Annotated in this window: 50 protein-coding genes and 1 tRNA gene (1 of these 51 only partly in view); 22 read left to right on the top strand and 29 right to left on the bottom strand. The window is 63.9% G+C overall.

Annotated elements, in window-relative coordinates:
- Positions 1–157: 157 nt before the first annotated feature.
- Both ACHWUQ_RS22220 and ACHWUQ_RS22215 read left to right on the top strand, forming a co-directional pair.
- The gene (locus ACHWUQ_RS22220; protein ID WP_394682467.1) at positions 158–3280 is read left to right on the top strand and encodes a type I restriction endonuclease subunit R; all 3123 of its coding nucleotides are present in this window, start codon (positions 158–160) and stop codon (positions 3278–3280) included.
- Complete coding sequence (locus ACHWUQ_RS22215) at positions 3280–3987, top strand: M48 family metallopeptidase (RefSeq protein ID WP_394682466.1); 708 nt, start codon at positions 3280–3282, stop codon at positions 3985–3987. Before ACHWUQ_RS22220 ends, ACHWUQ_RS22215 begins: the two co-directional genes overlap by 1 nt.
- A gap of 148 nt (positions 3988–4135) precedes the next feature.
- On the opposite strand, the gene ACHWUQ_RS22210 is transcribed toward ACHWUQ_RS22215, so the two are convergent.
- The 7 genes from ACHWUQ_RS22210 to ACHWUQ_RS22180 form a co-directional block, all read right to left on the bottom strand.
- Positions 4136–4211 (bottom strand) — tRNA-Thr (locus tag ACHWUQ_RS22210).
- 53 nt (positions 4212–4264) lie between these two features.
- Positions 4265–5272, bottom strand: a complete 1008-nt coding sequence (locus ACHWUQ_RS22205) for a class 1 fructose-bisphosphatase (RefSeq protein WP_313333167.1) — start codon at positions 5270–5272, stop codon at positions 4265–4267.
- Between the two features lie 38 nt (positions 5273–5310).
- Positions 5311–6399 (bottom strand): tetratricopeptide repeat protein, encoded by a 1089-nt coding sequence (locus ACHWUQ_RS22200; RefSeq protein ID WP_394682465.1) that lies wholly within the window; start codon positions 6397–6399, stop codon positions 5311–5313.
- Positions 6400–6410: 11 nt separating this feature from the next.
- Positions 6411–9137 carry an aminopeptidase N gene (gene pepN / locus ACHWUQ_RS22195; protein WP_394682464.1) on the bottom strand — a complete coding sequence of 909 codons (2727 nt, stop codon included), beginning with the start codon at positions 9135–9137 and terminating at the stop codon, positions 6411–6413.
- Complete coding sequence (locus ACHWUQ_RS22190; protein WP_394682463.1) at positions 9127–9798, bottom strand: HAD family hydrolase; 672 nt, start codon at positions 9796–9798, stop codon at positions 9127–9129. The genes pepN and ACHWUQ_RS22190 overlap by 11 nt, the downstream gene beginning before the upstream one ends.
- Before the next feature lie 114 nt (positions 9799–9912).
- Positions 9913–11017 (bottom strand): peptide chain release factor 2 gene (prfB, locus tag ACHWUQ_RS22185; protein ID WP_133857164.1). Its coding sequence is split into 2 segments (ribosomal slippage): positions 9913–10935 and positions 10937–11017, totalling 1104 coding nucleotides; the frame shifts between segments, so codons are not numbered across the junction.
- Between the two features lie 147 nt (positions 11018–11164).
- On the bottom strand, positions 11165–11836 hold the full coding sequence (locus ACHWUQ_RS22180) for an NUDIX hydrolase (RefSeq protein WP_394682462.1): 672 nt from the start codon (positions 11834–11836) through the stop codon (positions 11165–11167).
- Between the two features lie 893 nt (positions 11837–12729).
- On the opposite strand from ACHWUQ_RS22180, the gene ACHWUQ_RS22175 reads away from it, so the two are divergent.
- The 3 genes from ACHWUQ_RS22175 to plsY all read left to right on the top strand — a co-directional run bounded on the left by ACHWUQ_RS22175 (position 12730) and on the right by plsY (position 15161).
- Complete coding sequence (locus tag ACHWUQ_RS22175) at positions 12730–13791, top strand: aldo/keto reductase (protein WP_394682461.1); 1062 nt, start codon at positions 12730–12732, stop codon at positions 13789–13791.
- 177 nt (positions 13792–13968) lie between these two features.
- The gene (locus tag ACHWUQ_RS22170; RefSeq protein ID WP_394682460.1) at positions 13969–14460 is read left to right on the top strand and encodes an aminoacyl-tRNA deacylase; all 492 of its coding nucleotides are present in this window, start codon (positions 13969–13971) and stop codon (positions 14458–14460) included.
- Between the two features lie 68 nt (positions 14461–14528).
- The gene (gene plsY, locus ACHWUQ_RS22165) at positions 14529–15161 is read left to right on the top strand and encodes a glycerol-3-phosphate 1-O-acyltransferase PlsY (protein ID WP_394682459.1); all 633 of its coding nucleotides are present in this window, start codon (positions 14529–14531) and stop codon (positions 15159–15161) included.
- A gap of 96 nt (positions 15162–15257) precedes the next feature.
- On the opposite strand, the gene ACHWUQ_RS22160 is transcribed toward plsY, so the two are convergent.
- Positions 15258–15968: a TIGR02281 family clan AA aspartic protease gene (locus ACHWUQ_RS22160; protein WP_394682458.1), complete on the bottom strand. Its 711-nt coding sequence runs from the start codon at positions 15966–15968 to the stop codon at positions 15258–15260.
- A gap of 273 nt (positions 15969–16241) precedes the next feature.
- Here ACHWUQ_RS22160 and ACHWUQ_RS22155 point away from each other — a divergent pair, with 273 nt between their 5' ends.
- Entirely contained in the window at positions 16242–18383 is a 2142-nt protein-coding gene (locus ACHWUQ_RS22155; RefSeq protein WP_394682457.1) for a TonB-dependent receptor, read from the top strand.
- Positions 18384–18608: 225 nt separating this feature from the next.
- Here the strand turns inward: ACHWUQ_RS22155 and ACHWUQ_RS22150 are convergent, their stop codons facing one another.
- Positions 18609–19094, bottom strand: coding sequence for a YajQ family cyclic di-GMP-binding protein (locus ACHWUQ_RS22150; protein WP_021026760.1), 486 nt, complete (start codon positions 19092–19094; stop codon positions 18609–18611).
- A gap of 65 nt (positions 19095–19159) precedes the next feature.
- On the opposite strand from ACHWUQ_RS22150, the gene murB reads away from it, so the two are divergent.
- Complete coding sequence (murB, locus tag ACHWUQ_RS22145) at positions 19160–20260, top strand: UDP-N-acetylmuramate dehydrogenase (RefSeq protein WP_133857172.1); 1101 nt, start codon at positions 19160–19162, stop codon at positions 20258–20260.
- Positions 20261–20297: 37 nt separating this feature from the next.
- Here murB and ACHWUQ_RS22140 read toward each other — a convergent pair whose 3' ends face one another.
- From ACHWUQ_RS22140 to ACHWUQ_RS22115, 6 genes are all read right to left on the bottom strand, one after another.
- Entirely contained in the window at positions 20298–21527 is a 1230-nt protein-coding gene (locus ACHWUQ_RS22140) for an MFS transporter (RefSeq protein WP_394682456.1), read from the bottom strand.
- A gap of 159 nt (positions 21528–21686) precedes the next feature.
- A complete protein-coding gene (locus ACHWUQ_RS22135) occupies positions 21687–22463 on the bottom strand; it encodes an ABC transporter ATP-binding protein (protein WP_239812285.1) in 777 nt (258 codons plus the stop codon).
- Between the two features lie 19 nt (positions 22464–22482).
- Complete coding sequence (locus ACHWUQ_RS22130; RefSeq protein WP_239812284.1) at positions 22483–23196, bottom strand: ABC transporter permease; 714 nt, start codon at positions 23194–23196, stop codon at positions 22483–22485.
- Positions 23193–23879, bottom strand: coding sequence for an ABC transporter permease (locus ACHWUQ_RS22125; protein ID WP_239812283.1), 687 nt, complete (start codon positions 23877–23879; stop codon positions 23193–23195). The genes ACHWUQ_RS22130 and ACHWUQ_RS22125 overlap by 4 nt, the downstream gene beginning before the upstream one ends.
- A 208-nt stretch (positions 23880–24087) precedes the next feature.
- Positions 24088–24849, bottom strand: coding sequence for a transporter substrate-binding domain-containing protein (locus ACHWUQ_RS22120; RefSeq protein WP_312409284.1), 762 nt, complete (start codon positions 24847–24849; stop codon positions 24088–24090).
- Positions 24850–25129: 280 nt separating this feature from the next.
- Positions 25130–25609, bottom strand: a complete 480-nt coding sequence (locus tag ACHWUQ_RS22115; protein WP_394682455.1) for a hypothetical protein — start codon at positions 25607–25609, stop codon at positions 25130–25132.
- A gap of 413 nt (positions 25610–26022) precedes the next feature.
- Between ACHWUQ_RS22115 and ACHWUQ_RS22110 the strand changes: the two genes are divergently transcribed.
- The 3 genes from ACHWUQ_RS22110 to ACHWUQ_RS22100 all read left to right on the top strand — a co-directional run bounded on the left by ACHWUQ_RS22110 (position 26023) and on the right by ACHWUQ_RS22100 (position 30427).
- The gene (locus ACHWUQ_RS22110) at positions 26023–27567 is read left to right on the top strand and encodes an acetolactate synthase large subunit (RefSeq protein ID WP_394682454.1); all 1545 of its coding nucleotides are present in this window, start codon (positions 26023–26025) and stop codon (positions 27565–27567) included.
- A 38-nt stretch (positions 27568–27605) separates the two neighbouring features.
- Positions 27606–28043 carry a hypothetical protein gene (locus ACHWUQ_RS22105; protein ID WP_394682453.1) on the top strand — a complete coding sequence of 146 codons (438 nt, stop codon included), beginning with the start codon at positions 27606–27608 and terminating at the stop codon, positions 28041–28043.
- Between the two features lie 209 nt (positions 28044–28252).
- Positions 28253–30427, top strand: a complete 2175-nt coding sequence (locus tag ACHWUQ_RS22100) for a TonB-dependent copper receptor (RefSeq protein WP_394682452.1) — start codon at positions 28253–28255, stop codon at positions 30425–30427.
- 57 nt (positions 30428–30484) lie between these two features.
- Here ACHWUQ_RS22100 and ACHWUQ_RS22095 read toward each other — a convergent pair whose 3' ends face one another.
- Together ACHWUQ_RS22095 and ACHWUQ_RS22090 are read right to left on the bottom strand one after the other, a co-directional pair.
- Positions 30485–30955 carry a CopD family protein gene (locus ACHWUQ_RS22095; RefSeq protein ID WP_394682451.1) on the bottom strand — a complete coding sequence of 157 codons (471 nt, stop codon included), beginning with the start codon at positions 30953–30955 and terminating at the stop codon, positions 30485–30487.
- A gap of 77 nt (positions 30956–31032) precedes the next feature.
- Positions 31033–31530, bottom strand: coding sequence for a flavodoxin family protein (locus ACHWUQ_RS22090; RefSeq protein WP_394682450.1), 498 nt, complete (start codon positions 31528–31530; stop codon positions 31033–31035).
- A 118-nt stretch (positions 31531–31648) separates the two neighbouring features.
- On the opposite strand from ACHWUQ_RS22090, the gene ACHWUQ_RS22085 reads away from it, so the two are divergent.
- Positions 31649–32074, top strand: a complete 426-nt coding sequence (locus tag ACHWUQ_RS22085; protein WP_394682449.1) for a PaaI family thioesterase — start codon at positions 31649–31651, stop codon at positions 32072–32074.
- A gap of 57 nt (positions 32075–32131) precedes the next feature.
- On the opposite strand, the gene ACHWUQ_RS22080 is transcribed toward ACHWUQ_RS22085, so the two are convergent.
- Positions 32132–32920, bottom strand: coding sequence for an enoyl-CoA hydratase/isomerase family protein (locus tag ACHWUQ_RS22080; RefSeq protein WP_312409276.1), 789 nt, complete (start codon positions 32918–32920; stop codon positions 32132–32134).
- Between the two features lie 54 nt (positions 32921–32974).
- Positions 32975–33964, bottom strand: a complete 990-nt coding sequence (locus tag ACHWUQ_RS22075; RefSeq protein ID WP_394682448.1) for a Bug family tripartite tricarboxylate transporter substrate binding protein — start codon at positions 33962–33964, stop codon at positions 32975–32977.
- Between the two features lie 209 nt (positions 33965–34173).
- Between ACHWUQ_RS22075 and ACHWUQ_RS22070 the strand changes: the two genes are divergently transcribed.
- Positions 34174–34968 carry a crotonase/enoyl-CoA hydratase family protein gene (locus tag ACHWUQ_RS22070; protein ID WP_312451228.1) on the top strand — a complete coding sequence of 265 codons (795 nt, stop codon included), beginning with the start codon at positions 34174–34176 and terminating at the stop codon, positions 34966–34968.
- Between the two features lie 15 nt (positions 34969–34983).
- Here ACHWUQ_RS22070 and ACHWUQ_RS22065 read toward each other — a convergent pair whose 3' ends face one another.
- Positions 34984–36420 (bottom strand): PLP-dependent aminotransferase family protein, encoded by a 1437-nt coding sequence (locus tag ACHWUQ_RS22065; RefSeq protein ID WP_394682447.1) that lies wholly within the window; start codon positions 36418–36420, stop codon positions 34984–34986.
- Between the two features lie 123 nt (positions 36421–36543).
- On the opposite strand from ACHWUQ_RS22065, the gene ACHWUQ_RS22060 reads away from it, so the two are divergent.
- The 3 genes from ACHWUQ_RS22060 (at position 36544) to ACHWUQ_RS22050 (ending at position 38438) form a co-directional block, all read left to right on the top strand.
- Positions 36544–36981, top strand: coding sequence for a carboxymuconolactone decarboxylase family protein (locus ACHWUQ_RS22060; protein ID WP_312409272.1), 438 nt, complete (start codon positions 36544–36546; stop codon positions 36979–36981).
- A 33-nt stretch (positions 36982–37014) separates the two neighbouring features.
- Positions 37015–37740 carry an NmrA family transcriptional regulator gene (locus ACHWUQ_RS22055; protein ID WP_394682446.1) on the top strand — a complete coding sequence of 242 codons (726 nt, stop codon included), beginning with the start codon at positions 37015–37017 and terminating at the stop codon, positions 37738–37740.
- Positions 37741–37802: 62 nt separating this feature from the next.
- Positions 37803–38438 carry an FMN-dependent NADH-azoreductase gene (locus tag ACHWUQ_RS22050; protein ID WP_394682445.1) on the top strand — a complete coding sequence of 212 codons (636 nt, stop codon included), beginning with the start codon at positions 37803–37805 and terminating at the stop codon, positions 38436–38438.
- A gap of 258 nt (positions 38439–38696) precedes the next feature.
- On the opposite strand, the gene ACHWUQ_RS22045 is transcribed toward ACHWUQ_RS22050, so the two are convergent.
- Positions 38697–39239 carry a hypothetical protein gene (locus tag ACHWUQ_RS22045; protein ID WP_394682444.1) on the bottom strand — a complete coding sequence of 181 codons (543 nt, stop codon included), beginning with the start codon at positions 39237–39239 and terminating at the stop codon, positions 38697–38699.
- A gap of 135 nt (positions 39240–39374) precedes the next feature.
- Positions 39375–40091: a transcriptional repressor LexA gene (gene lexA / locus ACHWUQ_RS22040; RefSeq protein WP_312409268.1), complete on the bottom strand. Its 717-nt coding sequence runs from the start codon at positions 40089–40091 to the stop codon at positions 39375–39377.
- A 114-nt stretch (positions 40092–40205) separates the two neighbouring features.
- Between lexA and ACHWUQ_RS22035 the strand changes: the two genes are divergently transcribed.
- A complete protein-coding gene (locus ACHWUQ_RS22035) occupies positions 40206–41225 on the top strand; it encodes an asparaginase (protein ID WP_312451243.1) in 1020 nt (339 codons plus the stop codon).
- Between the two features lie 112 nt (positions 41226–41337).
- Here the strand turns inward: ACHWUQ_RS22035 and adk are convergent, their stop codons facing one another.
- The 7 genes from adk to ACHWUQ_RS22000 all read right to left on the bottom strand — a co-directional run bounded on the left by adk (position 41338) and on the right by ACHWUQ_RS22000 (position 46322).
- The gene (adk, locus tag ACHWUQ_RS22030; RefSeq protein WP_312409266.1) at positions 41338–41994 is read right to left on the bottom strand and encodes an adenylate kinase; all 657 of its coding nucleotides are present in this window, start codon (positions 41992–41994) and stop codon (positions 41338–41340) included.
- Positions 41995–42212: 218 nt separating this feature from the next.
- A complete protein-coding gene (kdsB, locus tag ACHWUQ_RS22025) occupies positions 42213–43007 on the bottom strand; it encodes a 3-deoxy-manno-octulosonate cytidylyltransferase (protein WP_394682443.1) in 795 nt (264 codons plus the stop codon).
- A gap of 109 nt (positions 43008–43116) precedes the next feature.
- Positions 43117–43713, bottom strand: coding sequence for a hypothetical protein (locus tag ACHWUQ_RS22020; protein WP_394682442.1), 597 nt, complete (start codon positions 43711–43713; stop codon positions 43117–43119).
- Between the two features lie 188 nt (positions 43714–43901).
- The gene (locus ACHWUQ_RS22015) at positions 43902–44099 is read right to left on the bottom strand and encodes a Trm112 family protein (RefSeq protein ID WP_133858927.1); all 198 of its coding nucleotides are present in this window, start codon (positions 44097–44099) and stop codon (positions 43902–43904) included.
- A gap of 8 nt (positions 44100–44107) precedes the next feature.
- Complete coding sequence (lpxK, locus tag ACHWUQ_RS22010; RefSeq protein WP_394682441.1) at positions 44108–45223, bottom strand: tetraacyldisaccharide 4'-kinase; 1116 nt, start codon at positions 45221–45223, stop codon at positions 44108–44110.
- A 42-nt stretch (positions 45224–45265) separates the two neighbouring features.
- On the bottom strand, positions 45266–45682 hold the full coding sequence (locus tag ACHWUQ_RS22005) for a biopolymer transporter ExbD (RefSeq protein ID WP_133858925.1): 417 nt from the start codon (positions 45680–45682) through the stop codon (positions 45266–45268).
- Between the two features lie 19 nt (positions 45683–45701).
- Entirely contained in the window at positions 45702–46322 is a 621-nt protein-coding gene (locus ACHWUQ_RS22000; protein WP_239812262.1) for a MotA/TolQ/ExbB proton channel family protein, read from the bottom strand.
- A gap of 619 nt (positions 46323–46941) precedes the next feature.
- Here ACHWUQ_RS22000 and xseA point away from each other — a divergent pair.
- The 6 genes from xseA to ACHWUQ_RS21970 form a co-directional block, all read left to right on the top strand.
- A complete protein-coding gene (xseA, locus tag ACHWUQ_RS21995; protein ID WP_394682440.1) occupies positions 46942–48297 on the top strand; it encodes an exodeoxyribonuclease VII large subunit in 1356 nt (451 codons plus the stop codon).
- 252 nt (positions 48298–48549) lie between these two features.
- On the top strand, positions 48550–49131 hold the full coding sequence (locus ACHWUQ_RS21990) for a superoxide dismutase (protein ID WP_021026539.1): 582 nt from the start codon (positions 48550–48552) through the stop codon (positions 49129–49131).
- Positions 49132–49362: 231 nt separating this feature from the next.
- Complete coding sequence (locus ACHWUQ_RS21985; protein ID WP_394682439.1) at positions 49363–51609, top strand: TonB-dependent receptor; 2247 nt, start codon at positions 49363–49365, stop codon at positions 51607–51609.
- A 485-nt stretch (positions 51610–52094) separates the two neighbouring features.
- Complete coding sequence (locus ACHWUQ_RS21980) at positions 52095–52730, top strand: RNA polymerase sigma factor (RefSeq protein WP_394682438.1); 636 nt, start codon at positions 52095–52097, stop codon at positions 52728–52730.
- Positions 52727–53809, top strand: a complete 1083-nt coding sequence (locus tag ACHWUQ_RS21975) for a FecR family protein (protein WP_394682437.1) — start codon at positions 52727–52729, stop codon at positions 53807–53809. The genes ACHWUQ_RS21980 and ACHWUQ_RS21975 overlap by 4 nt, the downstream gene beginning before the upstream one ends.
- A 359-nt stretch (positions 53810–54168) precedes the next feature.
- Positions 54169–56486, top strand: partial view of a TonB-dependent siderophore receptor gene (locus ACHWUQ_RS21970; RefSeq protein ID WP_394682436.1) — the 5' portion only. It continues 70 nt past the right edge of the window; only the first 2318 of its 2388 coding nucleotides appear in the window; its start codon is at positions 54169–54171; the stop codon falls past the right edge of the window.

Here is a 56486-nt window from a genome sequence, read left to right as displayed (position 1 = left end):
CCAATGTGGCTCTGCTTGCAAGTCAAAGGCGAACTGATTGTCTCGACGCTGTCGAGACAATTGACGTGTGGCCAGTTCTTGAAACATGCGGACCTTACCAGTTGACACAAGCGGGTCATGAGCGCATCGCACAAACGTACCAGGAATAGGATTTACTATGACCAAACTGCTGCGCCCTGAACGGGTCACCCAAAACCGCGTCGTCGCCTGCCTTGCGGCCCCCACCAGCACGGGTGGCCTGGGCTACGTTAATCTTGGCGATTGGAGCAAGCGGGACGGCAACTGCTGTATTGAGCCCGAGCTGATGCGAGCCAACCTACAGCAGCGCGGCTATTCGGCCGTGCAGATATCGCAAGCACTGCAAAAACTGATGGCTGCGGCGGATGCCACCGGTGTGACGCTGTACCAGGCCAATCTGCGCACCTACCAGTTGTTGCGCTATGGCGTGCCGGTACAGGTAGCGGCGGGTGTACCGCATGAGACGGTGCATTTGATCGACTGGGCGGCACCGGCCAAGAACCACTTTGCCTTGGCCGAAGAGGTGACGCTCAAGGGTGGACATGAGCGCCGGCCTGACATCGTGCTGTATTTGAACGGCATTGCCTTGGTGGTGATCGAGCTCAAGCGCAGCTCGGTGGATGTGGCCTACGGAATCCGGCAGCTGATCACCAACCAGGAAGAGATCTTCAACCTGGGCTTCTTCAGCACGGTGCAGCTGGTGCTGGCTGCTAGCGACTCACAAGGTCTGCGCTACGGCACGACGGGCACGCCTGAGAAGTTCTTCGTCGAGTGGAAGCATCACAAGTCGGGCGAGGACGAAACCGGCCTGGCTGAGGGTGAGCTGCTGGATGGCCCTTTGTTGCGGATGCTGGCACCCGAGCGTTTGCTCGACCTGGTGCGCAACTTCGTGATCTTTGACGGCGGCCAGAAGAAGGTGCCGCGCTTGCATCAGTTCGAAGGGGTGAAGGCCGCGCAAGAGCGCATCAGGCGGCAAGAGGGTGGGGTGATTTGGCACACCCAGGGCAGCGGCAAGAGCATCCTGATGGTGCTGATAGCCAAGTGGCTGCTGGAGCACGACCCCGACGCCCGCATCCTGGTGATCACTGATCGCGACGAGCTGGACAAGCAGATCGAGGGCGTGATGAGAAATGCCGGGGTGATTGGCGCCGAGGCACCGTCGCCACGCATCCAGTCACGCCGTGACCTCATGGAGAAGCTGGGCTCGGCATCTCCGCGTCTGATGTGTGCGCTGATCCACAAGATCGACGCTGCTGACCTGAAGGGTGAGCCGCCTCGCCTGGCCGGCCGCTTCTATGTGTTTGTGGATGAATGCCACCGCACCCAGGGCGGCGACATGAACAAGCAGATGAAGCGCTGGCTGGCCAGCGCCGTATTTATCGGCTTCACCGGCACCCCGCTGCTGCGCAGAGACAAACAAACCACGCGTGAAGTGTTTGGTACCTTTATCCATACCTACAAGTTCAACGAGGCGGTGGGCGACAAAGTGGTGCTGGACCTAAAATACGAAGCGCGCGCGGTGCCGCAGCGCCTGACCGCGCCGAAAGCGGTGGACGACTGGTTCGAGAAGGCCGCCAAGGGCTTGAACAACTACCAAAAGTCGATGCTGCGCAGGCGCTGGGCCACTATGGAGGAGTTGATGAGCTCGGGTGAGCGCAAGCAGCGAATCATGGCCAACATCATTCACGACTTCGGCGTTCGGCCCCGTTTGAGTAACGATAGGGGAACGGCGATTTTGGTTGCTGCGTCGATCTATGACGCCTGCCACTACTTCCGGCTGTTCCAGAACACCCATTTTGGCAAGCACTGCGGGATCATCACGTCTTTCGAGCCCAACCACAACGCGATCTCGCAAGAGCCCAAGGACAGCGATGAGCGCTATAAGTTCGACACTTACACCCGGTATGTGTTGAAGACAGGGCAGAGCACCACGCAGTACGAGACGGAGATGAAGCGCCGCTTCATCGAGGAGCCAGCCAACCTCAAGCTGCTGATTGTGGTGAGCAAGTTGCTGACGGGCTTTGATGCGCCCAGCTGCACCTATATCTACCTGGACAATGAGCTGCGCGACCACAACCTGTTCCAGGCTATCTGCCGCACCAACCGGCTTGACGGCGACGACAAGGACTACGGCCATATCGTCGACTACAAGGAGTCGTTGGAGAACGTGCAGAAGGCCTTGGCGGTCTATACCTCCGATGAGCTGGATACCGAGAGCTGCGGTGAGGGCGCTGCACTGACGGTCAAAGACTGGCGTGAGGAAGGCCGAGCCAAGCTGGATGCAGCCCGCGAAGCCTTGATCTACCTGTGTGCGCCGGTGAAGCAGCCGCAGGGCATCGAGCAGCACATCCATTACTTCTGCGGCAGCGCGAGCGATGCGGCGGCACTGAATGATACTGAGCCGCTGCGCATCGCCTTCTACAAGGCCGTGGCGGCCTATGTGCGGGCCTACGCCGACTTGGCGCAAAACCTGGGAGAAGCAGGCTACAGTGCCACACATATCGACGCCTTTGAAAAGGAAACCGCCTTCTATACCGAGGTGCGCGCGGCCATCAAGAACCACTCGGGCGAAGAGCTGGATACCAAGCCCTTTGAGGCGGACATGCGCCACCTCATCAATACCTATATCCAGGCCGATCCGGCTGACCTGTTGGGGAATTTGAGTTCTCTTTCCTTGACTGAGCTGATCATTGAGACGGGCATCCATGATGCGATTGCCCGCAAGCTCAACGAGAAGGGCAAGCTTTCAAATAACGCCATTGCCGAAGGCATCGTCAACAACGTTCGCAAGACCATCATTCGCGACCAACTGACTGACCCCAAGTTTTATGCGCAGATGTCCGAGCTGCTGGAAGACCTGATTCAGCAAATGCGCGATGACACCGAAAGCTACGAGAAGTTCTTGAGGAATGCTGAGGCGTTGGCCAGGCAGCTCGGCGGCAAGGGGTCCGACAGCGACAAGCTGCCGGCATCCCTGCGCGCTAATAAGGAAGCGGCGGTGCTTTATAACAATCTGCCGGCAGCGCTCAGCTTGATCACGCTGGATAACACGGTTGCGGAGCCGACGGCCACCTATGGTGATGAGGTCTTGAGTCTCGCACTGCGGTTGGATGCGGTCATTCGCGCCAATGCACCGGCTGGTTGGAAAGGGGACCCGGCGCGCGAGGCGCAGGTGCTCAATGCCATCCATCCGGTCATGAAGAAAAATCGGGCGGCGACCTTAGCCATCTTCGAGATTATCAAAAACCAACCGGGGTATTGATGAGCGACGAAGACGAAATCGTCCTGGGCGTGCTGCGAATTCACTTGGTCCGCAAGGCTGTGAAGAACGTGCACCTTACCGTGCATCCGCCTGACGGACGGGTGACATTGGTTGCTCCGGTAAACACACGCAGCGAAGTCGCGAGAGCGTATGCCATCTCCAAGCTCGCCTGGATTCGCCTGCAGCAGAATGCGTTGAAAGCCCAGGCGCGCGAAACCCCGCGGCAATTTCGTGAGCGCGAGAGCCATGAGCTCTGGGGGCGCCGCCATCTGATGACTGTGCGGGAGGCCGATGGCAAACCTTTTGTAAAACTTGACCACAAGCGCATTACGCTCACCGTTCGGCCTGGCCATGACTTGGCCAAGAGGGCGCAGGTGATGCATGACTGGCATAAGGCATTGCTGCATGCGCTGGTGCAAAAGTTGATCGCTAAGTGGGAGAGCAAACTCGGCGTTAGCGTTTCAGGCTACTTCCTGCAGCGCATGAAAACCAAATGGGGCAGTTGCAACCCTAGAGCGGGCAACATTCGGCTAAACACCGAGCTGGTGAAAAAGCCCAAAGATCTCGTGGAATATGTAGTGGTTCACGAGATGCTGCACCTGATCGAGCCGACGCACAGTGAGCTTTTTGTGGCTTTGCTGGATCGGCACTGGCCGCAGTGGCAGGAAGCCCGCAAGGAGCTGAATGCATTACCGTTGGGTTCTTAGCCGAGAGCCTTCGTCCTTATGATTTGTCTCGTAATTCGTCCTATTGGGCGAAAACCGGAGCGACAAGGAAGGCCTGTAAACCCAAGAGTGAGCGGGCAATAAAAAACCGCCCCGAGGGGCGGTTTTTGTAGGGAAGAACCCTTTTTTCTGGTGCCGGAGAGATGAATCGAACACCCGACCTTCTCATTACGAATGAGCTGCTCTACCGACTGAGCTACACCGGCGTTAGAGAGAAATTATAGCGTGAAATTTTGGCTCTCAGACCAAATTGCGGAATTTATGCTTCCAGGTGGTAACGGGTGATGCGCTCGACCTCGTTCTTCGAGCCCAGGACCACGCTGACGCGCTCGTGTAGCTTGGTGGGCTTGATGTCGAGGATGCGTTCGCGGCCGTTGGTGGCGGCGCCGCCGGCTTGTTCTACCAGCCAGCTCATGGGGTTGGCTTCGTACATCAGGCGCAGCTTGCCGGGCTTGTTGGGTTCGCGCTTGTCCCAGGGGTACATGAAGACGCCGCCACGGGTGAGGATGCGGTGCACGTCGGCCACCATCGAGGCGATCCAGCGCATGTTGAAGTCCTTGTTGCGGGGGCCTTCCACACCGGCCAGGCATTCGTCCACATAGCGCTTGACGGGGGCATCCCAGTGGCGCATGTTGCTCATGTTGATCGCGAATTCCTTGGTATCTTCAGGAATGCGCACGTTCTCCTGGGTCAGCACAAAGCTGCCTTGCTCGCGGTCCAGGGTGAACATGGCCACACCGTCACCAAAGGTCAGCACCAGCGTGGTTTGCGGGCCGTAGACGCAGTAGCCGGCGGCCACTTGCTGGGCGCCCGCCTGCAGGAAGTCGTCTTCGGTCACGCCAGGGTGGCCTTCGGGCTTTTTGAGCACGCTGAAAATGGTGCCGATGGACACGTTCACATCGATGTTGGACGAGCCGTCGAGCGGGTCAAACATCAGCAGGTATTCGCCTTGCGGGTAGCGGTTGGGCACCAGGTAGATGCTGTCCATCTCTTCGGAGGCCATGGCGGCCAGGTGGCCACCCCATTCATTGGCCTCGATCAGCACTTCGTTGGCGATGATGTCCAGCTTCTTCTGCACTTCGCCTTGCACGTTCTCGCTGCCGGCGGTGCCCAGCACATCGCCCAGCGCGCCTTTGTTGACGCTGTGGCTGATGCGCTTGCAGGCGCGGGCCACCACTTCGATCAGCAGGCGCAGTTGGGCGGGGATGAGGCCGTCTACGCGTTGCTGCTCGACAAGGTAGCGGCTGAGGGTGATGTTTTTCTTCATGGGTGGAACTCCTTCAAACTTGGTCAATCGGGGTGGGCTCAGCGCTTGGGCTGGCGCGGTGGCTGTGGGGCGGGCGATTGGGCCGGCTGTTGCGGCGGGGGCGCTGCTTCGCGGCCGTTCAGCTCGTCGCGCAGCTGTTGGGCGCGGGCCAGTTGGTCGCTGTGCCCCTGGGCGCGGGCGTATTGCTCATAGGTGCTGAGCCACTGCCGCGCTTGCTGCGGGTCGTTTTGTTCATGGGCCAGCACCATCAGCTGAAAGTAGCTGTCGTACACGGTGGCGTGGTCGCCTGCGCCAAGGGCGATCTGCAGGCGCTCTTGCAGGTAGTTGCGGGCAGCATCCACCTGGCCGAGCATATAGCTGTTCTGCGCCAGGTTGGCCAGCAGGCCGCGCAGGCGCGGGGTCTCGCCCATCGCTTGCAGGCGCTCGCGCGCCACGGGCAGCAGCCGCTGGTTGGCTTGCAGCGCCTGGCGGTACTGGCCTTGCTCGTGCAGCACATAGCCCAGGTCTTCGTAGATGCCCAGCACCTGCAGCTGCGTGGGGAAATCGGCCGGCTGCGGGATGGGGGTGCTGTTGTCCCAGCGCATCTGCGTGGGCAGCTGGGCCACCTGTTGCAGCGGGTAGCGCACGGCCAGGGTCTGCACCTGTTTCAGCGCCGCCTCATAGCGCCCGCCTTCTGCCAGCCAGCGCACGCTGGCAATGCTCAGCTCCAGATGCGGGTAGGCCCATTGCGGATCGCTGGGCTTGGGCATGGCCGTGATGGCCTTCTGCGCTGCCAGGCCCGCCTCAGACGGCATGCCACGGCGGCTGAACAGGGTGGCCTGGGTGTAGTACAGCCGGAAAAAATCCAGCGCCGGCGCCTTGGTGCGCTTGAGTATCGGTTCAAGCGCCTGCAAGTCAGCGCTCATCGCACTGCCGCTAAAGCGCCCGCCTTCGGTAAACACCGCTGCGTAGAGCGGTGCAAAGCGCTTTTCAAAATTGTTGTTGCCCGTAGTGGGCAGCGCAGCTTCGGCCGGGGATGTGGCTACCGCATTGGCGTTGCCGCCGGTTTGTGCGGTAGCCAGCAAAGGCATGGCTGCAGCCAGGCTGGCCAGGGCAGCGATGCCCTGGGCCAGCAGCTGTTGGCGCATGCCTTGGCGCATCAGTCTGCCATCGCGCGCGTGATCACTTCGCGCACATCGTTGCTGAGCTTGGGCTTGGCGGCGACCTTGGCGATCGCGTCGCCTGCTGCGCTGCGGTAGGGCTCGGGCAGCTTCTTCCAGCGGTCCAGCGCGCGGGCCAGGCGGGCAGCGACTTGCGGGTTGAAGGCGTCCAGCGCCACCACCTGCTCGGCCCAGAAGGCGTAGCCCGCACCATCGGCGCGGTGGAAGCCACCGGGGTTGCCGTTGCAGTAACTGAAGATCACGCTGCGGGCGCGGTTGGGGTTCTTGATGTTGAAGTCGGGCTGCTTCATCAGCGCGCGCACGGCGGGCAGGGCGCTGCCGTTCAGGTCCGGTGCGCTGGCTTGCAGCGCAAACCACTTGTCCAGCACCAGCTCGTCGTTCTTGAACATCTGGTGGAAGCTCTGGATCGCCGACTCAGCCAGCGGGCTGCCGCTCACCACCAGCGCGCTCAAGGCGTTGTAGCGGTCGGTCATGTTGCCCGCGTCCTTGTAGCGCTGCAGGGTCTTGCCAGGCCAGACCTTGTCGCCCGATTCACGCGCAGCCACGCAGAGCATCAGCAGCGCATGGCCGGCCAGTGCGCGCTTGCCGGCGCTTACTGCATCGGGCACATAGGCGCCGGTGTGGCTGCATTCGTCGTAGGCCCAGGCCCAGTCGGCAGCCAGCTCGGTGGCCAGTTGCTGGCGCATGGCTTCGCGCACCGCGTGCACGGTTTGCGGGTCCACCTGGTCGAGCTGCTCGGTGATATAGCCTTCGGATGGCAGGGTCAGCGCCAGGTCCTTGAAGGCGGCGTCGAGCTGCGGATCGCGCAGCACGTCGCGCATGGCCTGCACAAACGATGCGGGCAGCAGATTGGCTTGCGGCGCAGCGGCATCGGCGCCAGCGGCGCTGCGCGCAGCAATGGCTTGCAGCGCAAAGCGCAGGCCCAGGCGTTGGCCGGCTTCCCAGCGGTTGAAGGCGTCTTCGTCGTGGGCCAGCAGGTGCAGGAGCGCGTCATCGCTCTCTTCGATCTGCAGCACCACGGGGGCGCTGAAGTTGCGCAGCAGCGATGGGGCAGGGGCTTGCTCGACACCGTCAAAGACGATGGTGTGCGATTCCTCGGTCAGCACCACGGTGTGGTTGGTGGCGCTGTGGGCGATGCTGCTGAGCGCCTGGCTGGGGCGGATGTTCAGCGGCAGGCTGCGGCCATCGGCTGCCAGCAGGCCCAGCGTGACGGGGATCACGAACGGCTCCTTGCCAGGCTGGCCCGGGGTGGGCGGGCAGGACTGGGTCAGCGTCAGGGTGTAGGTCTGCGCTTCTGCGTCGTACACACCTTGCGCGGCCACGCGGGGCGTGCCCGACTGGCTGTACCAGCGCTTGAACTGCGGCAGGTGCTGGGCCAGCGGCGAGCCGGGGTTGGCATCGGCAATGGCCTGGGCAAAGTCGTCGCAGGTCACGGCCTGGCCGTCATGGCGCTCAAAGTAAAGCTTCATGCCCTTGGCAAAGCCTTCGCGGCCCACCAGGGTGGACTGCATGCGCACCACTTCGGAGCCCTTCTCGTAAATGGTGACGGTGTAGAAGTTATTGATTTCGAGGTAGCTGTCCGGGCGCACAGGGTGAGCCATGGGACCGGCGTCCTCGGGGAACTGCACGGTGCGCAGCACGCGCACATCGTCGATGCGCTTGACGGCGCGGGCCGAGGCGCTGCCGGCCATGTCCATGCTGAATTCCTGGTCGCGGAAGACGGTCAGGCCTTCCTTGAGCGAGAGCTGGAACCAGTCGCGGCAGGTGACGCGGTCACCGGTCCAGTTGTGGAAGTACTCGTGGCCCACCACCGACTCGATATTGGCGTAGTCGGCATCGGTCGCGGTGGCCTGGCTGGCCAGCACGTACTTGGTGTTGAAGATGTTCAGCCCCTTGTTCTCCATCGCGCCCATGTTGAAGTCGCTGGTGGCAACGATCATGAAGCGGTCCAGATCCAGGCTCAGGCCAAAGCGGGCTTCGTCCCAGGCGATCGAGGCCATCAGCGAGTTCATCGCGTGCTCGGTCTTCTCCAGGTCGCCCGGGCGCACAAAGACCTGCAGCAGGTGTTCGTTGCCGGCGCGGCTCTTGATCTTCTGCTCGCGGGCGACCAGGTTGCCGGCCACCAGCGCAAACAGGTAGCAGGGCTTTTTGTGCGGATCGACCCACTTGGCAAAGTGGCGCCCGTCGGGCAGATCGCCTTGCTCGACCAGGTTGCCGTTGGACAGCAGCACCGGGAACTGGGCCTTGTTGGCGCGCAGGGTCACGGTGTACATGGCCATCACATCGGGACGGTCCAGAAAATAGGTGATGCGGCGAAAGCCTTCGGCCTCGCACTGCGTGAAGAACGAGCCATTGCTGGTGTACAAGCCCATCAGCTTGGTGTTCTTCTCGGGCATGCAGGTGGTGAAGATCTCCAGGTCCACCGGGTCGCTGCCCTCGGGCAGGTTCTCCAGCACCAGGTCCGAGCCGTCCATCTTGAACGAGGAGGCGGCGCCATTGACCATCACGCGGGCCAGGTTCAGCTCGTCGCCATTGAGGTGCAGCGGCTGCGCGGGCACATCGGGGTTGCGGCGAATGCGCATCTTGTTGAGCACGCGCGTCTTGGCCGGGTCCAGGTCAAAAGTCAGATCGACCGTATCAATCCACCATGCCGGGGCCTGGTAGTCGGCGCGGTACACGGTGTGTGCTTGTCCTTCACGCATCATGGAGCTTCTCCAAAAATTGGTTGTTGAGCAGGGTCGAGAAATCGGGCGCCCATGCCAATACATGGGGGCCGCTGAGTTGCTGTGCATCGTGCGTGGTGCCAATGCCCACCGCACGCATGCCGGCGCGCCGCGCCGCTTCAATGCCGTGCGGCGCATCTTCAAACACGATGCAGGCGGCCGGGTCTATCGCCAGGCGTTCGGCCGCCTTCAGAAAAATATCGGGGTGGGGCTTGCCGGGCAGGCCCTCGTCGCCACGCGCAATCGCCTGGGCCGGGGGCTGCATCTGCAGGTTGTCCAGCACAAAGCGTACATTGTCCTGGTCGCCGGCGGTGCCAATGGCCACTTTGAGGCCCATGTCTCGTGCCTGGGCATGAAAGCGCGCAAAGCCATCGACCGCGCAGAAGTTGGCGGCAAACAGCTCGCGGTAAATGCCTTCCTTCTCGGCGGTGATGCGCTCGCTCTCTTCGGCGCTCACCGTGCGGCCCATCAGCGCGCAGGCGCATTCAAAGGCGTTCTTGCCGGTGGTTTGCGCCATAAAGGCGGGCACATCCAGATCCATGGCGTGGCGGCTTGCGTATTCCACCCAGGCCTGGGCATGCCAGGGCATCGAGTGGACCATGGTGCCGTCCATGTCAAAAATCAGCGCTTCGATCGCGGGCATTGGGCTTGTCTTCAGGTCCGTATCGGCTGGGAGTCCCAGCCAATCGATAGAGGGGCTGTGGCACACCGCATGCGCGGCGGGGAGGGCGCGCTGCATGGGGTGGGCCACAGGTTTTTAAACGCCTTGCTTGAGCGAGGCTTCGATGAACACGTCCAGGTCGCCGTCCAGCACCTTTTGTGTGGCGGAGACCTCGACGTTGGTGCGCAGGTCCTTGATACGGCTGTTGTCCAGCACGTAGCTGCGGATCTGGTGGCCCCAGCCCACATCGGTCTTGGTGTCTTCCAGCTTTTGCTGCTCTTCCATGCGCTTGCGCATTTCAAAGTCATAGAGCTTGGAGCGCAGGCGCTGCCAGGCGACATCGCGGTTGCTGTGCTGGCTACGGCCATCCTGGCACTGCACGACGATGCCGGTCGGGATGTGGGTCAGGCGCACGGCCGAGTCGGTCTTGTTGATGTGCTGACCACCCGCGCCGGAGGCACGGTAGGTGTCGGTACGCACATCCGAGGGGTTGATGTTGATCTCGATGGAGTCATCAATCTCGGGGTAGACAAACAGCGACGAGAAGCTGGTGTGGCGGCCACCCGACGAGTCAAACGGGCTCTTGCGCACAAGGCGGTGCACACCGGTTTCGGTGCGCAGCAGGCCAAAGGCGTACTCGCCCTCGATCTTGATCGTGGCGCTCTTGATGCCGGCGACGTCGCCCGGGGTTTCTTCTTCGACGGTGGCCTTGAAGCCCTTGCGCTCGGCGTACTTGAGGTACTGGCGCAGCAGCATGCTGGCCCAGTCACAAGCCTCGGTGCCACCGGCGCCGGCCTGGATGTCGACAAAGCAGTTGAGCGGATCGGCCTCATTGCGGAACATGCGGCGGAACTCGAGCTCCTCGATCAGCGGGCGCAGCTTGGCAGCCTCGGCTTCGATGGTTTCCAGCCCGGCGTCATCGCCTTCTTCCTTGCTCATCTCGAAGAGCTCGGTGTTGTCCGCCAGCTCGCTGCTCAGCTTTTGCAAGGTCAGCACGACGGAGTCGAGTGCCTTCTTTTCCTTGCCCAGCTCCTGGGCCTTCTTGGGATCGTTCCAAACGCTGGGGTCTTCCAGCGAGGCGTTTACCGTGCGCAGTCGTTCGTACTTTGCATCGTAGTCAAAGATACCTCCGAAGCTCTTCTGTCCGGCTGGACAGGTCTTCGAGGGTGTTGCCGATTTGGTTGATGCGTTCTGCTTCCATGTCACTGTGTCCTATTATTGCGGTCTAGCCTGCTATTGTCGCATGCTGGCAGGGCTTGGCCGGCCAGTGGTGCTTTAGGGCATATGCTTGATAAATAATGTTTTTGCTCCCGCTGCGTGGCGTTTGCGGCGGCGGTCGGGGCAGGGCTCACTTCCAGGCAAAGCGGGGTTGGTCAAAATGCGCCACGCGGGTGGGCTGGCCGCGCAGGCAAACCTCGCGGAACTGGTACAAAAATGCGGCCGTGGGCGCGGCCACCCAGCTCTTGCCCATGGGCATGCGCAGTACCGGGTGGGGCGATGCATCGGTCTGCTCCAGCATCGGAGAATCGCTGCGCAGCAGCTCGGCCAGCGGGATACGGTGCACGCTGGCCACTTCATCAGGGTTGGGTTGCAGCTGGGCCGTGGCGCCGGCCCACACCACCACCGGGGTGATGACAAAGCCCGAACGTGTCGCGTAATCATCCAGACAGCCCAGCACCTGGCTGGGCGGCAGCAGCAGGCCTGCTTCTTCATGCAGCTCGCGCAAGGCGGCTTGCTCGGCGGTCTCGCCTGCCTCGATGCGGCCGCCGGGCAGTGCCCATTGGCCGGGGTGGTTGCGCAAGTGCAGCGCGCGGCGGGTCAGCAGCAAAGCGGCCTCCGTGCTCCATTGGGCGGGTTGCTGCATACCTTCGAGCCCGGCGCCCGGGCCTTCGTCTAGCAGCACCAGCGCGACCGCTGCCTGCGCCTGGTCACCACCGCCCATGCGCTGCACCTCAAAATGCTGCAGGCTGTGGTGGATGCGCGATCGCAGGGCGTCGCTCAGGGCTAGGGCGTTGGTCATAGGGCTGCTGCATTGTAGAAGCGGCCCGGCGAGCCTGGGGGCGCCGGCGAGACAGTCACCGTTGCCGTGGCGGCTGATGGGGCCGGATCAATTGGGGTGGGTCTTGTGGCGCAGGCAGACCTGGAACATCCAGCCAAAAGCCGCATCAGGGCCAAATTGTGCCGGCAGCGGTTCGCCCTGTGCCAGCAGCAGCTTGCCGTGCATGACACTGGCATTGCTGGGGAGAGAGGTAATCAGAATCTCGGGGCCACACCCCCCTGGCAGCAGCACCCGCAGAGTCTGGCCGGGCCGGAAGTGGAGGGGGCCTTGCGGTTCAAATATGAGCCGGACGGTGCCATGGCCGTGTCCGCTGGTATCGCAAAGCATGCAATGGACGATACCCTGAAGGGAAGGTTGCGCAGTGAGTGGATCTTTGTCGTGGTGCCCCGGCCCCATGCCGCTGAAGGCCCGTGCTTGCCTGCCATGGTCAGCGCACTGCGAGCAGTGGACCTCGGTGCACCGCGTGGGCAGGGTCTTGCCGATTTGGGGCCTAGGCTCGCGCGGCTTGTCCGGGCGGGGGAATGGCGGAGGGTGGCTGTGGTGATTGGGCGGCTGGAACATCATGGGGCTGTCTCGGTATCTGTATTGAACGAAGCAATGGTTTCGATAGTTTTTTATAAATAGTAAAAGATGAAGCTTCGATGGAACTTACGGGCCTTTGGCGACTGATGTAGATCAAAAGACGGCTGAATGGCACTTGACAGCCGTAGGGGCGGTTGCACGGCGCTGCATGGTGTGGGTGTCGTCAGCGGTCGCTGGCCCCAGAGCCGTCTCAGATGGTGGCCATGGCCAGCAAGGTGTCAAAAAATGCTTTTACACTTGGTTTTTTTGACCGACTTCGCCGAATTTTTCTTATGCAAGACATCCTCCTTGGCCGCAGTGATTTGAAGGTTTCGCCCATTTGCCTGGGCACGATGACGTTTGGCGAGCAAGTCAGCGAAGCCGATGCCCATGCGATGCTCAGCCATTCGCTGGAGCGCGGCGTGTATTTCTGGGACACCGCAGAGATGTACGCGGTGCCGGCCCGCGCCGAAACCTATGGCGCCACCGAGACCATCATCGGCAACTGGTTCAAGGCCAATCCGGGCCTGCGTGACAAGGTGGTGCTGGCCAGCAAGGTGGCCGGCCCGTCGCGCGGCATGCCTTGGGTGCGTGAGGGCAAGGGCATGACGGCGGCGGACATTGTGGCCTCCTGCGACGCCAGCCTGCGCCGCCTGCAGACCGATGTGATTGATCTCTACCAGATCCACTGGCCCGAGCGCCATGTGCCGGCCTTCGGCAATCTGTACTACGACCCGAAGAAGGAAACCAGCGAGACGACGATTGGCGAGCAGCTGCAGGCGCTGGCCGGGCTGGTCAAGGCGGGCAAGATCCGCCACATTGGTCTGTCCAACGAAACGCCCTACGGCGTGCACGAGTTTGTGCGCCTGGCCGAGCAGCATGGCCTGCCGCGCGTGGCCAGCGTGCAAAACCCGTACTGCCTGATCAACCGCAGCTGGGAAAACGGCCTGGATGAGACCTGCGACCGCCTGGGCGTGTCGCTGCTGGCGTATTCGCCGCTGGCCTTTGGCCTGCTGACGGGCAAGTACGACGACAGCGGCATTACCGGCCCGCAGGCGCCCCAGGGCGCACGCATTGCCAGCTATGAATCGGTGCGCAAGCAGCGCTGGGGCCGCCCTGAGGCCCTGGACGCGGCCAGGCGCTACAACCAGCTGGCGCGCGACCATGGCCTGACCCCCACCGCGTTGGCGCTGGCGTTTTGCTACAGCAAATGGCAGGTAGGCAGCACCATCATCGGTGTGCGCACGATGGAGCAGCTGGACGAAGACCTCAATGTCTGGGGCACGCAACTGTCCGAGGCCTTGCTGCAAGAAATCGACGCGCTGCGCTGGGCGCTGGGCGATCCGGCGCAATAAGCTTCGCCGTCCGTTACCGGGCGATTGACGGACTGGTAACGGCAGTGACCCGCAGGCCCTGGTGCAAACCAGGGCCTTTGGCATTGCAAAGGCCGCTATGCTTGGCGGCGCCCCACCATTTTTTTTCGAGACAATAGGGGCAGATTTTGAATGGCGCCTGCCGCCATCCAGTGAGCTATGAGCAAAAAAAACCATATCAGCGAAACGCCGGCCACCCAGTTTTTGAAGGCGCACAAGGTGGCGTTTACCGAGCATCCCTACGACTATGTGGAGCATGGCGGCACGTCCGAGTCGGCCCGCCAGCTGGGGCTCGATGAGCATGTCGTCGTCAAGACCTTGGTGATGCAGAACCAGGATGCCAAGCCGCTGATCGTGCTGATGCATGGCGACTGCAAGGTGTCGACCAAGAGCCTGGCGCGCCAGATTGGCGCCAAGAGCATTGAGCCCTGCACACCCGAAGTGGCCAGCCGCCACAGCGGCTACCTGGTGGGCGGTACCTCGCCGTTTGGGCTGCGCAAGGCGATGCCGGTATACATTCAAGAGACGATTCTGGACTTGCCGCGCATCGCCATCAACGGCGGGCGGCGTGGTTTTTTGGTGCAGATCGGCCCCAAAGCATGCGTTGAAGTGCTCGGCGCCCAGCCGGTGCAATGCGCGCTGGCAGAATGACGCCTGCATTTCAGTGACATCAACCAGCTTGGCGCCCGCCACCGGCGCGCGCGAGCAAGGGGAGCAATTTGAGTACCGTTTATTCCATCCTGGCCACCATCCTGGCCTACCTCATCGGGTCGTTGTCGTTCGCGGTGATCGTCAGCCGCAGCATGGGCCTGAGTGACCCGCGCACCTATGGCAGCAAAAACCCGGGCGCCACCAATGTGCTGCGTTCAGGCAGCAAGGCGGCTGCCATCGTGACCTTGCTGCTGGATGCCGCCAAGGGTTGGCTGCCCGTCGCGCTGGTGGCCTGGTTTGGCAAACCCTATGGGCTGGAAGAGGGCACGATGGCGCTGGTGGGTATTGCGGCATTCTTGGGCCATCTCTGGCCGGTGTTCTTCAAGTTTGAAGGCGGCAAGGGCGTGGCCACCGCGCTGGGCGTGCTGCTGGGCTTTAGCGGCTGGCTGGGTTTGCTGACCTTGCTGGCCTGGGTGGCGGTGGCGGCCATCTGGCGTTATTCGTCGCTGTCGTCGCTGGTGGCGGCGGTGCTGGCGCCCGTGTTCTACATCCTCATCGGTGGTGAGCTCTGGGATTTTCATGCCGAGATATTTGTCGCGATTCTGGCCATGTCTGCGTTGCTGGTCTACCGCCACAAGCTCAACATCCAGCGCCTGGTGGAAGGCAAGGAATCCAAGCTGGGCCAGAAGAAAAGCAAGTGATGCAACGCGCTGCCCAGGGGCAGACGGCAGAAGGGCTGAACACCATCGCGGGTTCAGCCCTTTTGTTATGCCGAGGTTCAGCGCGGCGGCCGGGCGCTATTTGATCCGGTCCAAGGTCATCTGCGGGCCGGCGCGTTTCATCTCAAAGGCATTCAGAAAACTGTTGCCCAGCAGCACATAGGGCATGTTGGCGGAGGTGACCACGGCATCCACATTGCGCAGTTCCACATCGGAGATGCGCACGCTGCTCAGCTGGAGATACCAGCCGTTGCTGACGCCATTGGCAGTGCCCATGCGCACCGCATGGCCCTTGCGGTAGTCAATGCCCAGTTTGAGCGCTTCGCTCATCCCCAGGCTGACCGTCGTGGCCCCCGTATCAACCAGAAAACGCGTGGCCTTGCCGTTGATCATGCCCGCCGTCATGAAATGGCCGCTGGCATCGGCCGCCAACACAATGCGGCCGGTGTTGCTGACGGGCAGCGCGGCATCGGCCACGCTGACCGGCGACTCGCCCATGCGCAGGCTGTGCGCCACGCCGGCGATGCGGACCTGCGCCTGCCCATCGTTGACGCTGAGGACCTGCACCTGCTGGTAGCTGCTGCCAGCGGCCACGGCCTTGGGCGCCCGGCCATCGATGACCAGCAAGGCCTTGTCGCCCAGAATGCCGGCGAGCGCCACTGAGCGGGGGCCTTCGGCCGCATCTTGGGCATGGGCTGCCCAGCTCGCGCTGCCACACAGGGCCCATACCAGCAGCCAGCGGTGCAGGCGGGCGGGCGCGGGGCGGGCTGGGGAGAACAAAGGCTTCATAGGTGGCGGGACCGGGGTATGGGTGTAGGCGCTCGGGCAGTGCCGAGGCCCATGGCGGCTATCGGCGGGGCGATGGTTTTACATCGTAAACGAAGCGGCATGCGCCAGGACCCGGGATTTATTGTTTGACCCAAGGACTAGCCCGTTGTTTTTTGGAAAAGTAACTGCCAGTTGAAGGTTAATACATTGCTATTGATAATTGTTATCATTAGCATTCCTGACTCAAATTTACAAGCCGTTAACCAAGCGGAATTATTGTTTCAGGAGTTTTCAATGATCCAAGCCCTTCGCAGCGAGACGCTCGCGCGTACAAGAGGCGAGCGCGCCGGCCTGTCGGTCGCCGCGCTGTTGATGCTGGCAGCGATGCCGGCCATGGCGCAAGAGCACACCTTGCCAACGGTCCAGGTGTCGGCCGACCAGTTCGATCCCGACGATGTGCGCCCCGAAGGCGTGACCACGGCGACCAAGACCTATATGGCGCCCAAAGACATCCCGCAGACCATCGACACCTTGGAAGTCAACAAGTTCAAGAGCTACGGCATCAATGACCTGTCGGTCATGCTCGATGGCGTGCCGGGCGTCAACACCAGCTACGACATGCGTGGCGAGGGGGTGATGATCCGCGGCTTCAATGCCGACAGCGGTGACATCTACCGCGACGGCGTGCGCGAATCCGGCCAGGTGCGCCGCAGCACCGCCAACGTAGAGCGCATCGAGATTCTGAAAGGCCCCGCTTCGGTGCTGTACGGCCGTGGCGCTGGCGGCGGCGTCGTCAACATGGTCAGCAAGCAGGCGCGCTTTGATGGTGTCAGCAGCGTGACCCTGCGCGGTGGCTCCTGGGAGAACGTGGGCGGCACCATCGACATCAACCGGGTGATAAGCCCCAATGTGGTCATGCGCCTGACGGCCGACCGCGAGCAGGCGCACAGCTTTCGCAGCGGCATCCGCAACCGCAACGAGATGGTCTCGCCCAGCATCCTGGTCGATACGCGCACGGGCCTGCGCTGGACCGGCCAGTACACCTATGACAACGTCTGGCGCGTGCCGGACCGGGGCCCTGCCTACGACCAGATGCCGCCGGGCATGTCGCTGCGCCAGGGCTTTGCCCAGCCGGGTGACTTTGTCGAAGACCGCCTGCGCGTGCTGCGCTCGGACCTGTCCTATGAGTTCAACAAGGCCTGGAGCGTGCGCTGGGTGGCCAGCAAGCGTGAAGCCAGCCAGGACTTTGACCATTACTTTGCCGGCACCTACTGCAACCCCCAGGGCCTGACCCCGGCGGGCGCCAAGTGCGCGAACCCCGGCCTGCTGCGCCAAAGCTATGCCTGGCAGCAAACCGAGAACCGCACCACCACCCACACCGTCGATGTGACCGGCAAGCTGGACCTGGCCGGCATGCGCCATGAGCTGTTGCTGGGCGTGGAGCACAGCGAGGAAGAGCGCGCACCGCGCCTCTTCAGCACCGCCAGCAGCAATGGCTATATCGACCCGAACAACCCGGTGTTCGATGCCGTGCGCCCGCCCCAAGGTGCGCCTTCGCAGCACAACCTGCACAAAGGCACGGCCCGCGCGCTGTATGTGCAGGATCTGATCAGCCTGAGCGACCAGTGGAAGCTGCTGCTGGGTGCGCGCTATGACAACTTTGATTTCAACAGCACCAACCAGCTGAACAACGCCAGCCGCAGCACCGACGGCAACTCGGTCAGCCCCCGCGCCGGCCTGGTCTGGCAGCCGGTGCGTGAGCACAGCCTGTATGCGTCCTGGAGCCGCAGCTTCTCACCCTATGGCGGGCGCGGCATCTTGTCGGTCGATACCGGCGCCGGCGCGGTGCTGGACGACGAGCCCCAGCATTCGCAGCAGTTCGAGGTGGGGGTGAAGAGCGATTGGCTCGATGGCGCGCTGTCCACACAGCTGGCCGTCTACCAGCTGGAGCACTACAACATCCGCTACCGCCCCGATCCGGACAACGACCCCTTCACCTGGGCGGTGCGTGGCAAGGAGCGCTCGCGCGGTATCGAGTTCAGCGCGGCCGGCCGTGTCGCACCATTCTGGTATGTGCGTGGCGGCGTCGGCATCATGGCGGCCAAGGTCACCGAGAACAAGGCCAACCCCGCGCTGGAAGGCAACTACCTGGCCAACACCGCGCGCCGCAACGGCAATGTCTTTCTGCGCTATGCGCCTGCCGGCAACTGGTACGCCGAGCTGGGCGTGACCCACACCAGCGCCCGCTTCACCAATGACGCCAACACCAGCCGCGTGCCCGGCTACACCCGCTGGGATGGCCTGGTGGGCTGGCGTGCCGCGCCCTGGACCGTCACCCTGGCGGTGTCCAACCTGACCAACAAGGAATACTGGCGCAGCAGCAGCATGCCCGGCACGCCGCGTGGTGCTTTGCTGAGCGCGAACTACCAGTTCTAAGCGTCGCTAACACAGCCCTTGATACGTCGTTACCTCGCCGGCCGCGCCCTTCCTTGTCGTACTAAAGTACTGCCTGCGTCAGGGCGCCTCGTCGGGGGCGCCCAGCCTCAACCGCAAACCTGCGGTTTGCTGGGCCGTGTTAACGACTTATAAGTCAGGCGCCATAAAAACAGGCCGCGCTGCAAACCATGCAGCGCGGCCTGTTGGTATTTGAACGATGGTGGATCAGTCGCGGAAGTTGTTGAACGACAGCGGCACGTCGGTCACGTCTTTCTTCAGCAGCGCCATTGCCGCTTGCAGATCGTCGCGCTTGGCGCCGGTGATGCGCACGGCATCGCCCTGGATGGCAGCCTGCACCTTCATCTTGCTGTCCTTGATGAGCTTCTGGATCTTCTTGGCCAGCTCCTGCTCGATGCCGTTGCGCACCTTGATCACTTGCTTGACCTTGTCGCCGCCGACCTTTTGCACATCGCCCTTGTCCAGAAAGCGCACATCCACATTGCGCTTGGTCAGCTTGTTGCGCAGGATGTCTTCGACCTGCACGAGCTGGAAGTCGGCATCGCCGTACATGATGATCTCTTTGTCCTTGAGCTCGATCCCGGCCGACGTTCCCTTGAAGTCGAAACGGGTGCCAATTTCCTTGGCGGAATTCTCAACAGCGTTCTTCACCTCGACGAAGTCGGCTTCGCAAACCGTGTCAAACGATGGCATAAATACTCTCCTTGCAGGCCAGGCTGAGCGCCTGAGTGGGTCGCGACAAGTGCGACAATCTACCGATGTTAGTCGAGAAAAATGCCCCGCTGCAGCAATACAACACCTTTGGCATCATGGCGCGGGCCATGAACCTGGTGCGCGTGCAGGCCCCGCAGGATATCCGTGATTTTCTGGCCCAGCCCCCGTTGGGCGCCAGCCGCCAGGTGGTGGTGCTGGGGGGCGGCAGCAATATCGTTATCACCGGCGATGTCGAGCCCACCGTCTTCAAGATGGAAATCATGGGCAAGCGCCTGGTCGAAGAGACCGACAAGCACTACATCATCGAGGTCGGCGCCGGTGAAGTCTGGCACGAGGTGGTCGCCTGGAGCCTGGCCCAGGGCTACCCCGGGCTGGAGAACCTGGCGCTGATCCCCGGCACCGCAGGTGCGGCGCCGGTGCAGAACATTGGCGCCTATGGCGTGGAGCTGCAAGACCGCTTTGACTCGCTCGATGCGATCGACCTGAGCAATGGCGAACACTTCAGCCTGCAGGCGGCGCAGTGCGCGTTTGGCTACCGGGATTCGGTGTTCAAGCATGCGCCGGCCGAAACCATGCCGCTGACGATGATCGCCCGCGCCACCGGCGTCGCCGAGCCCCGGGGCATGGGGCTGGCGGGCCGCGCGGTGATCACCCACGTGCGCCTGCGCCTGGCCAAAGATTGGAAGCCCGAGCTGGGCTACCTTGACCTGGCCCGCAAGCAGGCCGAAAAAGGCATTGCGCAGCCCACGGCCCAGGATATTTTTGACTGGGTGGTCGAGATACGCCGCGCCAAGCTGCCCGATCCGGCGCAGATCGGCAATGCCGGCAGCTTTTTCAAGAACCCGCAGGTCACGGCTGACCAGTGCGAGGACATCATCGCGCGCGAGCCCAAAATCGTGCACTACCCGATGCTCGATGGCAGCATCAAGCTGGCTGCGGGCTGGATGATCGATGCCTGCGGCTGGCGCGGCAAAAGCATTGGCAAGGCCGGTGTGTATGACCGCCAGGCGCTGGTGCTCGTCAACCTGGGCGCAGGGGAGGGCAGCGTTACCGGCGGTGAGGTGGTCACCTTGGCGCGCGCGATCCAGACCAGCGTCTATGAGCGCTTTGGTATCCAGCTGGAGCCGGAACCGGTCGTCTGGTAGGCGCTAACGCCCCTTTGCACCCATTGGTGGCCGCAGATCAGCGCTTGGCAGGCGGTATCCAGCGCGCCAGTGCAGCGGCCGCACCCCAGGCCAGCAGGCCAATACAGGCAATGCCGCTGGCCAGCGACAGGCTGCCGGCCAGAAACGACAGCAGCGCCGGCCCAAGCGATGAGCCCAGATCGGCCGCCAGGCGCCATAGCCCCAGAAAATGCGCCCGGGCATGGCGTGGTGCGTGATCGGCGCCCAAGGTCATGATCAGGCCTGAGCCAATGCCGTTGCCAAAGCCCAGCGCCATCGCGGCCAGCAGCAAGGTCGTCACGGTGCCGGTCAGCGGCATCAGCAGCATGGCGGTGCCCATCACCAGCATCGATGGCACGGCCACCCAGCGCCGGCCTTTCAGGTCCATCAGCCTGCCGGCGGGGTAGAAGACCAGCATGTCGATGGCGCCAGCTAGCCCGTACACCAGCGATGCGGCTGCAGGCGCCAGCGCCAGATGGTCGGCCCACAGCGGAATGACCACCTGGCGTGAGGCGCGCACGGCGCTGACCAGCAGCACACCCATGCCCAAGGTGAGAAAGAGCTTGTGGTGATCGCGCAGAATGCCGGCGATGGACGGCGCCTCGGTGGGCAGCGGCTGGCCTGGCAGCGCGCTGGGGGCCGCCAGATCGGGTACACGCAGACCAATGGCTGCGGCGCAGAGCACACCCACAATACCCACCGCAAAGGCGGCATGCAGCCCCCAGGCATGCATGGCCCAGGCGCCGATGAAAGGCCCGATGAACATGCCGATGCGCATTACGCCGCCCAGGGTGGACAGCGCACGGGCGCGGAACGACACCGGCACCGCCTCGGTCAGATAGCTTTGCCGCGCCAGGTTGTAGACCGCCTGCGACATGCCCACCATCAGGCAGCCCAGCGCAAACAGCCAGAGCTGCTGGGTGGCCAGGCACAGGGCCATGCCCAGCGCGCTCCACAGGCCTGCGGTCACAATCGCCCAGCGCTCGCCCCAGCGGGCTGTGATCAGCGAGGCCGGGATATTGCTGAGCAAGGAGCCAATGCTGACCAGCCCCACCACCAGCGCTGCGAGGGGAACCGAGGCGCCCAGATCGCGCGCCATCAGCACAATGACCGGCAGCACCGCTCCTTCGCCAATGCCAAACAGCAACGAGGGGCCAAAGGCGGCCACCGCGATGCGGCGCAGCGAAAACTCTGCGCCGCTGTCTGCGACCGGATCGGATGCGGGAGGCGGGGAGCTGGGCGTGCCCATGTTGGGTGATGGGGTATCGGATCTGCGCTGAAGGGCCGGGATTGAGGGGTGCTGCTGAAAACCTCCTCAAGGTTCTCGGCAGCACCGGGCGCTATTTTGCGCCTGCCCGGCGCTCGGATGGCGCAGGTCCTGTCGCGGGCAGAACTTGGCCTGCGCGGTTTACTTCAGGCTGCCCGAGAGGAAGCGTGCCAGGCGCTCACTCTTGGGGTTGGCCAGCACCTCGCGCGGCGGGCCTTGCTCTTCGATCAGGCCCTGGTGCAGGAAGATCACATGGTTGGAGACCTCGCGGGCAAAGCCCATTTCATGGGTGACGACCAGCATGGTGCGGCCTTCCTGGGCCAGCACCTGCATGACCCGCAGCACTTCGCCGACCAGCTCGGGGTCGAGGGCAGAGGTGGGCTCGTCAAACAGCATCACTTCGGGCTCCACCGCCAGCGCGCGGGCAATGGCCACGCGCTGCTGCTGGCCGCCGCTCATGTGGTTGGGGTAGCTGTCTTCCTTGTTCTCCAGGCCCACGAGCTGGAGGTACTTGCGGGCACGGGCCACGGCCTCGTCCTTGCTGATGCCCAGCACATGCACCGGCACTTCAATGATGTTCTGCAGCACGGTCATGTGTGCCCAGAGGTTGAAGTGCTGGAACACCATGGCCAGCTTGCTGCGCAGGCGCTGGAGCTGCTTGGGGTCGACGGCGTCCAGCGCGCCATTGCGGCCGGTGCGCAGCTGCAGTGCTTCGCCGGCGACGATGATCTGGCCCTGCTGCGGTTGCTCCAGCAGGTTGATGCAGCGCAAAAAGGTGCTCTTGCCCGAGCCGGAGCTGCCGATGATGCTGATCACGTCGCCAGCACAGGCATTGAGCGAGACGCCCTTGAGCACCTGGTTGCTGCCATAGCTCTTGTGGATGTCCAGCGCCTGCAGTTTGTAGTTGGATGCGTTCATATCTCGATGCTCGAATGTCTTAGGCCTTGCGCGGAGCCAGGTAGCCCAGGAAGCGGCGCTCCGCCACGCGGAAGATGCCAATCAGGATGAAGGTGATGCACAGGTAGATCACTGCTGCGGCGATATAGGCTTCAAACGGCAGATAGTAGTCCGAGTACACCCGGCTGGCGGCGCCGGTCAGGTCCACCAGCGACGGCACGGTCGAGGCCAGGCTGGTCGAGTGCAGCATCATCACCACCTCGTTGCTGTAGGCGGGCAGCGTGCGGCGGATGGCACTGGGCAGCACGATGCGGCGCATCAGCTGCCAGCGGCCCATGCCCATCGCCCGGGCCGCTTCCACTTCGCCCTTGTAGGTTTCGCGGATCGAGCCGGCCAGCATCTCGGCCGTGTAGGCGGCCGTGTTCAAGGTGAAGGCCAGGAAGGCGCAGAAGAACGGCTCCTTGAAATAGGTCCAGGGCCAGACCGCATCCCAGCGTGCCTGCACCCATTCGAGCTGCGAGAAGCCGTAGTAGATCAGGTAGACCTGGATCAGCAGCGGCGTGCCGCGCATGAAGTAGGTAAAGGCGCCCACGGTCTTGCGCAGCAGCCAGGAACGGCTGACCAGGGCGAGCGCGCCCAATAACGCCAGCACCGCGCCAATCGCCAGGCTGGAGAGCAGCAGCTTGAGGGTGGTGACCAGGCCCTCGCCGTACAGCGCAAGGGTGTCCGGCTGAAAAATGACTTCCCAGTTCATAGCTGCACCTTTTCGGTTCCCAGGCTGTAGCGCGCATTGAGGCGGCCCAGCGCCCACAGCGATACCGAGGTGTAGATCAGGTACAGCGCAGCAGTGAACAGGAAGAAGATGAAGGGCTCGCGCGCAGCGGCGCTGGCCTGCTTGGCCAAGTAGGTCATGTCTTGCAGGCCGATCAGGCTGACCAGCGCGGTGGCCTTGATCAGCACCAGCCAGTTGTTGGTAAAGCCGGGCAGTGCGTAGCGCACCATCTGCGGCAAGGTGATGCGGAAGAAGGTCTTGACCGGGCTCATGCCGAAGGCCCAGGCCGCCTCCATCTGGCCTTTGGGGATGGCCAGGATCGCGCCCCGGAAGGTTTCAGTCATGTAGGCGCCGTATATGAAGCCGATCGTGAACGCGCCGGCGACAAAGGGGTTGAGGTCGACGGAGCTTTCGCTGCCCATCTTCTCGAGCAAGGTATTGAGGCCGATGGCGCCGCCGTAGAAGATCAGCAGCATCATCACCAGCTCGGGGATGCCGCGCACGATGGAGGTGTAGAACGTGGCCAGCACCACCAGCGGGCGGCGGCCTGAGAGCTTGGCACTTGCGCCCAGCAGCCCCAGCACGGTGGCGATGGCAGCCGACGCCAGCGAGACCGCCACGGTGAGCAGCGAGCCCATCAGGATCGATTGAAAGTAATCACTCATAGTTTCTGGCCTTAGGCGGCGGTATTGCGGTGTGCAATAGCGCTGGTGAATGGCCTGGTGGTTGCCTCTGACGGCGCTTGCAAAAGGGGCAGGGCACCATGGAATTGCGGCGCGTTCCAGTATGAAGACTCTGGAGCACCGCGCCGCTTGGTATTAGCCCTGATCCAAAGCCTGACCGCACCGGGAGTGCAGCAAGGCTCTGCACGGATCAGTTGCCGTAGGGGTCGAAATCGAAGTACTTCTTCGCAATCGTGGCATAGGTGCCATTGCTGCGGATGGTCTTGATCGCCTCGTTGATCTGCTTTTTCAGATCGCCCTGGTTCTTGCGCATCGCGATGCCGATGCCGTCGCCGTAGTACTTGGTCTCGTACTGGTCCGGGCCCTTGTAGCCGTAGTCGGCGCCTTCGGGCTTGCGCAGGAAGCCGCCATTGACCTCGACCTTGTCGGCCACGGTGCCATCCAAGCGGCCGGACTTGATGTCCAGGTAAACCTGGTCCTGTGCTTCATAAGGCACGATGGTCGCACCTGCAGGCTTGAGCTCGCCGTTGGCCCACTTTTCCTGGGTGGAGCCCTTGAGCACGCCGATCTTCAGACCCTTGGCCGATGCCGGGCCCTTGTATTCGGCGCTTTTCTTCAGCACCACCGCGCTGGGGGTCTTGTAGTAGCGGTCGCTGAAATCCACGACGCGGCGGCGCTCGTCGGTCATCGACATGGAGCTGACGATCACGTCATATTTCTTGGCTTGCAGGCCGGGAATCATGCTGTCCCAGACCTGTTCGACAAACACGCATTTGCGCTTGATCTGCTCGCACACCGCCTTGGCGATGTCGACGTCGAAGCCGGTGACGTCGCCTTGGGGCGTCTTGAAGGTGAACGGTTCGTAGGTCGGGTCGACAGCTACTTTCAGGTCTGCAGCAAATGCGGGGGCTGCGATAGCGGCCACTGCCAGTGCGATCAAGGTTTTACGCATAGTGAATCCTCGGATCCTAATGTTGATGAGGTGGCTAGCATGCTAGTGCTTTTGCAGCCCTTCGTCGGAGTCTCCATCAGCGTGTGGCGACCCGGCGACAGCCCTGCGCCGTGCTTTTGGCCGAAGCGGCGAGCTTGTGCGCATTATCACCAGCCTAATTGCCCATTAAGCGTAAAAATCGACGTTGAAGCGTCAATTTTTACGCCCTATCCAGGGAAACACTGATAAGTAACTGTTGTGATGGTCGTTCTGATCGTCTATTTTGTCGAAACGTCTGCGCTCACTTCTTCCAGTAACCGGGGCGGATCAGCAGGCTGTGCACCCGGTAGGGGGCCTTTTCCTCGATGCCGATGTCCATCGGCACATACGCCTTGTCGCATTGCAGCAGGTAACTGGTGATGTAGGGGGTGGGGCTGGTCATCTGCGCGGCCACCTTGCAGCTGCCCACGCTCTGGTGCACGTCATTGAACACCTGCTTCATTTGATCGCCATTGACCTGCTTGTTGAAGTCGTCGGTAAAGGTTTTGGCATCGGGCAGCGCGGCCTTGCCTTCAAAGGCCGCCAACAGCGCCTGGAAACGCTGGGCCAGGGCCTTCTCTGCTGCCGGGTTGGGCGCAGGGGCCTGCGGTGCAGCCTCGCTGCTGGGTGCGGCAGAAGGCGCAGGTGCGCTGGACGCCTCGGGCGTGCTTTGGGCCTGGGCCGCAAAAGCGGCGCAGGCCAGGGCGGTGGACAGCAGGGCGTGGCGGGACATACGGTGCATGCGGGTTTCCTTGGTGTGGTTGTGCATCGGGCCATCCTAGGCGCTGCGGGCGCGCTAGTGGTAACACTTGGTATTCAGATGCGGCATAGCGGATGAGGGGCTGATGGAGTTTCGGAACCCCATCATGCAGCCCGGAATCGGCCAGCGCAGTCCGGACTGCGCGGCCCATTCCTGTGAAGGCACCACTGTGCAGCGCAGCCAGGGCCTACGCCGCCATCCAATGCCGTAACAGCGTTTGAGAATTGGCCTACATAAAACCTGAATGCAAAACCCTGTGCGGTGCCTGTGCCAGCGCGCCATTGCCGCGCGCTGCCGCGTTGCCCGCGCTGCGCGCTTTCATCTTGGTGACCCGGTTTTCGCACCATTGCGGCTAAGGTGTCGCGCAGTGATAGGCAACCCCGAAGGACATCGAGATGAATGGCGCACACAGTCTGGTCAAGACCTTGCTGGCTGCAGGTGTGGACACCTGCTTTGCAAATCCTGGCACCAGCGAGATGCACTTTGTAGCAGCTTTGGACCAGATACCCGGCATGCGCTGCGTGCTGGGACTGCAGGAAAACGTGGTCACCGGCATGGCCGATGGCTATTACCGCATCGCGCGCAAGCCCGCCTGCACGTTGCTGCACTGCGGCCCGGGCCTGGCCAATGGCCTGGCCAACCTGCACAACGCCCGGCGCGCGCGCAGTGGCATCGTCAATATCGTCGGCGACCAGGCCACCTACCACCGGCCTTTTGATGCGCCGCTGACGGCTGATACCGATGGCCTGGCCCGCACGGTATCGGGCTGGGTGCATACCAGCACCCACAGTGCGGACCTGGGCCAGGATGCGGCGATGGCGGTGCGTGCCGCGTCGACCTTCCCTGGCCAGATCGCCAGCCTGGTCCTGCCGGCCAATGTCTCATGGGACGAGGGCGGTGTGGTGGCCCAGCCTCTGCCTGTGCCTGCGCCGCCAGCGGTGGATGGCCATGCGATTGATAACGTGGCCAAGGTGCTGCGCCAGGCCGGCGGCAAGGCCTTGATTTTGCTGTCGGGTGCGGCGGTGTTTGCGCCGGCCCAGGCGCTGGTGTGGCGGCTGGCGCAGGCCAGCGGCGCTGCGGTGCTGGCTGAGTACGGCGCATCGCACCTGCAGCGTGGCCGGGGCCGCATGGCGCTGGAGCGCGTGCCCTATGGCATGGAGGCTGCGATCAAGACCCTGGCCCGGTTTGAGCACATCATCTTGGTGGGCGCCAAGCCGCCCGTGGGCTTTTTTGCCTACCCCGGCCTGCCGTCCACCCAGTACCCGGACAGCGCGCAGCTGCATGTGTTGACGCGCCCAGAGCAGGAGCCGCTGACGGCATTGCAGGCCCTGGCCGATGCACTGCAGGCGCCGCAGGCCGCCATACCCGATGCGGGCCCCCGGCCCGAAGCGGCCACCGGAGCGCCCACGCCCGAGGGGCTGGCCCGCACCGTGGCGGCACTGATGCCCGAGGGCGCTATCGTCTCGGACGAGAGCATCTCGTACGGCCGGGGTTTTTACCCGCACACCCATGCCGCGCCAGCGCATGACTGGCTGCACCTGGCGGGCGGCGCGATTGGGGATGGCATGCCGGTCGCGACGGGCGCGGCCATCGGTGCGGGCAAACAGCGCCGAGTGATCAATCTGCAGGCCGATGGCTCGGCGATGTATTCGCTGCAATCGCTGTGGACGCAGGCGCGCGAGCAGCTGCCTGTCACCACCATCGTGCTGAACAACAGCCGTTACAACATCCTGATTGGCGAATACAAGGGCGTGGGCGCCACGCCGGGCGCCACCGCGATGCAGATGCTGGACCTGGGCAACCCATCGATCGGCTGGGTGAAACTGGCCGAAGGCATGGGCGTGGAAGCGGCGCGGGCCACCAGCATGGAAGAGTGCGCCAGGCTGATGCAGGCCAGCTTTGCCAAACCTGGCCCTTTCTTGATTGAATTGATAATTTAATAAATTCTGAAAGTTCAGGTTTACACTGCTGCCTGACCATGCTCCAACGCCTGCGCAGCCGCCCTCGCTTTTCCGCCGTGATCACGGCGGTTTTTGCGTTGCTGCTGCTGGTGGCATCGGTGGCAGGTGTGCAGGTGCGTGTGCTGGCGCAGCCGATGGCCGCGGCGCTGGCGGCCGATGTCTGCAGCGTCAATGCGCCGGCGCTGGATCTGGCGCTGGCCCATGCCGATCACCAGACCTCCGATGATCTCCTGCCCGATAGCGGCGTAAACCATGCCGACCACAGCGCGCACAGTGCCCACGGCGCCGATTGTGTGCTCTGTATCGCCATGGCGGTGCCGCAGGCCTTTGCCGCCGATGTGCACCGGCCAGCGGCCCCTACCTTCCACCACCAGTGGCAGGCCCAGACAGCGCACAGCCTCCACGCGCCGGGCGCGCCGCTGCCTGCGCGCGGACCACCAGCCGTCCTCGTCTAAGTGTTGATGCCGCAGTGATGCTGCTGCCAGCTCTGCGCTTTGCGTGCGGAGGGCCGTCCTGCAGCCTCTGCGGCCCATGGGCCTTTTCGCCATGCTTTTGATGCCTGCTTGGACTGCCTTGGCTGCAGCCGGCTGGGTATGGCTGCGAGCGCCTCCACCACCTATATGCAAGCCGCTGCGCCCTGCAGCGCTTGCTGCGAGAGACATTGATGACTTCCTACTTTTTAGAGGCAGCGCCCAATCTGCGCCTGCCTGCCCCGCCGCGCGCCCGTTTGCAGCGACCGCAGATGGCGCTATCCGTACTGATGCTGGCCAGCAGTGCTGCCTGGGCGCAGACGCCAGAGGCGGCCGATGCCCCGGTGCTTGCTGCGGCCAGCGCGCCTGAAATCAGCCTGCAGGAGACCGTGGTGACAGCGGTGCACGAGCACTCCCCGCTGCAGGTAGTGGCCGATCCCAAGCAGCCGCGCCAACCGGTGCCGGCCAGTGATGCGGCCGACTACCTCAAAAGCATTCCCGGCTTTTCGGCGATCCGCAGTGGGGGCTCCAACAGCGACCCGGTGTTCCGGGGCCAGTTTGGCTCGCGTCTGCCGATCCTGACCAATGGGCAGACCTTGCTCGGTGCATGCCCGGCGCGCATGGATTCGCCCAGCTCCTATATATCGCCCGAGACCTACGATGTGCTGACGGTCGTCAAGGGCCCGCAGACGGTGATCTGGGGGCCGGGTGCATCGGCCGGAGTGGTGCGCTTTGACCGCGAAAGGCCGGCCTTGGACAGCGGACAGGTGCGGCTGTCTGCCAGCCTGCAAGGCGGCACGGCCGCGCGCAGCGACCAGAACATCGACCTGCTGGCCGGCAATGCCGAGTACTACCTGCGCGTCACTGCCAACCATTCGCAAAGCAAGGACTACCGCGACGGCGATGGCCAGCGCGTGCCTTCGCACTGGGACAAATGGAACACCGATGTGGCGATAGGCTGGACGCCCGATGCCAACACCTGGCTGGAGCTGAGTGCGGGCCAGGGCGATGGCGAGGCGCGCTATGGCGGCCGGGGCATGGATGGCACCCAGTTCAAGCGCGAAAGCTATGGCCTGCGGCTGGAGAAAAAGAACCTGAGCGAGCGATTGACCAAGCTGGAAGCGCAGCTGTACTACCACCGCGCCGACCATGTGATGGACAACTTCAGCCTGCGGCCCTTTGTGCCGGAGGGAGGCATGTCGATGCCGATGGCGGCCAATGTGCGGCGCACCACCACCGGTATGCGGGTGGCGACCACCTGGCAGCTGGGGCCGCACACCGAAGCGGTGCTGGGCGTCGATGCGATGGGCAGCCCGCATGACAGCCGGTCGGGCACGGAGATGCAGTCCTACCGCAACAAGCCTTGGGGGCGGGATGCCAAGTTCAGCAACCAGGGCCTGTTTGCGCAGGCCACGCAGCACCTGGGCAGCGAGGACAAACTGGTGGCCGGCCTGCGGCTGGACCGGGCACAGGCCTGGCGCTACCCCAGCAACAGTGGCATGGGCGGCATGGATGGTATGGGCGGTATGGGTGGCATGCAGGCCATGGCCGGCATGGATGGCCGTATGCCCGCCACGGCCAGCAACCACCGCGAACGCAGCGCCATGCCCAGTGGTTTTCTGCGTTGGGAGCGCGCCCGCGCCGATGGCAGCACGCTGTATGCCGGTATTGGCCATGTGCAGCGCTTTCCGGATTACTGGGAGCTGATATCGCCCAGCAACAGCGCCGCAGACCAGGGCGATGCCTTCAACCAGCTGCGGCCGGAGAAAACCACGCAGATCGATGTGGGCGCAAGCTGGAAGGGCGCGGACTGGCAGCTCTGGACCTCCGCCTATGTCGGCCAGGTGCAGGACTATCTGCTGTTTGACTACGTGGGCATGGCCTCCAACGTGCGCAATGTGCGGGCGCGCACCGCTGGTGCCGAGCTGGGTGGCAGCTACCAGCTGACCCCCGGCTTGACCGCCCAAGCCACGATGGCCTACAGCTGGGCCCGCAACCGCAGCGATGGCAAACCGCTGCCGCAGGTGCCGCCGCTGGAGGCCAAGCTGGGCCTGGACTACCGACAAGGCCCCTGGAGCGCTGGCGCACTGTGGCGCCTGGTTGCCGCACAGCACCGCTATGCCAGCGGCCAGGGCAATGTCGTCGGCCAGGATCTGGGGCCCAGTGGCGGTTTCGGGGTGCTATCGCTCCATGCCGGCTACAAGATCAGCGAGCAGCTGCGCCTGACTGCCGGTATCGACAATGTCTTTGGCAAGACCTATGCCGAGCACCTGAACCTGGCCGGCAATGCGGGCTTTGGCTTCCCCGGCGGGGTGCGCATCAACGAGCCGGGGCGTACCTTGTGGCTGCGGGGCGACTTCAAGTTCTGATGCAGGCCTGCGCCGCTGCCGGGCAGAATCCGGTGGCGGCGCTGCGGCTCTGAGCTCTTACAGCGGGACGCGCAGAAAAAGCACAATCACCGTGCCCAGCGCCAGGTTCAGCGCGACGAGCTGGCGGATCTGGCCCAGCGCCTTGCCGCCTGCCGGCCAGTCCTTGGCGCTGACGGCCTGGTCCAGCCGCTTGAACAGCGCAAACCGGATATGGCCAAACACGGCCATCATCGCCAGGCCCAGCACAGCCATCACCATCCAGGAGACGGGCATGCTGAACTTGGCACCGGCCCGCGCGGCCATCTGGTGGACCAGGCCCATCATCGCGATGCCCGACAGCAGCACGGCCGCGATGATAACCAGCACCACCGCAAAAAAGCGTTGGAGCACATCGCGCATCAGCACCAGGCGCTGGGGCGGCTCCAGCTGTTGCAGGGCAGGGCGCAGAAAGAAGTGCGCAAAGGCCATGCCGCCCAGCCAGACGATGATGGACAGCAGGTGCACGGTTTTGAGAATGACGTAGAGCATCGGGGGGAGCCGTTTTATGGTGTGGGGATGCGCTATGGTATGCGCCAAGCCGCCCTGGCTGGGGGTGCAGGCCTGCTTTAAAAAATACCCATGCTTAGACCTGCGGCCATGGCTTCGCCCAGCTCGCGGCAGCTCTGCAGATCGTCTGCGCCAATCTGCTTGGCCGCTGCAATGGCCTCGGGCGTTTGGGCATGGGTGCACACCACCAGCGGCTCCGCGATGGGCTTGAGCCGCCAGCCCGTGGCGATGCGTGCGATTTGGCGTGCCGCATTGCTGCCATCGCTACCAGCGCAAATCAAGCATGCATAGGGGCGGCCCTGGATGCGGTCGAGCGCCGGGTAGTAGCAGCGGTCAAAAAAGTCCTTCATCAGCCCGCTCATCGCGGCCAGGTTCTCGGGGCAGGCAAACAGGTAGCCGCTGGCGGCCAACACATCATCAGGCCCGGCATCGGGTGCGCAGAGCAGGCGCACTTCCACTCCTGCCTGGCTGGCAGCGGCGGCGCGGGCGGCTTCGGCCATCTGGCGGCTGCCGTCGGTGTGGCTGTGGTAAACGATCAGGAGTTGGGCGCTGTCCATGGCCGCAAGCATAGTGGCAAAGGCAGCTGTCATGTGCAGGACGCGGGGCCGCCCCATCGGCTGAGCTGCATGCTAGATTGGCTGAACGCTACAGAGGCTTGGCCACAAGGCATACGACATGAACGACCTGTTTGAACGCATTTCCACCAGCTTCCATGCCCAAGGGCTGATGCAGACCCTGGGCGCGAGCCTGGTGTCCGTGCAGCCGGGGGAGGTGCAGATTGCGCTGCCCTACCAAAAGGCGCTGTCGCAGCAGCATGGTTTTTTGCATGCCGGCGCCGTCAGCAGTGTAGTGGACAGCGCAGCGGGCTATGCAGCACTGACGGTGGCTGCCGAGGGCTATGAGGTGGTCACGGCCGAGTTCAAGATCAACCTGATGCGCCCGGCGATTGGCGAGCGCTTTGTCGCCATCGGCAAGGTGGTGAATGCCGGCAAGCTGCTGACGGTGTGCAGCGGCGAGGTGCTGGCCTATGGCGCAGATGCTGCAGTAGCGCCCAAGGTGGTGGCGCTGCTGCAGGCGACGATTGTCAATGTGAAGTACTGAGGCGGCTTACCAGCCAGCCACGTTGGGGCGGCTTGCTGGTGCGGCCTCAGGCTGCGCTCAATCCTGCCACTGGAACAGCGGCGGCTGCTTGCCGACAAAGCGGGCAATGGCCTCCTGGTGGAAGGCGCTTTCGCGGCACAGCGTCTGGGCCAGTGCTTCTTGCTGGTAGATCTCGTCGCGCTGGGTCTCAAACGCGCGGTTCATCACGCGTTTGGTGTAGCCCATGGCCTCGGTCGGTGCGCTGGCAAAGCGCTCGGCAAAGGCCAGTGCGTCAGCCAGCACGTCTTCGCTGCCGATCTTGTAGACCATGCCCATCTGCTGGGCCTCCGGGGCGGCCACGACGCGGGCGGTAAAGGCCAGCTCCTTGGCTGCCTGCAGACCCACCAGGCGCGGCAGCAAGTACATGCCGGCCAGGTCAGGCACAAAGCCGATCTTGGCAAACACGCAGCAGAACTTGGCAGAGGGCGCCGCCAGCACAAAATCACCCGCCAGCGCCAGCGACAGGCCGGCGCCAAAGGCGCTGCCTTGCACGGCGGTGATGACGGGCTTTTCCATGTCCAGCAACTCATCAAACCAGCGGTGCAGGCCCAGCATGCGGTTGCGGCTGTCAAACACATCCTGCTTGCCGGCGACAGTGGCCTGCATGCTCTTGATGTCGCCACCGGCGCAGAAATGGCCACCGGCACCCGTCAGCACCACCGCCTTGATGGCGCGGTCATCGCGCACCTGGGGGATGAGGCGGGTGAAATCTTCGCGCATCTGCTCGTCGAGCGCGTTGCGGGCCTGGGGGCGGTTCATCGTCAGCACGGCGGTGGTGCCATGCATGCTCAGGGTCAGGGCGGTCATATCAGTCGGTTTTCAAAATAAAGCGGTAAGGCGGGCCAGCGGCGGGAGCGGGGGCTATTCGGCACGAATGCCCAGTTTCTGGGCCACCGGTATCCAGCGTTCGCGCTCCGAGGCCACGAACTGCCCCCATTCTGCGGTGCTGCCCGCCATCGGCTGCGCACCTATGCGACGCAGGCGCTCCTGCACCTCAGGCTTGGCGAGGGACTGGTGGATGGCGCGGGCCATGCGCGCCACCGCATCGGCCGGCGTGCCGCTGCGGGCAACCACGCCAAACCAGGCGCTGGCCTCGGTATCGCCAAAGCCCAGCTCGGCCAGCGTGGGCACCTGGGGCAGTGCTGCAAAGCGCTGCTTGTCCAATATCGCCAGCGGCACAATGCGCCCGCCAATCGCCTGCTGCATGCAGGAGGGCAGCGCGTCGAACATGATGTCCACATTGCCGCCCATCATGCTGGTGATGGCCGGCGCACTGCCGGAGAACGGCACATGGGTGACCTGGAAACCCATGCGCTCGCTGGCGTATTCGCCCGCCAGATGGGTGATGTTGCCGCTGCCGGCCGAACCCATGCTGAGCGTCTTGCCCTGGCGCTGTGCCTGCTGGGCCAGCGCGATCAGTGTGCGCAGATCGCTGGCGCCCAGGTCCTTGCGAGTGACCAGCAGCAAAGGCGCCTTGCCCAGCCCCGCGACGGGCACGAAATCCTTGACCGGGTCGTAGCTCATCTTGGCGTAGATGGCGCTGTTGATGACCAGCGGCGCATTGGACCCAACAAAGAAGGTGAGTCCATCGGCGGGGGCGCGCAATGCCGTCTCGGCCGCAATCATGCCGGCTGCCCCGGCTTTGTTCTCGACGACGATGGGCTGGCCCGTGCTCTGGCCCACATCCTGGGCCACGATGCGGGTGATCTGGTCGGCAGCACCGCCTGCGGGGTAGGGCACGACCCAGCGCAAGGGGGCATCGGCCGCGCGCGCCAGCCAGGGGCTGGCCAGGCTGGCGGCCGCGCCCCATTGCACAAGACGGTGGTGGAACTGGCGTCGGGATATGGGCATCAACTGTCTCCTAGGCAGCATCTAGTTATGGGCATGTGGGGGGCTGCCTGCCCCAGCATCCATGCAGGCTAGGGCCGTTTTTGGGCAGCGTCCAATACCAAATTGCACTCAGCTGATATGCAGCCGCATGTGGCCTTTACCCGTATGCTGGCCCGTGAGGCGCACAGCGCTGATTGCATCGAGACCTACCGGAACCAGGAGCCTTTTCCATGACTGCATTTTTGAACTACGAACAGCAAGGCCATGTCGTCACCCTGACGATGTGCCAGCCCGAGCGCCGCAACCCGCTGACCGGCAACACGGCGGTGGCCGAGATCCTGGCCGCCTGCGAGCGGATTGCGGCCGACAGCAGCGTGCGCGCGGTCATTCTGACGGGCGAGGGCCCCGCGTTCTCGTCGGGCGGCGACATCAAGACCATGCAGCAGCAGTCCTTTGGCGATGTCGATGGCATGCGCATCCGCGATGACTACCGCCGTGGCATTCAGCGCCTGCCGCTGGCGCTGTTCAACCTGGAAGTACCCACCATCGCCGCCATCAATGGCGCGGCCGTCGGTGCAGGCCTGGACCTGGCGTGCATGTGCGATCTGCGTGTGGCCTCGGACAAGGCCAGGTTTGCCGAGAGCTTTGTCAAGATGGGCATCATCCCCGGCGATGGCGGTGCCTGGCTGCTGCCCCGGGTAATTGGCATGGCGCGCGCGGCCGAGCTGTCGCTGACCGGCCGCATGATCGACGCTGCCACCGCGTTGCAGTGGGGTCTGGTGTCGCAGGTGGTGCCGCCCGAAGAACTGCTGAACGCCGCCAATGCACTGGCCAGCGAGATTGCCGCCAACCCGCCCCAGGTCACCCGCATGACCAAGAAACTGATGCGCGAAGGCATGCACCAGAGCCTGGCTTCCTTGCTGGAACTGTCGGCTGCCTACCAGGCGCTGGCGCACCAGACGGCCGACCACCGTGAGGCCGTGAGCGCCTTCCTCGACAAGCGTACGCCGGAGTTCAAGGGCTAACGCGCCGTTCGCCCGCTAGCCGAAGGCTTGTTGGATCTGCCGGGCCAGCTGCAAGGCCTGCGCCTCGCTGGTGATATTGGCAAAGCCCATCAGCAGGCCTTGGCGGGGCGCGGCATCGATATACCAGCGCGACAGCGGATGCGTGGCCAGGCCTTGCGCGCGGGCGCGCTGGGCCACCAGGCTGTCGTTGTCGCTGTCCCCAATCTGCCCGAGCAAATGCAGACCGCCGGGCTGCAAGTCAATGCGCAGGCGATCGCCCAGCACCTGCTGAAAACTGCGCTGTGCCACCTCGCGGCGCTCGGCGTACAGCAGCCGCATCTTCTTGAGGTGGCGCGCAAAGTGTCCCTGGGCCATGAAATCGGCCACGCTGGCCTGCAGCAGATAGGGACTGCCGGCATTGAGGTTGGAGCTGACGGCCTGGAAGCGCGGCACCACCTCCAGCGGCACTACGGCGTAGGCCAGGCGCAGGCCCGGAAACATCACTTTGCTGAAGGTGCCGGCGTAGATCACGCGGTCCTGCTGGTCCAGGCTTTTAAGGGCGGGCAGGGGCCGGCCCTGGTAGCGGAATTCGCTGTCGTAGTCGTCTTCGATGATCCAGCTGCCGGCCTCCCGCGCCCAGTCCAGCAGCGCCATGCGCCGTTCCAGCGACAGGGTCACGCCCAGCGGGCTTTGGTGCGATGGCGTCACCATCGCAAACCGGGCGTAAGGGCTCCGCTGCCGGCCAACTTCCACCTGCATGCCCTGGGCATCGACCGGCACCGGCACGATCTGCACCGAGGCATTCTGTAAAAACGGACGGGCCAGGATATAGCCCGGGTCCTCAAACCAGAACGCATCGCCGGGGCTCGCAAGGCTGCGCAGGCTCAGCTCCAAGGTATTGCGCAGGCCGGTGGTGACAAATACCTGCTCGGGCACGCAGGTCACGCCACGCGAGACCGCCAGGTAGGCCGCAATGCGCTGGCGCAGTTCCTCATCGCCTTGCGGGTTGGGGTAGGCCAGACGGAAGGGCTCGCTGCTGCGCAGGCGGTGGGTGACCAGCCGGTTCCAGACCTTGCGCGGAAAGGCATCGATCGCCGGCAGCCCCAGCTGCAGCGGCCGGGGCTGCAGGCCATCGTAGTCGACGATGTGGGTGGCCGGTGGCTGGGCAACGGCTTGCGGCGCCATTGCGGACGCGGCGGGGGGCAGGCCCGGTGATATGACCGTGCCCGCCGCCCCGCGTACCTGGAAATAGCCTTCATCGGCCAGGATGCGGTAGGCCAGATCGACGGTGCCGCGCGACAGGTTCAGCTCGGCCGCCAACGCCCGCGACGCCGGCACCCGGTCGCCCGCACGCAGATGGCCTTGCGCAATGGCGGTCTTGAAGCGCTGGCAGATCTGCAGGTACATGGGCAGCTGCAGGCTGCGGTCGACCTGCAGTTGCAGGGCTTGCACGGAGGGGGTGGGGTCGGGCATCCAGGTATTCCTATCTTGGCCTAGTCATTTTTGCATTTCTTGGCTCTTTTGGCTCGGCCAAGACCATCGCATACTGGCTGCCAGCAACGGAATTCACCGACGCAACCCTGGATGGAGATAGATATGCAAACCCGACTCGACTTCTACACCGCTGACCCCGCCATCATGAAAGCGCTGCTGGGCGTGGAAAACCAGATTGCCAAAGGCAGCCTGGACATTCTGCTCAAGGAACTGGTGCGCCTGCGCGCCTCGCAGATCAATGGCTGTGCCTTCTGCCTGGACATGCATGTGACCGATGCGATGAAGGCCGGTGAATCCAGCCGCCGTCTGGCCACTGTCGCCGCCTGGCGTGAGACCCCGTTCTTCAGCGACCGTGAGCGCGCTGCGCTGGCGTGGACCGAGGCACTGACCCTTGTAGCGCACGACCATGTGCCCGATGCCGCCTGGGAAGCCGTGCGCCCCCACTTCAGCGATGCCGAGCTGATGGAGCTGACCGCTGTGATCACCTCGATCAACAGCTGGAACCGCTTTGCGATCGCCTTCCGCAAGATGCCCGTTTAACGGGCAAGCCCCCGGTGTTGTGCAAGGCGGCTTATGAAAGTCTTGGTGCTGGACGGCTGCAACCCGCTGGGCAAGCGCGTGGTCGGCAATCTGCGGCAGCTGGGTTACCCGGTGCTCGCCGATGCGGGCCCCCAACTGCCGGCTGCGTTGCATGGTGCCGAGGTGCTGATCGATCTGCGCGAGCCGCCTGTGGTGGATACGGCCGATGCGCTGGAGGGCTGGGCGCGCGCATGCCGGCAGCTGAATGCCGCCATCGCTGCTGCCGCAGTGGCGCACCATATTGCGCTGTCGGCCTTGGGTGTGCAGCGATTGCAAGGCAGCGGCTACTACCAGGCGATCGCGTTGCGGGAACTGCTGGCCCTGACAGGCAACACCCCCTGTACCGTGCTGCGTGCAGCACCCTTGTATGAAAGCCTGGGGCAACTGGCGCACGACAGCGTAGCCGATACGCTGCTGGCGATACCGGTGGCCCAGGTGCAGCCAATGGCGGCAGAGGATTTGGCGATGCTGGTGGCCGACGCCGCGCTGGCGCAGCCCTTGGCGGGCTGCATGGACGTGGCCGGCCCGCAGAAGATGGCGATGGCCGAGTGGGTGCTGCAGTACCTGCGCTTGCAAGGCGATCCTCGCATGGTGCTGGGCGATGCCGATGTGCCTTACCGGGGTGCGCTGCTAGACGATGGCTGCCTGGTTCCTGAGGGGCCCGCACGCCTGGGCCGAACCACGCTCGCCGCCTGGGTGTGCAAATCCCGGGCGATGTGATGCCGTAGAACTGTGCGGATGCTGCCCACCTTGGCCTGACTACTCAAACGATTGGACAAACGATGACCCGTACCTTGCTCTTGAACTGTGGCCCACACGGCCAGGCCAGCCACGCCTACCAACTGGCAACCGACATGCTGGCAGAGCTGGGCCTTGCGCAGCAGCCGCTGTTGGAACGCGATCTCGTCGCAACACCGATACCGCCGATCAGCCGCGACTATGCGCTGGCGATCACCTCGAATGCGAGCGCAGACGCACCCGCGCTGGCCTGGTCGGAAACGCTGATCAAAGAGCTGGAAGACAGCGATCTGCTGATGATTCTGACACCGATGCACAACTTTGCGGTGCCGGCCACGCTCAAGCTCTGGCTGGACCAGGTGATCCGTATACACCGCAGCTTTGCATCGACGCCCGAAGGCAAGATCGGCTTGATGAAGGACCGGCCCACCTTGGTGTTGGTCAGTTCAGGCGGCTTCCATGCAGGTCCAAAAGCGCGTCAGGAGGACTTTTTGACGCCTTATCTGCGTTATGCGCTGGCCTCCATCGGCATCCGCAATGTGCATTTTGTGTTGCTGCAAGGTCTGGTGTTGGGGCCCGATGCGGTGGCTGCTGCAGTGGATGGCGCGAGGGATGCCCTGCGCGAGCAGCTGGCGCCTTTCAAACAGCTGGCGCTGGAGGCTGCTGCGGCCGCACGCTGAGCGAAAGATGGAAAAGAAGAAGCCGCTGGCAGTGCAGCGGCAGCCACGGCTTAGTGGCCATGAGCAGCGGGCAGCGGGCTGAAGGCAGAGCGCTGAAGGTGCCGGTTTGGCGCGTGCCCGGCATGGCGGTAACGCCCGGTACGTTCAGCGTCTGCGTCAACCCAGCGTAGCGATTCCGCTGCTGTCCACCCCTCGTGACAGCAGGCATGCAGCTGCCAGCAGGCTGGCTACAACGCACCGGCCCGGATTGGCACTGGCTTAGACCGCGTGCAGATGCTCCAGCCGCTCCAGGCGTTCAAGCTCGGCACAGATATCGGCCATGCTGCCCGACATGGCCCAGCGCATGCCTTTTTGGCGGTGCAGGCTGGCCGGTTGCGCCCAGTACATCTTGACGGGGGCATCGTTGGCGGCCTGGGCGCTGCAGCGCTGTACCGACAAGAACGGGCGGGTGTGGGACTGTATACCTACTGAGAGGCGGCGGCGCGCTGCGGGTTTGCGCGGCAGGCGAATGCGGTCGATGGGGCGCTGTGCGGGTGTCTCTTCGGCAGGGCCGTCCACGCCAGGCGGAACGCTGGGGCCATCGAGCAGGCTCAGTTGCTGCACGGCACCACGCTGCGCAGCGGCGCTGGAGGCGGCGGCAAAGCAATGCACCTGGGCGGCAAGCTGGCCATCGTTGGCGGCGCCATGGGCTGGACGGCGGCGGCTGCTGCGCACGATGGCACGTTGGATGGACTGGAACCAGGGCAGGCCAGCGACGAGGGAAAAGGGCGCAAGCGCACGCAATGCATCTGCTACGAGCATGGGAGACTCCTTGGTGTACGGATGACAGCAGGATTGCGCAAGGCGAGCGCATTCCCCAGGGTTGTGGGCCGGGTGCCCACAACGCCCGCTACCTGGGGTTGCGCAGAAAGGGAGGGGCCGACAGGGCCGCTGGGCTTAGTTCAGCATCGTGTTGCGAATCAACCCGACGGCAATGCCTTCGATCTCGAAGGGCTCGCCCGGCTGCACGACGATGGGCAGGTAATCCGGGTTCTCGGCCAGCAGCTCGATGCCATCCTTGGTGCGCTGCAGGCGCTTGACGGTGACGTCATCGCCCAGACGTGCGACGATGATCTGGCCATTGCGGGCCTCGCGGGTGGCTTTGACGGCCAGCAGATCGCCATCGATGATGCCGACATCGCGCATCGACATGCCGCGTACCTTCAGCAGGTAATCGGGCTGCTGCTGGAACAGGCCGCCTTCAACGGTATAGGTCTGGTCGACATGCTCTTGCGCCAGGATGGGCGAGCCCGCTGACACGCGGCCAATCAGCGGCAGGGCCAGCTGGGCGAGCTCTTGCACCACACGGCCCAGGCCGGCGGTGGCGTTGGACACGCCTGCCAGCGGCGACGAAAAGCGCGTGCCGCGTGCCGCATTGATGGAGCGCACGGTATCACTTTGCAGGCGAATCCCCCGGGAGGTACCGCTGACCAGCTCGATCACACCCTTGCGTGCCAGCGCCTTGAGGTGGTCTTCTGCCGAATTGGCCGATTTGAAGCCCAGCTTGCTGGCGATTTCGGCGCGCGTTGGCGGGGCGCCGGTGCGCGAGATGGCCGTCTGGATCAGGTCCAGAATTTCTTGTTGGCGCGCGGTGAGTTTGGGATGGTCTCGCATAAGATCTCCGTGTGATCTGTGGTGCCGGGTGGCAGCCAAGCTGCCGTGCACTCCAACACCTGTATATCAATCCAGTACCTGTATTTTTAACCAGTTTTTTGCAGGAGGCAAGCTTTGCAGCCAAAAATTTTGATCATCGGCACCGGCGGCACCATTGCCGGCATGGCCGATGATGCCGAGAATCCCGGCCAGTACCGTGCGGCGCAGCTGTCGGTCGCGGCCCTGCTGGCGGGGGTGAGCGGTATCGAGACCGCCGCGGCGGGCCCGCTGGATGCAATGCAGATCGCGCAAATTGATAGCAAGGACATGAGCGACGAGGTCTGGCATGCGCTGCTCCAGGCTTGCGATGCAGCGATGCGCGACGAGGCGGTACGCGGTGTTGTTATCACCCACGGAACGGATACCTTGGAGGAAACTGCCTGGTTCCTGCATTGCGTTTTAGGGCGCCTGGCCAAGCCGGTGGTGCTGACCTGTGCGATGCGCCCGGCCAATGCCTTGATGCCCGATGGCCCGCAGAATCTGAAGGATGCCGTGGCCGCCGCTGCGGCGCTGGATGCGGACGGCCATCCGCTGTTGCGCGAGGTGGTCGCGGTGACCGGCGGGGGCGAGCTGCACAGCGCGCGCTGGCTGCAAAAGGTGCACCCGCACCGCTTGCTGGCCTTTTCATCGGGCGAACAGGGGCCGCTGGGCTGGGTGGATGGCACGAACGTGCGCCTGCGCCAGGGCTATGCACCGCAGGCAGCAGATACGGAGGGCGGCTACACCGGCAGCGCATGGCTGGCGGCCTTGCCCGCGCCGGCCAGTACGCCCTGGCCGTGGGTGGAGATCGTCACCAGCCATGCTGGCCTGCGCCCGGGGCTGTTGAAGGCGCTACAGGCCCAGGGTGTGGATGGCCTGGTGGTGGCAACCACCGGCAATGGCACGGTGCATGAGGTGCTGCTGGATGGGATCGCGCGCGCACGCCAGCAAGGCTTGCCGGTGTGGCGCAGCAGCCGCTGCAGCGATGGCGTGATCAGCGATGCAGTATTGCCCGGGATGGCCGACCTGGACAAAGACCTGGCCGTGGCCTTGACGCCCTACAAATGCCGGGTCAGCCTGCAGCTGGCGCTGGTGCAGGCCCGATCCAAAATCTAAGTACGGGCATGGGAGCCAACGGCAGATACCGGTTTATTTACCGATAAATAGACGGGCATAAAAAAGCCACTGTCGCACGACAGTGGCTTGGTAGATGAGGCAGAGTTGCTTATCAGGCCTGCAGGGCGGCAATCGCGCGCTGCGTGATTTCTTCGACCGAGCCCATGCCGCTGATCGCGCGGTACTTGGGGGCGGCGGCCGGGTCTTGTGCAGCCCAGCTGCTGTAGTAGTCGACCAAGGGGCGGGTCTGGCTGCTGTAGACGTCCAGGCGCTTCTTGACGGTTTCTTCCTTGTCGTCTTCGCGCTGCACCAGGGGCTCGCCAGTCACATCGTCCAGGCCTTCGGTCTTGGGCGGGTTGAACTTGACATGGTAGGTACGGCCCGATGCGGGATGGCTGCGGCGGCCGCTCATGCGCTCGATGATGGCTTCAAACGGCACATCGATTTCCAGCACGTAGTCGAGCTTGACGCCGGCCGCCTTCATCGCGTCGGCCTGCGGGATCGTGCGGGGGAAACCGTCAAACAGGAAGCCATTGGCGCAATCGGCCTGGGCGATACGTTCCTTGACCAGGTTGATGATCAGATCGTCACTGACCAGCTGACCGGCATCCATCACGGCCTTGGCCTGCAGGCCCAGTGGCGTGCCCGCCTTGACCGCTGCGCGCAGCATGTCGCCGGTGGAAATCTGGGGAATACCGTATTTTTGGCAGATGAAGGCAGCTTGCGTACCTTTGCCGGCGCCGGGTGCTCCCAAAAGAATTAATTTCATGGCGGTCCTTGGAGAATAAAAAACTTGCACGGCAAAAGCGGGCACTGAAGCCCGCTTTTACGCAAAAAAACTGGGCTTGAGCATATCACGCATCAGGGGATTGTCAGCGAACTGGGCACCAATACCGTGTCTCGGCTGCGCAAGACAGGCATGCTGCGCCTTTTTGCTTACGGTGTGCTTGCAGCAGGGGCGATGGTGGCGCATGGCTGGCACGCGGGTTACATCACGGCGCCAAGCAGCTGTCGCACACGCACCAGGTCCTCGGGGGTGTCCACGCCGGAGCCGGGGATCTGCCGCGTCACATGCACGGCGATGCGGTAGCCATGCCAGATTGCGCGCAGCTGCTCCAGCATCTCGATCTGCTCGGTAGGTGCCTGGCTGAGCGTGGGGAAGGTATGCAAAAACTGGGCGCGGTAGCTGTAGATGCCCATATGGTGCAGCGGCGCAAAACCGGGTGTGCCGGTGGTGCCGGGGTTCTTCCACCAGGCCATATTGACAAAATCACGGCCCCAGGGGATGGGCGCGCGGCTGAAATAGCTGGCTAGGCCCTGGGCATCGAGGACCACCTTGACCACATTCGGGCTGAGCAGCGATTCCAGATCGGCCATCGGATGGGCGACGGTGCCCATGCTGGCCTCGGGCCGCTCGCTGAGCAGGGCGGCGACCGCATCGATCAGCGCTGGCGCGATCAAGGGCTCATCCCCTTGCACGTTGACGACGATGTCGTCGCCGGCGAGCTTCAGCAAGCTGCAGGCCTCGGCCAGTCGGTCGCTGCCGCTGGGGTGGCTGGGCGAGGTCATCACCGCTTGGATGCCATGCTTTTTGCAGGCATCGATGATGCGCTCGTCATCGGCAGCCACCACCACGCGCTGGGCGGCGCTCTCCTGCGCGCGCTTGGCCACGCGCACCACCATCGGCAGACCGGCGATGTCCACCAGCGGCTTGTTGGGCAGGCGCGAGGACGCCATGCGCGAAGGAATCAGGACGGTGAACGGCGCGGGTGCGGATGCCATGGTGCGAAAGAAAGAAGAGTGGAGCCGGCTGGAATTGTAGCGAGCCCGCATGGCGGGCCGGGCGCAGGCGATCTGGGTGGGTGCGGCTGCGGCGGCAGGGTGCCAGGGCTCAGGGCCCCGGTTTGACCGGTGTAGGGGCTTCGTTGCTGCCAAACAGAATCGCCTCGATGGGGCGCAGTTTCTTCGCGTCGATCACTTCGCGCAGCTTAGGCAGGATGGCGACCAGGCCATCGTAGCCCTGGGCTTTTTCCAGCTGCAGTTGCAGACGGAAGCCCTTGAGGCCTAAGCCGCTGACCAACTGGCTGGCCGCGGCATAGGCCTTGATATAGCGTTCGCTGTGGTTGCTGATGGCAGCGGCTGGGTTGCTGGCTGCTGCTGGCGCGACAACCGGTGCAACTGCGGCGGCTGGCGGAGGCATGGGCGCTGGCACGGCCAGACTGTCGATGATGTCGCTGGCGTTGGAGGACGGCTGGCCAGCATCGCCGGGACGCAAAAGCTCGAGCAGACCTTGCTGCAGCAGCTGTTTGATGTCTTCCAGCACCTGCAATTGTCCGCCCGCCGAGGGCGCCAGGGCCATCACCTGTTCAATGCTTTTTTGGCCATCAAACATGATGAAGGCCGGGCGCATGCGATGGGGGAGGGAAGGATCGCGGGCGCGCAGCGCCTCCATGCCTTTGTCGGTTTTTTTGAGGATCAAGCTTTGCATTTCAACTCGCTGAAATAGATGGATGCAATCCAACAGGCCAGCCTGCAAAACATGTCTTCCAAACATGCAATGCAGGACAAATGCCTAAAAATTCAGCAAATTGTGTCTGTTTTTTACAAAGCTGCTATTGGGGTTTGCCTGTGCGGCCCGCCATGCGGCCCCTTTTTGGGGCGCAACTTCATCAATCTTTAATCTGCCGCAGCTAAGGCTTCGATTTCTTCGTCGCTCAGTGGGCGCGCTTCGCCTTCGAGCATGATGGGCATGCCATCGCGCACCGGGTAGGCCAGGCGCGCACTACGCGAGACCAGCTCCTGGCGTTCACGGTCATAGCGCAAAGGGCCTTTAGTGACAGGGCACACCAGCAGTTCAAGCAGTTTCGGGTCCATAGCGGCAATCAGTCTTTCTTTACAGGGGGCGATGCGGTCTGGCAAGGGCGCAGCAGGGCATCGACATGCTGGCCAAAGGCGGGGTCGATGGTGACCTCCAGAGGAACGGCCAGCGCATGCGGGGCAATGCACCAGAGCTTGTGCGCATCCTTTTCGGTGCACAGCAGCACGGGGGCATACGGTGCGTCTATTGTAGGGGCGCTGTTCGCCACCAACCCCAGGCTGGCCAGCCATGCCGGGTCGTCCAGCGGCGCATGGTCGGGCAGCGCATCGCTGCGTACCAGCTGCAGGCCCTGGGCTTGCAGCATCGCAAAAAATTCCTGCGGATAGGCAATGGCTGCCAGTGCATGCACCGGGCGGCCACGCAAATCGGACAGACGATGGCGACGGCCATCCTGGCCCACGGCATGGCAGGCCAGGCTGCGCTGCAGCGGCCAGGCCGCTGCGCCGGAGGCCGCCAGATGCGAGGGCGGCGGGCCGGCGTAGAGCGCAACGTCCAGCCGCCTGGGCCAGGGTTCGCGCAGCGGCCCGGCCGGCAGCTGCCAGCCATTGCCCACGCCTTGGGCGTTGAAGACGGCAATCTCCACATCACGGGCCAGTGCCAGGTGCTGCAGGCCATCGTCGCAGACCAGCACATCCACCTCAGGGTGGGCCTGCAAGGCGGCCCGGGCGGCTGTAGCGCGCAGTGCAGCCACATACACCGGTACGCCGCTGCGCTGGGCGATCAGCAGAGGCTCGTCGCCGACCTGGCGCGGGTTGCTGCCCGGGAGGACGGCAATGGCGTTGGGATCGTTGCGGGTGTCGCGCCCATAGCCGCGCGAGATGACGGCGGGCCGCCAGCCCTGGGCTTGCAAGGCCTGCACCAGGTGCAGGGTGACGGGCGTCTTGCCGGCGCCGCCGGCAATCACATTGCCCACCACCACCACCGGCACCGGCGCACGGTAGGCCTTGCAAAGGCCGCTGCGGTAGAGGGTGCGGCGCAGCGCGCCCAACGCGGCATAGCACCAGGACAGCGGCAGCAGCGCAATGGCCAGCGGGCCTTTGCGCTGCCATGCGTCGGTGATGCGTGCCGAGCCAGGGCGCGTAGCGGCAGCTGAAGGCGTGGGAGGGGAGGGGGCGGTCATGCAGGCTGCATGCTAGCACTGCCCAGGCACGGGGCCTGGTGTTTACTGTGCAGCCGTCTGGGTGGCGAAGGTGATCTGTTGCAGGCCGACGCGGCGTGCTGCTTCCATCACCGAGACCACCGACTGGTGCGGTGCCAGCGCATCGGCGCTGATGATGATCACGCTGTCCTTGCCGGCGGTGGCGGCATTGCGCAGCGCCTCGGCCATGTCGGCGACCGTCTTGCCTTCCAGCGCCACCTTGCCGACGGCGTAGCGCCCGTCGGCCGCCACGGAGACGATGATTTCCTTGGGCCGGTCGCGCAGCTGCTCGGCATTGGCGGTGGGCAAGGTCAGCTGCAGCTCGGTGAATTTGCTGTAGGTGGTCGAGAGCATCAGGAAGATGAGGACGACCAGCAGCACATCAATGAACGGGATCAGGTTGATCTCGGGCTCTGTCGTGGTGCGGGGGCGAAAGTTCATGCTGGCTCCTGCCCGGCGGTCAGCTGCGGCGCAGCTTGTTCAGGTGGCGCAGGAACTGCTCGGCCGACAGCTCCAGTGTCAGCAGATAGCCATCGACGCGGCTGCGGAAGTAGCGCCAGAAGATCAGCGCAGGGATGGCCACCATCAGACCGAAGGCGGTGTTGTACAGCGCGATCGAGATGCCGTGGGCGAGCATGCTGGGGTTGTTGCCGCCACCGCTTTGCGAGCCGAAGATCTCGATCATGCCGATCACGGTGCCCAGCAGGCCCAACAGGGGCGCAGCCGATGCAATGGTGGCCAGCGCGGTGAGGTATTTCTCGAGCTTTTGGGCTTCCCGGCGGCCGGTGCTCTCCAACGTGGCGCGCAGATCGGCTTCAGAGATGCGGGGCTCCAGGGTGATGGTGCGCAGGCCGCTGGCCAGCACCTCACCCAGCGAGGAGTTCTGACCGAGCTGGTTCACGACTTCGGCGCTGGGCACACCATGGGCGGAGACGGAAATGGCCTCCTGGAGCAGGTTGGCCGGTGCAACTTTGGCCGCTTTCAGGGCCACGAAGCGCTCAACGATCAATGCCAGGGCCAGGATGGAGCAGGCAATCAAGGGCCAGATCGGCCAGCCTGCTGCTTGGATGATGGAAAACAAGATTCTCTCTCCGCTCTTTCTTTTTTTCAGCGGCCATTATGGCCCAAGGCCACTGCCGGTCCGCCTAAAATCGGGCCAGGCGCTGCGTCCAACCCACAGTGCCCGGATGCCGGAAAGGCCGAGTCATCCACAAAAAATGTGGATAACTTTGTGGGTAATGTGTCATCAGCCAGAAAAATGGCCCAATTTACGGGGTTTTTCTTAGATTGCTTAAAAAATAAGCTGATAAAAATATTGAAAAATCAAAAGCTTGTACGTAGGTTCAATATTTTGTGCTACAGAGTATGACGTATGCATGACGCTGTCACAGAGCTGCTTTCTTGTGGACTACTGCCCGCCAGAGGTGTGGGAAAAGGCGATTTTGGGGCGCTGCCAAGGCGTCTATGTCGTTGCTGTGACGGGAAAAAATGCCCCGGTCAATGGTTGTCTTGGCAGCTAATTGGCAGCCCGCTCGATAGCTGAAAGGCGGTATCCGATCGAGAAGGCCGGCCCGCTGCACCCGTGGCGGACCGCCCAGCCGCTACCATGTCTGCTGCATACCCGCTGCGCCGCGGTGCAACCCAGACCTACCCATCGTTATTTCCGCCGAGCCGGGCCTGCCGCCCAGCCGGCCACTTTCATGGACACCACACACTACCCGCCCAGCTCCGCTGCCAACGCCGCCCCCAGCCCCCGTATCTGGGATGTGGGCGCGCTATGCCGAGCGGTGGCTGACACCTTGGCTGCGCGCTTCAACCCGGTGGAGGTGCGTGGGGAGCTCAGTGGATTTTCGCGGGCGGCCAGCGGCCACTGCTACTTCAACCTCAAAGACGCCAACGGCCAGGTGCGCTGTGCGATGTTCCGCCGCGCCGCGCAGGCACTGGACTTCAATCCCCGCGATGGCGAGCTGGTCGAGGTGGTGGGCAAGCTGGGGGTCTATGAACAGCGCGGCGATCTGCAGCTGATTGTTGAAGGCATGCGCCGGGCCGGGCAGGGGGCATTGTTCGAGCAGTTCCTGCGCCTCAAGGCGCGATTGGAATCCGAAGGGCTGTTCGACAGCGAGCGCAAGCGGCAGCTGCCTTTGATGCCGCGCGGCATCGGCATCGTCACCTCGCTGGGCGCGGCGGCGCTGCATGATGTGGTGACCGCGTTGCGCCGCCGCGTGCCGCAGCTGCCGGTGGTGTTGGTGCCGGCACTGGTGCAGGGCGCGCAGGCCGCGCCGTCGATGGTGGCGGCGCTGCACAAGCTCTACCGCCTGGCGGAAGCACAGATCGCCTATGACGCCCGCCTGAGCATTGACGCGCCGGCGGTCGCCATCGACACCATCTTGCTGGTGCGCGGCGGTGGCTCGCTGGAGGACCTTTGGGCCTTCAACGATGAGCAGCTGGCCCGCACCGTGGTGCAGAGCCCCGTGCCACTGGTGAGCGGCGTGGGCCATGAGACCGACTTCACGATCGCCGATTTCTGCGCTGACCTGCGCGCGCCCACACCGACGGCCGCTGCCGAGCTGGTCTGCCAGCCGCGCGATGTGTGGCTGGGTGCGCTGCAACTGGCGGAGCGGCGCCTGGCCGATGGCGTCGAGCGCCACCTGGACCGCCAGCAGCAGCGCCTAGACATGGCAGCGCGCCAGATTGGCAGGCCTTCGTCACTGGTGCACGGCCAGCAGCAGATGCTGGACCGCCTGGGCCGCCGCCTGCACGGCGCTGCCCAAGCCCAGTTGCATGGGCAGGACAAGCGGGTGCAGCATCTGGCCAGCGTGTTTCCGGCAGCGGCATCGCGCCATCTGGAGCGCAGCGAGCAGCGCCTGGCGCAGCTGCATGCGCGGCTGGAGCTGCTCAACCCGCGCCAGGTGCTGTCACGGGGTTATGCCTTGCTGACGGACATGCAAGGCCAGGTGGTGAGCTCGGTAACGCAGGCGACACCGGGCAAGGCCATGCATGCCGAGCTGGCCGATGGCAGCGTGGACGTGGTGGCGACGCAGCGCTTGTTGGTCTAAGCCGGGTTTGGCGCTTCTCGGTGGAGGCAGCGGCTGCCTTGCAACGCCGCCCGAGCCGATTGGCGGTGGATTCTGACGCCGTGGGGCCTGGCTCGCATGCTATCGTCGTCATAGTAATCTGGCTGAACCCGTATTCATGAACGGGTCGATTTTCCTTTTTACAATCGACCACTGCGACTCCCGCCGGGCCTATTGCCTGACAGCACTGCCCGGGACGGCTTTGCAACCTATACCAACCACGAGGAAACCACGATGGAACGCACTCTGCCACCACTGCCCTACGCGATTGATGCGCTGGCCCCTGCTTACAGCCAGGAAACGCTGGAATACCACCACGGCAAGCACCACAAGGCCTACGTGGACAAGCTCAATGAACTGCAAAAGGGCACCGAGTTCGAGAACCTGGAACTGGAAGCCGTGATCAAGAAGGCCACCGGTGGTATCTACAACCAGGCTGCCCAAATCTGGAACCACACCTTCTTCTGGAACTGCATGACCCCCGGCGGCGGCGCTGAGCCCAGCGGCGCGCTGGCCGATGCCATCAACAAGAAGTGGGGCAGCTACGCCGAGTTCAAGAAGGCCTTCCAGGCGTCGGCCGTTGGCAACTTCGGTTCGGGCTGGACCTGGCTGGTCAAGAAGCCTGATGGCTCGGTGGACATTGTCAACACCGGCGCCGCTGGCACCCCGCTGACGACCGACGACAAGGCCCTGTTGACCGTTGACGTTTGGGAGCACGCGTACTACATCGACTACCGCAATGCCCGCCCCAAGTTTGTCGAAACCTTCTTCGACAAGCTGGTGAACTGGAAGTTTGCTGAAAGCAATTTCGCCTGATAGCGGTTGCCCGGCCTGGTTGCCGGGTAAACACGATCAGACAAAGGCCGGAGGGTGCGCTGCACCACATCCGGCCTTTTGCTTTTTGCAGGAGGGCGGCGCAACGGCGCCAAGCTGTCACCTGCAGGCAACACTTGCCTCTGGCAAAGCCCCTGATTTGCACCCGTTTGCCAGGGTGCTTAGATGGATGATTGATAATCAGTCTCATTTGCTTCTTGGCTGGTTGTCTGTATGTTTTTTGCTTCCCGTTTAGCGCTCCATCCCGTGGCTGGCGCAGTCGCTCTGCTGGTATCTTTTGCCGCTATCCCCGCTCTGGCCCAAACCCAGGAGGGTGCTGCTGACACAGCCCCCGCCGCTGCGGCGCCTGCCGCCACCGAAGACAGCGTCTTGCCGACGGTAACCGTCAACGCCAGTGCCGATGCGTCGGCGCAGGGCCTGTCCAAGGCCTATGCCGGCGGCCAGGTGGCGCGCGGCGGGCGTGTCGGCATTCTGGGCACCGAAGACATCATGAACACGCCGTTTTCGACGACGGCCTACACGCAGGATCTGATCCGTGACCAGCAGGCCCGCAGCGTGGGCGATGTGCTGCAAAACGATGCCTCCGTGCGTGTCTCGCGCGGCTTTGGCAATTTCCAGGAATCGTATTTTGTGCGCGGCTTTGTGCTGGGCTCGGACAGCATTGCCTACAACGGCCTCTACGGCCTGCTGCCGCGCCAGTACGTGTCGGCCGAGCTGTTTGAACGTGTGGAACTGCTGCGCGGTGCCAGTGGCTTCTTGAATGGCGCCTCGCCCGCCGGTGACAGCATTGGTGGCGCCTTGAACCTGCTGCCCAAGCGTGCGTCGAACGAGCCGCTGACGCGGGTCAGCGTGGGCGGATCCAGCGGCGCGCAAGGCTATGCTGCGGCCGACATCAGCCGCCGCTTTGGCCCCGACCAGGCCACTGGCCTGCGCCTGAACGTGGCCAAGCGCAAGGGCGACACCCCGATCGACGACGAAGGCGTCGATCTGAGCGTGGTGTCCCTGGGCATGGACTGGCGCTCCAGCCAATTGCGCCTGTCGGCCGACGTGGGCTACCAAAGCCACAAGCTGACCACGCCACGCCCCAATGTGACCCTGGGCGCAGCGGTGACCCAGGTGCCCAGCGCTCCTGACAACAGCCGCAACTTTGCCCAGCCCTGGACCTATTCGAACGAGCGCGACAGCTTTGGCTCGGTGCGCGCCGAGTACGACATCAACAGCCGTCTCACAGCCTGGGTGGCCGGCGGTGCACGCTTTGGCCGCGAACGCAACTCGCTCGCCAGCCTGACCTTGAACAATGGCAGCACCGGCAGCGGCACCCAAGGGCGCTTTGACAATACCCGCGCCGATGACATCTTCACCGGCGAAGTGGGCCTGCGCGGCAAGCTGACGACGGGCAGCATCGGCCACAGCCTGGTGCTGGCCGCCTCAGCCTTCTCGGACAAGCGCAAGAACGCTTTCTACTCGCAGCCCGCAGCTGGCGCACTGGCCACCAACCTGTACGATCCCGTCTACGGTGCGGCCCCGCCTTTGGGCACCAGCTCGAACGATCTGGACGATCCGGCCGTGCAGGCCCGCATCAAGCTGTCGAGCCTGGCCCTGTCGGACACGCTGTCGATGTTCGACGAACGCCTGCTGCTCACCCTGGGTGTGCGCCACCAGACCATCGAGACGCAGACCTTTGCCTACAACACTGGCATTGCCGCGCCCAAGGTGGACAAGAGCCGCACCAGCCCGATGGCTGCGGTCGTGTTCAAGCCGGCAGAGCGGGTATCGGTCTATGCCAACTACATCGAAGGCCTGACCCCGGGCGAGATCGCACCGGCGCTGTCTTCGGGCCTGCCGGTGGCCAATGCCGGCGCGGCGCTGGCACCCTATGTCTCCAAGCAAAAAGAAGTGGGCCTGAAGTGGGATGGTGGCGATATCGGCGCCGGCCTGGCCTGGTTCACCACCGACAAGCCGCGCGTGTTCCGCAATTCCATCTCGGGCGTCTACGGCCCTGAAGGTATGGACCGCCACCGCGGCCTGGAGCTGAATGTGTTTGGCCAGGTCACACGCGGCCTGCGTGTGCTGGGCGGTGTCACCTGGTTGGATGCCAAGCAACTGGCCGATGGCAACAACCCCAATGCCGGCAAGCGTGTGATTGGCGTGCCCCGCCAGCAAGGCAATCTGGGCCTGGAATGGGATGTGCCGGGCGTACGTGGTCTGACCCTGGATGGCCGCGCCGTGGCCACCGGCAGCAGTTATGCCAATGCCACCAATACCTTGCAGGTGGCAGGCTGGACCCGCTTTGACCTGGGTGCGCGCTACCTGACCGAAATCGATGGCCGCCTGGTGACCCTGCGTGCCCGTGTGGAAAACGCGGCCAACCGCAACTTCTGGGCTTCGGTCGGTTCCACCGGCTACCTGGTGCTGTCCAACCCGCGCACCTTCACGGTCAGCGCCAGTGTGGATTTCTAAGCGCTGACTGCCTGACTGTGGTGTGCAACCATGACCGTGACCAGTCCCTTGCCCCTCAGCCCAGCAGCGGCCATGCCGGATGTGGCCACGCTGTATGTGGAGCACCATGGCTGGCTGCAAGCCTGGCTGCGCCGCCGCTCTCTGCACGCTACGAGTTCTAAACACTGGTGGGCATAAGGGAGGGGAGGGCTTGGCAGGCGCGGCCTGAGCGCCGTTGAAAAGCGCGCATTTTGATGGGAATGAGAATTCTTCTCAGTACAATGCATCCGCGCTTTGCCACGGCATCGCGCGTTTCAGCAGGCGGACTTGAAAGGGTGCGCCTGCCCTTGCTTTTCCAACTGGCTGCGCGCTGGGCCATGGTCTGGCGCTGCTGGCCTGTCCGCTGACTGTGTTCTTGCCTGCCATGCCCCGTTCTTTGATCTGCGATTTGTTTGCTGAATGCGGCAGCTGTGCGGGCGGCTGTGCGTGGACTGGCCTTGTGCCCCATGCGGCCTGATCTGTTACCCCATGGCGAGGCGGGTACGCCGGAGCCCGCTGGCGGGCACCTGGCGAGCCTGTACCAGCGCTGGCGCACACCGGTGATGCGCATGCTGCGGCGCCATTTTGGCAATGCAGCCGATGTGGAGGATGCCACACAGGAAGTGTTTGCCCGGGTGGCCGCCACCGGCAAGGTGCTGCAGCCCGACGAAGAGCAGCCCTATTTGCGCAAGACCTTGCAAAGCGTGGCTGCGCGCGATTGGCAGCAGAGCGCGCAGGCCCGGGGGCTGGAGCTGGTATCGGGAGACGAACACCCGCAGGCGATGGAGGCCCAACTGCACAGCAGTGCCGAGGAGGTGAACCAGCAGGCGGCCCAGCAGCAGCGGCTGCACCGTTTGCACCAAGCCATCCAGGAGCTGCCTGAACGCCAGCGCCAGGCCTTTGTGCTGCACCGGGTCGAAGGCCATACCGTGCAGCAGACGGCCGAGCAGATGGGCATCTCGATGCGCATGGTGGTCAAACACCTGGCGCGTGCCGTCGCCTATTGCGAAACCCGCGTGCAATTTGCCAGTGCGCAGCAGATGCAGCAGCTGCAAGCCCAGCAACTGGCGCTGAGCGCTGCCGATGAGGAGCCACCCCTATGAGCGCAACGCAGACGCCCCGATCGTTGCAGAGCCTGCCGCCTGCACAGCTGCTGGCGCTGAACCATGCCGCCGGCGACTGGCATGTGCGCCGCCTGCTGCCTGACTGGACCGGCGCCGATGAAAGGGCCTTGAATGCCTGGCTGGCCGAGGATGCGCTGCATGCGCAGGCCTTGGCGCGCATCGCACAGACCTGGCAGGATGCGCAGGCGCTGCAGCAGATGTTTCCAGCTTCTTATTCCGCAGGCCAGACTGCGGCGCCGGATGTAAGGGCCAAGCCGGCTGCGTCCGCGCGTCCTCCACGGCAAGGCACTGCGCAGGGCGCCAGCCTGGGCTGGCGCTGGGGCTGGGGCTGGCCGGCCCAGGCCTTGCTGGCGTCCTTGCTGTTGCTGGTGATCGCCGGCATGGGCTGGCAGCACTGGTGCAACACGGCTTACTACAGCCTGGAGGCAGCGACCGGCACCGGCGAGCTGCGCGATCTGGCCTTGCCCGATGGCAGCCAGGTGGCGCTGAACGCCAACAGCCGCCTGCAGGTGCATTACTACCCCTACCGGCGCGAGACGGTGCTGGACAAGGGCGAGGCTTTCTTCAAAGTGGCGCCGGATACGAACAAGCCCTTTACAGTGACCAGCGGGCACAGCGAGGTCCGCGTGGTGGGCACGGCCTTCAATGTGCGGGCTGCGCCGCCGGAGGTGGTGGTGCAGGTGCAAGAGGGGCGGGTGGCGCTGCGCTCCACGCTGCCGGGCAGTCCACAGCCGGTGACGCTGACGGCGGGGATGGCCATAGCGCTGGAGCCGGCCCGCGGCCACTACCGGCAGTTGGCGGTGAAAGGTGATGAGGTGGCCGAATGGCGCACAGGCCAGGTGTATTTTCAGCGCCGGCCGCTGGCGCAGGTGGCCCAGGAGCTGGCCCGTTACCTCGATGCCCCCGTCGAGGTGGCTGATCCGGCGATCCGTGCGATCCCCATCTCGGGCCTATTGGCCTTGGCCGACCCGGAGCGTTTCTTGCTCGCCTTGCCGAGCGTGGCCGACGTGCGGGTGCAGCGCTTGCCTGAAGGGGGCTGGCGCATTCGCCGGCAATAAAAACAATTTGTTTCATTTGCGCGGGTTCCATGTTTTAGGCCTTTTGTGCTTCTTCATAAGGTGCGCGCCAGAGATCTGAGCGCCACACGGGCTGCCAGCCACGGATCCAAGCCTTCCGCTTTGTTATTCCCAGCCAATGGCCGCAAACCACAGCGGCGCCTGGTGCAAGCGCCCGCTCCCAGCCTGTCCACTCGGGCCTGGAGCGGGAAAGCTGCCCGGGCAGGGCCGTTGTCATTGATGCAGGAATACACAGGAGTGCGAGAGCCATGGGATGCGAGATGTTGATGGGGGAAGAGGGCGGGTGCCCGTTGAAGAAGGCGGTGCAGGGGAAGGCGGTGCGGGGGAAGGCGCAGGCCCCGATGCTGCGGCCACGATGGCTGGCCGTATTGGTAGCAGCTGCGATGGCGGGCGTCAGCGTGCAGCCCGCCGCTGCCCAGGCGCAAGCCGCTGCGCAGGCGACGCGCCAGAGTTTCAATCTGCCGGCCCAGCCGCTGATTGAAGGGCTCAAGGCCTTTGGCCGGCAAACCCAGCAGCAGGTGCTGTTTGACGATGCCCTGGTGCAGAGCTTGCGGGCAGCGGCCGTCAGCGGAAATCTGACCCCGCCAGAGGCGCTGGCGCGCATGCTGACAGGGACGGGCTTGACGGCAGTGAGCACGCAGCCGGGCAGCTTTACGTTGCAACGCATGCCCACAGCGCCCCAGTCGATGACCCTGGAAACCGTGACGGTGACCGCCGATGCGCTGCAGGATGGCCGCACCGAAGACACCGGCAGCTACACGCAGCGCGGGCCCAGCGCCACAGCCACCGGCCTGGCATTGACCTTGCGTCAGACGCCGCAGTCGGTCAGCGTGATGACACGCCAGCGCATGGATGACTTCAAGCTGCAGACCTTGACCGACGTGATGGAGCAGACCCCCGGTGTGACGGTGGACCGCCAGGGTGACGGCAACAACATCATGGTGCGGGGCGACAACGTCAACCTGCAGATCGATGGCCTGCGCCAGATGGCCAGCGGCTGGTATGCCAATACCCAGATGCTCTACACCATGGACGACATGGCCGAGATCGACCGCATCGAGGTGCTCAAGGGCTCGTCGGGCCTGACCAATGGCGATGGCAAGTATGGCGCAACAGTGAACATGATCCGCAAGCGCCCGACGCAGGAGTTCCGCGCCAGTGTGGGCGCAGGCGTAGGCAGCTGGGACAACTACCGCGCCGATGTCGATGTGGGTGGCCCGCTCAATGACCGTGGCAGCCTGCGCGGCCGCCTGGTGGCCGCTGCATCGGATGGCCATGATTTCCGTGACAACGTCAAGCGCAGCAACCAGACCTTGTATGGCACCCTGGACCTGGACCTGAGCCGCGATACCTTGCTCAATATCGGCTTTGTGCACCGCCACCGCGAGTACTATGGCGCGGGCAGCACGAGCATGATCCAGGCCTATGCCGCCAATGGCGACTTCCTGGGCCTGCAGCCGCGCTCCTTCAACATCGGCGCGCCCTGGTCGGGCTATGAGCAGGACACCGACACCTTGTTTGCCAGCCTGGAGCACCGTTTTGACAACGGCTGGACGGCCAAGCTGCGGGCCAGTACCGAAAAAACCAAGATGCCGTACGGCGAAACTGGCTCCTGGTTTACCGCGTCCCCCCAGGTGGTGGACCTGAGCCGCGCCGAGGACCATGCCAACCGCAACCGCAGCATCGCGGCCGATCTGCGTGGCCCTTTCGAACTGCTGGGCCGCAGCCATGAGCTGATGCTGGGCGCCGATACCGCCCGCACCAGCTCGGACACCTACTCGGCCAACAAGCGCTTCACCAATCTGGGCCTGGACTACAGCGACGGCGGCAGCGCGATTGTGCGGCCCGATGACATCGTGAACTATCCCGTCGACAACCACAGCTATTTCAGCTCCAAGCGCAGCTCGGTCTACGGCGCGGTGCGCTTGAATGTGGCCGACCCGGTTAGAGTGATTGGCGGCGCCCGCATCACCAACTACGAGCAGTACGACCTGACGCCGTACGCCTACTCGAACTACGACTTCAAGAAGAACAATGTCGTCACCCCTTACCTGGGGCTGGTGGTGGATGTGCATGAACAGGTCTCGCTCTACGGCAGCTATGCCAGCATCTTCAAGCCGCAAAGCGCCCTGGATGCCAGCGGCAAGACCTTGGACCCGGAAGAGGGCCAGACCTATGAGATTGGCGCCAAGGGCGAGTTTCTGGACAAGCGCCTGAACGCCAGCCTGGCCTACTTCTGGATGAAGACCGACAACGTGGCCGACGCCACGGGCGAAACCATGCCCGATGGCACTGCGATCTACCGCTCGGTCTCTGGTGTCAGCAAGCGCGGCTATGAGCTGGAACTGTCGGGCGAACTGGCCCCCGGCTGGCAGGCCCAGGGCAGTTATGTGCTCAACAGCACCACTCTGAGCAACAGCAACTATCTGCCCCGCAACCAGCTCAAGCTGGGCAGCACCTACCGCATGGGCGGAGCGCTGGGCGGCCTCACCATCGGTGCGGCCACCCGCTGGCAAAGCAAGACCTCTGCCGGCCCCTTGCTGCAGCCCGCCTTCTGGGTGCTGGATCTGATGGCGCGCTACCAGGTCAACCAAAAGCTCAGCGTCAATTTGAACGTTCGCAACGCGCTGGACAAAAGCTACTTTGCCGGCATGCGCGA

The organism is uncultured Comamonas sp. (assembly GCF_964277875.1).
In the GTDB taxonomy this organism is placed as follows: domain Bacteria; phylum Pseudomonadota; class Gammaproteobacteria; order Burkholderiales; family Burkholderiaceae_C; genus Comamonas; species Comamonas sediminis.
The sequence above is the reverse complement of the archived record's forward strand: the minus strand, read 5'-3'. Positions and strand labels throughout refer to the sequence as shown.

Coding starts and splice junctions, on each gene's coding strand:
- ACHWUQ_RS22045 (WP_394682444.1), bottom strand. CDS start 39,239: ATGCTCGTAGCAGATGCATTGCGTGCGCTTGCGCCCTTTTCCCTCGTC.
- ACHWUQ_RS22135 (WP_239812285.1), bottom strand. CDS start 22,463: ATGAACGCATCCAACTACAAACTGCAGGCGCTGGACATCCACAAGAGC.
- ACHWUQ_RS21990 (WP_021026539.1), top strand. CDS start 48,550: ATGGAACGCACTCTGCCACCACTGCCCTACGCGATTGATGCGCTGGCC.
- ACHWUQ_RS22095 (WP_394682451.1), bottom strand. CDS start 30,955: ATGCTCTACGTCATTCTCAAAACCGTGCACCTGCTGTCCATCATCGTC.
- ACHWUQ_RS22130 (WP_239812284.1), bottom strand. CDS start 23,196: ATGAACTGGGAAGTCATTTTTCAGCCGGACACCCTTGCGCTGTACGGC.
- ACHWUQ_RS22005 (WP_133858925.1), bottom strand. CDS start 45,682: ATGAACTTTCGCCCCCGCACCACGACAGAGCCCGAGATCAACCTGATC.
- xseA (WP_394682440.1), top strand. CDS start 46,942: ATGGACACCACACACTACCCGCCCAGCTCCGCTGCCAACGCCGCCCCC.
- ACHWUQ_RS22205 (WP_313333167.1), bottom strand. CDS start 5,272: ATGAAGAAAAACATCACCCTCAGCCGCTACCTTGTCGAGCAGCAACGC.
- pepN (WP_394682464.1), bottom strand. CDS start 9,137: ATGATGCGTGAAGGACAAGCACACACCGTGTACCGCGCCGACTACCAG.
- ACHWUQ_RS22055 (WP_394682446.1), top strand. CDS start 37,015: ATGAAAGTCTTGGTGCTGGACGGCTGCAACCCGCTGGGCAAGCGCGTG.
- ACHWUQ_RS22220 (WP_394682467.1), top strand. CDS start 158: ATGACCAAACTGCTGCGCCCTGAACGGGTCACCCAAAACCGCGTCGTC.
- ACHWUQ_RS22085 (WP_394682449.1), top strand. CDS start 31,649: ATGAACGACCTGTTTGAACGCATTTCCACCAGCTTCCATGCCCAAGGG.
- ACHWUQ_RS22090 (WP_394682450.1), bottom strand. CDS start 31,530: ATGGACAGCGCCCAACTCCTGATCGTTTACCACAGCCACACCGACGGC.
- adk (WP_312409266.1), bottom strand. CDS start 41,994: ATGAAATTAATTCTTTTGGGAGCACCCGGCGCCGGCAAAGGTACGCAA.
- murB (WP_133857172.1), top strand. CDS start 19,160: ATGTTAGTCGAGAAAAATGCCCCGCTGCAGCAATACAACACCTTTGGC.
- ACHWUQ_RS22170 (WP_394682460.1), top strand. CDS start 13,969: ATGAGCAAAAAAAACCATATCAGCGAAACGCCGGCCACCCAGTTTTTG.
- lexA (WP_312409268.1), bottom strand. CDS start 40,091: ATGCGAGACCATCCCAAACTCACCGCGCGCCAACAAGAAATTCTGGAC.
- ACHWUQ_RS22080 (WP_312409276.1), bottom strand. CDS start 32,920: ATGACCGCCCTGACCCTGAGCATGCATGGCACCACCGCCGTGCTGACG.
- ACHWUQ_RS22175 (WP_394682461.1), top strand. CDS start 12,730: ATGCAAGACATCCTCCTTGGCCGCAGTGATTTGAAGGTTTCGCCCATT.
- ACHWUQ_RS22215 (WP_394682466.1), top strand. CDS start 3,280: ATGAGCGACGAAGACGAAATCGTCCTGGGCGTGCTGCGAATTCACTTG.
- ACHWUQ_RS22155 (WP_394682457.1), top strand. CDS start 16,242: ATGATCCAAGCCCTTCGCAGCGAGACGCTCGCGCGTACAAGAGGCGAG.
- ACHWUQ_RS22105 (WP_394682453.1), top strand. CDS start 27,606: ATGCTCCAACGCCTGCGCAGCCGCCCTCGCTTTTCCGCCGTGATCACG.
- ACHWUQ_RS22100 (WP_394682452.1), top strand. CDS start 28,253: ATGACTTCCTACTTTTTAGAGGCAGCGCCCAATCTGCGCCTGCCTGCC.
- ACHWUQ_RS22200 (WP_394682465.1), bottom strand. CDS start 6,399: ATGCGCCAACAGCTGCTGGCCCAGGGCATCGCTGCCCTGGCCAGCCTG.
- ACHWUQ_RS22125 (WP_239812283.1), bottom strand. CDS start 23,879: ATGAGTGATTACTTTCAATCGATCCTGATGGGCTCGCTGCTCACCGTG.
- ACHWUQ_RS22150 (WP_021026760.1), bottom strand. CDS start 19,094: ATGCCATCGTTTGACACGGTTTGCGAAGCCGACTTCGTCGAGGTGAAG.
- ACHWUQ_RS22110 (WP_394682454.1), top strand. CDS start 26,023: ATGAATGGCGCACACAGTCTGGTCAAGACCTTGCTGGCTGCAGGTGTG.
- kdsB (WP_394682443.1), bottom strand. CDS start 43,007: ATGGCATCCGCACCCGCGCCGTTCACCGTCCTGATTCCTTCGCGCATG.
- ACHWUQ_RS22015 (WP_133858927.1), bottom strand. CDS start 44,099: ATGGACCCGAAACTGCTTGAACTGCTGGTGTGCCCTGTCACTAAAGGC.
- ACHWUQ_RS21980 (WP_394682438.1), top strand. CDS start 52,095: ATGCGGCCTGATCTGTTACCCCATGGCGAGGCGGGTACGCCGGAGCCC.
- ACHWUQ_RS22050 (WP_394682445.1), top strand. CDS start 37,803: ATGACCCGTACCTTGCTCTTGAACTGTGGCCCACACGGCCAGGCCAGC.
- lpxK (WP_394682441.1), bottom strand. CDS start 45,223: ATGACCGCCCCCTCCCCTCCCACGCCTTCAGCTGCCGCTACGCGCCCT.
- ACHWUQ_RS22140 (WP_394682456.1), bottom strand. CDS start 21,527: ATGGGCACGCCCAGCTCCCCGCCTCCCGCATCCGATCCGGTCGCAGAC.
- ACHWUQ_RS22060 (WP_312409272.1), top strand. CDS start 36,544: ATGCAAACCCGACTCGACTTCTACACCGCTGACCCCGCCATCATGAAA.
- ACHWUQ_RS22190 (WP_394682463.1), bottom strand. CDS start 9,798: ATGCCCGCGATCGAAGCGCTGATTTTTGACATGGACGGCACCATGGTC.
- ACHWUQ_RS22120 (WP_312409284.1), bottom strand. CDS start 24,849: ATGCGTAAAACCTTGATCGCACTGGCAGTGGCCGCTATCGCAGCCCCC.
- ACHWUQ_RS21975 (WP_394682437.1), top strand. CDS start 52,727: ATGAGCGCAACGCAGACGCCCCGATCGTTGCAGAGCCTGCCGCCTGCA.
- ACHWUQ_RS22160 (WP_394682458.1), bottom strand. CDS start 15,968: ATGAAGCCTTTGTTCTCCCCAGCCCGCCCCGCGCCCGCCCGCCTGCAC.
- ACHWUQ_RS22070 (WP_312451228.1), top strand. CDS start 34,174: ATGACTGCATTTTTGAACTACGAACAGCAAGGCCATGTCGTCACCCTG.
- ACHWUQ_RS22020 (WP_394682442.1), bottom strand. CDS start 43,713: ATGCAAAGCTTGATCCTCAAAAAAACCGACAAAGGCATGGAGGCGCTG.
- ACHWUQ_RS22075 (WP_394682448.1), bottom strand. CDS start 33,964: ATGCCCATATCCCGACGCCAGTTCCACCACCGTCTTGTGCAATGGGGC.
- ACHWUQ_RS22115 (WP_394682455.1), bottom strand. CDS start 25,609: ATGCACCGTATGTCCCGCCACGCCCTGCTGTCCACCGCCCTGGCCTGC.
- ACHWUQ_RS22065 (WP_394682447.1), bottom strand. CDS start 36,420: ATGCCCGACCCCACCCCCTCCGTGCAAGCCCTGCAACTGCAGGTCGAC.
- ACHWUQ_RS21985 (WP_394682439.1), top strand. CDS start 49,363: ATGTTTTTTGCTTCCCGTTTAGCGCTCCATCCCGTGGCTGGCGCAGTC.
- ACHWUQ_RS22180 (WP_394682462.1), bottom strand. CDS start 11,836: ATGACCAACGCCCTAGCCCTGAGCGACGCCCTGCGATCGCGCATCCAC.